We start from the raw sequence: 57671 nt of genomic DNA, 5'->3' as shown, positions 1-57671 counted from the left end.
GATACAACGGCGAGCGGTGTGAAAGGCAAACCGGGTGGTATTCGCTCGGCAATGGTTATCGAGTGTTCAATCCGCGGCTGATGAGGTTTCACAGCCCGGACAGTTTGAGCCCGTTTGGAAAGGGGGGGGTGAACGCATATATGTATTGCGTGGGGGATCCGGTTAACAATGTGGACCCTACAGGGCATACAGTTGCAGGTGATATTTTAAGATTTTTCCGGGTTACCACTAATTCGCCTAGTTATCTTCCTGGTGCTACCAGCTCGCCCAGCAGTTTTCTCAGAACTAAGGCGAATAAAATGACGGACGCATCTATTAAAACTATATCGCTTGATGATATCGAGGCTCTCAAACAAAGAAAGCTGTTTTACGAAACCACCGCTGCTGCGAGGCGAGCAGATCATGTGACTAATTTGTTTAATATGCGTTTGGAGCGATCATTTGCTCGGGCTGGGCATGAGCGCGCTATTCAAGCGTCTTTACTGGCTAGTAAGGAATACGAATTCGCTAAATTGAATCGCGGTGGGGATGGTATTACCAAGCATAGCGCTTTAGATTTCAAAATAATAGCAGAGGCTTACAGGAGGGGAGTGGCAATAAGAAGTGAGGCGGAACAAGAAGCATATTTTATAAAGTTTAAACTTTCAGAGGAAGAGATGAGAAACATTCGTGGTACGAATGTTTATAGAGCTCCATCCGGACAGTGAAGAGCAGGCTGTAAACCTTTCCGCTTGTCGTTCCTCTTCTCCAAATCGGCGATACTCTCCCCATTCGCCGCCTGGACTTCGGGAATCCTCATGCCGCTTCATGTTCTGAACAGCCTATCCTCCATCGCGCCTCAGCAGTGGGACACCCTGGTACCCGCCAACCAACCATTCCTGCGCCACGCCTTCCTCAGCACCCTGGAAGACAGCGCCAGCCTCGGCCCGCAATCCGGTTGGCAGCCTGAACATTTGCTGCACATCGAAGGCGGTCGTCTGCTGGCGGCCTTGCCCAGTTACCGCAAGTGGCATTCCTACGGTGAATACGTGTTCGACCACGGCTGGGCCGACGCTTGCGCCCGTGCCGGCATCGATTACTACCCCAAGCTGTTGACGGCGGTACCGTTCAGTCCGGTCAGTGGTCCGCGACTGTTAGCGGCGCGGGTGGAGGACGGTCTGGAGTTGCTGGGCAGCGTGCCCGGCTACCTGGAAATCGAAGGGCTTTCCAGTGCCCACGTCAACTTCACCGATGCCTTCACCGACGCGGCACTTGCCGGGCAAGAAGGCTGGCTGCAGCGGATTGGCTGCCAGTATCACTGGCAAAATCGCGGTTATCGCGACTTCCAGGATTTTCTCGACGCCCTCAGTTCCCGCAAGCGCAAGCAGATGCGCAAGGAACGCGAACAAGTGGCGGGGCAGGGCATCGCGTTCGAATGGCTCGAAGGTCATCAGTTGGACGAGGCACAGTGGGATTTTGTCTACGCCTGTTACGCCAACACCTACGCGATACGACGGCAGGCGCCGTACCTGACCCGGGCGTTCTTTAGCCTGCTGGCCGAACGCATGCCCGAGGCGATTCGTGTGGTGCTGGCCAAGCAAGGTTCACGGCCGGTGGCGATGGCGTTCAGCCTGGTGGGCGGCGACAGCTTCTATGGACGGTACTGGGGCTGCCTGGCGGAGTTCGACCGGTTGCACTTCGAGACCTGTTTCTATCAAGGCATGGACTACGCGATTGCCCATGGCTTGCAGCGCTTCGATGCCGGCGCCCAGGGCGAGCACAAGTTGATTCGCGGGTTCGAGCCAGTGATTACCCGCTCATGGCATTACTTGCGTCATCCGGGGTTGAAAGTGGCGGTGGCGGATTTTCTCGTGCGCGAGCAGGAGGGGGTGCTGGCGTACGCCGAAGAGGCCAGGGCGGCACTGCCGTATCGGCAGGGCTGATATCCCAGGATTGGCACCGAACCCTGTGGCGAGGGGATTTATCCCCGCTGGACTGCGAAGCAGTCCTAGAACCAGATCACTCGGTTGTGTCAGGCTCGAATGAGTTAACTGTATTGGGGCTGCTTCGCAGCCCAGCGGGGATAAATCCCCTCGCCACAGTAAGGTAAGCCAGTCAGGTCCTTATCCATAGGGCCTGACCCATCCCCTCCGCTCAGTCGATCCCCACGAACCCACCCGTCTGATGCTGCCACAACCGCGCATATAACCCGCCCTGGGCCAGCAATTCGGCATGGCTGCCGGTTTCGGCGATGCGGCCATTTTCCAGCACCACCAATCGGTCCATCCGGGCGATGGTGGAGAGGCGGTGGGCGATGGCGATCACGGTCTTGCCTTGCATCAGGGTCTCGAGGCTTTCCTGGATCGCCGCCTCGACTTCCGAGTCCAGCGCTGACGTCGCTTCGTCCATGATCAGAATCGGCGCGTCCTTGAGCAGCACTCGCGCGATAGCGATGCGCTGGCGCTGGCCGCCGGACAATTTCACTCCGCGCTCACCCACATGGGCATCGAAGCCGGTGCGGCCTTCGGCGTCCGACAGCAATGGGATGAATTCATCGGCCCGGGCCTTGTGCACGGCTTCCCAGAGTTGCGCATCGGTGGCGTCGGGTTTGCCGTAGAGCAGGTTTTCGCGAATCGAGCGATGCAGCAGCGAGGTGTCCTGGGTGATCATGCCGATGCGCTCGCGCAGGCTTTCCTGGCCGACTTCGGCGATGTCCTGGCCGTCGATGAGGATGCGCCCGCCTTGCACGTCATAGAGGCGCAGCAGCAGGTTCACCAAGGTGGATTTACCCGCGCCGGACGGGCCGATCAGGCCGATTTTCTCACCGGGCTCGATGGTCAGGTTGAGGTCGCCGATGACCCCGCTTTTCTTGCCATAGTGGAAATCCACATGCTCGAAACGCACCTCGCCGCGAGCCACAGCCAGGGGCTTGGCCTGGTCGCGGTCGGTGACGCTGACCGGCTGGGCGATGGTTTGCAGGCCGTCCTGGACCATGCCGATGTTTTCGAAGATGCCGTTGACCACCCACATGATCCAACCGGACATGTTGACGATGCGGATCACCAGCCCGGTCGCCAGGGCAATGGCGCCCACGCTGATCAGCGACTGGGTCCAGAGCCACAGTGCCAGCGCGGTGGTGCCGACGATCAGCAGTCCGTTCATGCTGGTGATAACCACGTCCATGCTGGTCACCACGCGGCCAGCCAACTGGGCTTTTTCGGTCTGTTCCTGGATGGCTTCGCGGGCGTATTGCTGTTCGAAATTGGTATGGGCGAACAGCTTCAGGGTGGTGATGTTGGTGTAGCCGTCGACGATCCGCCCCATGAGTTTGGAGCGGGCATCGGACGACACCACCGAGCGCTCCTTGACCCGTGGCACGAAATAGCAAAGTGCGCCGATGTAGGCGGCAATCCACATCAGCAGCGGGATCATCAGGCGCCAGTCGGCTTCGGCGAACAGCACCAGGGAACTGACGGCATAGATCAGTACGTGCCACAGGGCATCCACCGCCTGGACCGCCGAGTCGCGCAGGGAGTTGCCGGTCTGCATGATGCGCTGGGCGATGCGCCCGGCGAAATCGTTCTGGAAGAAATTCAGGCTCTGCTTGAGCACGTAGCTGTGGTTCTGCCAGCGGATCAGGCTGGTCATGCCGGGGCTCAGGGTCTGGTGCACCAGCAGGTCGTGCAGGGCCACGAAGATCGGCCGGAAAACCAGCGCCACCACGGCCATCCAGGCCAGCTCCAGGCCATGGACCTTGAAGAAGTCCACGTTGGGCGTGCCTTGGGTCAGGTCGATGATGCGGCTAAGGTAGCTGAACAGCGCCACTTCGATCAGCGCGCCGATCAGGCCAACCACCAGCAGCACGACGAAGCTGGGCCAGACCTGTTTCAGGTAATAGGTGTAGAAGGGCAGGACGCGGTTCGGCGGGGCCGAACTCGGGGCGTCGCGGAAGATATCGATCAGTGTTTCGAAGCGGCGAAAAACCATCTGTAAATGCCCTGGCAGGGGCTCTCCTTTTGCTGATGGGCGATGCGGGATGACCGCGCCGCCCAGGCTTGCCGTGTGCCGCTTCAGTCGATGCGCTTGGCCGACTTGATGAGCACAGGGTCGATCGGCACGTTTTGCATGCCTTGCTTGGTGGTGGTCTGGGAGTTGACGATGATGTCCACCACGTCCATGCCCTTGACCACCTTGGCGAACACTGCATAGCCGGCGTCACGGCCCGGATCGAGGAAGGCGTTGTCGGCCACGTTGATGAAGAACTGGCTGGTGGCCGAGTCCGGGTTGGACGTGCGCGCCATCGACAAGGTGCCGCGAACGTTGTGCAGGCCATTGCTGGCTTCGTTCTTGATCGGTGCCTTGGTGTCTTTCTGTTGCATCTGTGTGGTGAAGCCGCCGCCCTGGGCCATGAAGCCCGGGATCACGCGGTGGAAAATCGTGTTGTTGTAGAAACCACTGTCCACGTACTCGAGGAAGTTCTTGGTACTGATGGGGGCCTTGACCGGGTCCAGTTCGATTTCGATCTGGCCGTTGGTGGTGTCCAGCAATACATGGGGTGCCTTGGCGGGAGTCGCAGCCATCAGGTTGGCGGCAAACAGTACGGTGCTGGCGGCAAGGGCGATTTTTTTCAGCATGGGGTCAGAGATCCTGAGTGGTGGAATCGGTTGCGGTCAAAAAGTCGAGCAGGGTTTGGTTGAAGCGTTCGGGTTGATCCAGCGGGGTAGCGTGCCGTGAATCGGCGATGACCACCAGATGCGCATTGGGGAGCCGCTTTACATAGGCTTCTTTCAGCGCCACCGGGGTGTAGTCGTGGTCGGCGCAGATGACGAGGGTTGGACAGGCGACCTGTGAAAGTCGTTCCTGAACGCCCCACCCCACGATTGCATCGAAGCTGGCGAGATAAGCACGTTTGTCGTTCTTTGCCCAGCGCCGGGCCATTTCCAGGCGTAACTCGGTTTGCTCGGGCTTGGGAAACAGCTTGGCGCCCAGGGCCTTGCCGATGGTTTCCAGGCTGAGGATGCGCATCAGGCTCCAGCGCTTGAACCATTGCCAGCAATCGTCGGGCGTGCGGACCTTGACCTCTGGCGCGCTGTTGACGATGCACAGGCTCCTGATCCGTTCGGGCTCATCCACCGCCAATTGGAAACAGATCATGCCGCCCATGGACCAGCCCACCAAATGCACCGGGCCCAGGTCCAGGTGATCGATCAGGGCGCTCAGGTCGGCACTGAAACCTTTGATGCTGTAGCGCTCGCGGGGTTTGTCGGAACGGCCGTGCCCGCGCACATCCATCACGATCAGGCGGTAGCGGGCGGACAATGCCGGGATCTGCTTTTCCCAGTCGCGGGTGCTGGAGCCCAGCCCATGGACCAGCACCAAGGGCGTGCCGTGGCCGTATTCCTCGTAGTGCAGGTCGCATCCTTCGTGCGCAAAATAGGCCATCGGCGAAATCCTTGTCAGGCTTGTTCAGGGGCGGCGAACGGCGCATCCAGCGGCGCGGTGTCGAAGGTGCGCAGCAATTCGATCAGGATTTGCGTGGCCGGGCCCAGGGGTTTTTCCTTGTTCGAGAAAAGATAGAAGGTCGAGTTGCGGCTGCCTCCCTGTTCCAAGGGTAGACGCTTGAGCACGCCTTCCTTGAGTTCCCGTTCGATCATGTGCCGGGGCAGCCAGGCGAAGCCCAGGCCGCTGCCGACAAAACTCGCGGCGGTGGCCAGGCTGCCCACGGTCCAGCGCTGCTCGGCGCCGAGCCAGCCGACGTCGCGAGGCTGCTGGCGGCCGGAGTCGCGGATGACCACTTGCAACTGGCTTTCCAGGTCCTGGAAGTTCAGCTCGCGATTGAGGCGGTGCAGGGCATGCTCGGGATGGGCCACCGCGATGAACTCCACGTCGCTCAACTCCGCCCCCAGGTAACCGGGAATGCTGAAGCCGCTGATGGCCAGGTCGGCCACGCCTTCGAGCAGCACTTCCTCGACGCCCGACAACACTTCTTCGCGCAGCCGCACCCGGCAACCACGGCTTTGCGGCATGAACGCGGTCAAGGCGCGGACGAGGCGGGCGTTGGGGTAGGCCGCGTCGACCACCAGGCGCACTTCCGCTTCCCAGCCCTGCTCCATGTGGTGGGCCAGGTCTTCCAATTGGCTGGCCTGTTTCACCAGTTGCCGCGAGCGGCGCAGCAGCACCCCGCCGGCTTCGGTCAGCACGGCCTTGCGTCCGTCGATGCGCAGCAACGGCACGCCGAGCTGATCCTGCATGCGGGCCACCGTGTAGCTCACGGATGACTGGGAGCGATGCAGCACTTCGGCGGCCTGGGCGAAACCGCCGTGGTCGACCACGGCCTGCAAGGTGCGCCATTGATCCAGGGTCACGCGGGGCGCTTTCATATCGGGCTCCTCTTGTCCTAAGCTGGCGGTCCCTTGGTGGAGACTGCCGAATGAAGAAAATCTGTTGTGTGGTGCTGGCCTTGCTGCCACTGACTGCGTTTGCCTACCCGATCGATGTGGAAAAACACCTCAACGGCCTGAGTATCGACTACACCGCCTATGACACCGATGCCGACATCGGCTCTATCCAGGTCAACAATTACGGCAGCACCGACGCGGCCTGCACCGTGGTGTTCAACAACGGTCCCGAGGCACCGCGCACCCGCAAGATCGAAGTCGCCGCCGGCAAGTTCAAGAACGCCACGGCCAAGTTCAACCGCAACATCATCAAGCTGCGCATCAAGCTGACCTGTCAGCCGAAATAGCCCGGCAGTGAGGCAGGCAATATTGCTTGCTCCGCTTATAAACGAATTTATCGATGCTTTACAGCAGTTATTTGCGCTTTTTCATCGATATGATCGCGTTTAACCTTCACTCCATCGACTGACAACATTCTCAGATGGAGCCTACAAGCCATGTCCCGCGTTCTGATCATCGAAAGCAGTGCCCGCCAGCAAGACTCGGTGTCCCGTCAACTGACCCAGACCTTTATCAGCCAGTGGAAAGCGGCGCACCCGGCCGATGAAATCAGCGTTCGCGACCTGGCCGTCAATCCGGTGCCGCACCTGGATGCCAATCTGCTGGGTGGCTGGATGAAGCCGGCCGAGCAGCGCAGCGACGTTGAAAACGCCTCGCTGGAGCGTTCCAACCAACTGACCGATGAACTGCTGGCCGCCGACGTGCTGGTAATGGCTGCACCGATGTACAACTTCGCCATTCCCAGCACTCTGAAGGCCTGGCTCGACCATGTGCTGCGTGCCGGCGTGACGTTCAAATACACCCCCACCGGCCCTCAAGGCCTGCTGGCCGACAAGCGCGCCTTCGTGCTGACCGCCCGTGGCGGCATTCACGCCGGCGGCAGCACTGACCATCAAGAACCCTACTTGCGCCAGGTCATGGGCTTCATCGGGATCCACGACGTGACCTTCATCCATGCCGAAGGCATGAACCTGGGCGGCGACTTCCAGGAGAAGGGCCTGAATCAGGCCAACGCCAAACTGTCCCAGGTCGCCTGATCCGTTAATCCTCGGATAATCGCCAGGTGGTCTAGTGGCCTGGCGCTTCCCTTCAAATCGTTTTGCGCATCGAACCTCCCTTTGCACTTTTTGCTCCTGAGTGCATCAGCCCGATTGAACGCTTTAGCGAGATCGGGCTTTTTTTTGGGGAATAGAAATAACCACCACCTGACATGAACGGCCCCTCAAGCCTTGAGGGCTGGGAGATAGACAGGCCGCAAACTCACTCGGATTGGGCAAGTCCGTCGACGTCTGGCTGTGGTAATTTATGCGCCGAATTACAGTAGGGAGGCTGTGATATGTTAAAAATCAAACGGCAAACATGGGCTTTATTTCTGGCCTATCTCATAGGGGCAGGTGGCTATATCTACTACCTCTATGTCGAGACGCAAAGCGTCCTTACTGACAACATTAATAACAAATTGCTGCATGCCGCGCTGGGTGCTTCGGCCATCCTCGGCGACCGTTACCATGACAATCTGGTCGATAAACAATCCAAATCGCAAGCGCAGGACTGGGATACTATCCAGCGCCTCTCCGGCTTCAACGAGTCCATGGGCACTGCTTTTGTCTATAGCGTGATCAAGCGAGGTGCAAAGGCCTACCTGGTCAGTTCCAGTGCATCGAAAAAAGAAATTCAAGAGAAGAATTTCGTGCGTTTTTTCGACCCTTATCCCGATGCCAGCCAGGCTTTACTCGATAGTTTTAAGCGTACCGAGCCAACCTGGATCGACTACTCGGATCATTGGGGTGATTTTCGCGCGGTTTTTGTCCCCTTAAAATCACAAGACGGTACGGTGTATGTTGTCGGGGCGGAAATTACCTTGGCGGACTACTACCAACAACTTAATCATGACTCGCTGTACCACATCATCCTGGCCATCCTGATATTTCTCGCTTTCCTCCTTTTACGCATGCGCGCTCATCTCCAGCAACTGCGAGTCAATGAGCAGGTATTGAATCAGGCTAAAAATGCCGCCGAAGACGCTGATCGTTCAAAAACCAGCTTTCTGGCAACCATGAGTCATGAAATTCGCACCCCAATGTACGGTGTCATTGGCGCGACCGAATTATTGGCCCGGTCCGCCCTGGATCCCGAGCAACGCCGTCTTCTCACTACGATTCATTCCAGTGGACGGACCCTGCTGTCTCTTATCGATAACATTCTCGATCTCGCCAAAATCGAAGCGGGCAAACTTGAATTGAAACCTCGTGTTTTCGAAGTGAGAGCACTGGTTTCATCCTGTATGGAACTCATCCGGCAAAATATCCAGGACAAACCCATCGTGCTGGAGGCGCAGTTTTCCCCGGACGTACCGCCTTTGGTCAAGACCGATATGGATTGCCTTCGCCAGATATTGATCAACTTGCTGGGCAATGCGGTCAAATTTACCGAAGCCGGAAAAATATCGCTCCTGGTCACCACCAGCGGTTACGGCTCTCAAGCGTGGCTCGACTTCTCCATACGCGATACCGGCATCGGTATCCCCACGGAACGGCAAGACAATCTGTTCAAGCCCTTTGCCCAGTTTAAAGGAGCGGCTAGCCAACGCTTCACTGGGAGCGGGTTGGGTCTTTCTATCTGCAAGAACCTGCTCGAGGCGCAGCAGGGGACGTTAACGTTCACCAGTCAGCCAGGTTTGGGCTCGACATTCTCCTTCTCTCTGCCCCTGGCGCTTTTTTCAGTCTCGGAAATACCCATCAAGGATGATCATGCGGCGGTTGGCTTCGACTCGTCTTTTGCCGAGGATTATCCGCTCGATATCCTTCTGGTGGAGAACCATCCGGTGAGTCAGAAAGTGGCCATGGCGATGCTACAAGAGTTGGGTTATACCCCCGACCTTGCGTCAGATGGCCTGGAAGCGGTCAATCGTTGCATGGCTTCGACGCCAGAGATCATTCTGATGGATATCAACATGCCCGTGATGGATGGGATGGAGGCTGTGCGTAGAATTCGCGAGTTACCCCAGGGCGATACCTGCTACATCGTTGCTTTCACCGCGAGTGTTTTTTCCAGCGAGATAGAGCGTTTCAGGGCCGCGGGTGCCGATGACATCTTGACCAAACCGGCAAACTTCCAGGCGCTGACCCGAGTGCTCCAGCGTGCCGCCAGCCATCGGCACCAGCGTCAGGCCACTCCTTGGGTCGTGGATGAATTTCCAAGTTAGTGGAGTATCTGTGGGAGCGAGCTTGCTCGCGATGGCGGAGGGTCAGAAATACAGATGCTGACTGACACGCCGCCATCGCGAGCAAGCTCGCTCCCACCGTTCAAAAACGCTATCTTCGCCGTCATTCGAAACGAGGGCGGTATGGGCTATCTACTTTTTGTGACATTGATCCAGGCGTTTTCCTTCAGCCTGATCGGCGAGTACCTGGCTGGGCATGTGGACAGTTATTTCGCGGTGCTGGTGCGGGTGTTGCTGGCCGGGCTGGTGTTCATTCCGCTGACGCGCTGGCGCCAGGTGGAGCCGGCGTTCATGCGCGGCATGTTGCTGATCGGTGCCTTGCAGTTTGGCGTGACCTACGTCTGCCTGTATCTGAGCTTCCGAGTGCTGACGGTGCCCGAGGTGTTGCTCTTCACCATCCTGACGCCCCTGCACGTGACCTTGATCGAAGACGCGCTGAACCGTCGCTTCAACCCCTGGGCGCTGATCGCGGCGCTGGTGGCCGTGGCGGGGGCGGCGGTGATTCGCTACGACCGGATCAACCCGGATTTCTTCGTGGGCTTCTTGCTGCTGCAACTGGCCAACTTCACCTACGCGGCCGGGCAGGTGCTCTACAAACACCTGGTGGCCCGTCACCCGAGCGACCTGCCGCACTACCGCCGTTTTGGCTATTTCTATCTCGGTGCGTTGATGGTGGCGTTACCGGCATTCCTGCTGTTCGGCAAGGCCAATTTCTGGCCAGAAGCGCCGTTGCAATGGGGCGTGCTGGTGTTCCTCGGCCTGGTTTCCACCGCGCTGGGGTTGTACTGGTGGAACAAAGGCGCCTGCCTGGTCAACGGCGGGACGCTGGCGGTGATGAACAACCTGCACGTGCCGGTGGGGCTGCTGATGAACCTGCTCATCTGGAACCAGCACGAGGCCTTGGGGCGGTTGCTGCTGGGTGGGGCGGTGATATTGACGGCGGTGTGGATCAGTCGGTTGGGGATCCGCCAGCCTCAGCCTGCACACTGAAACCCTTTGTGGGAGCGAGCTTGCTCGCGATGGCGGAGTGTCAGTCAGCAACTATGTTTCTGATACACCGTCATCGCGAGCAAGCTCGCTCCCACAGGGGATCTGTGGTGGTTTCAGATCACCTGCTTCTGCGGCTCCGACATTGAGCTCGCCCCCAACACCGCCGGCAACAATCCCGAGCGCAAGTCCATGCCGCTAGGCTGCTGGTACAGGTTCAATCCGAACTCCGGCATCACCGCCAGCAGGTAATCGAAAATATCCCCCTGGATGCGTTCATAGTCGGTCCATGCAGTGGTGCGAGTGAAGCAGTAGATTTCCAGCGGGATACCCTGGGCGGTGGTCTGCATCTGCCGGACCATGCAGGTCATGTTCGGCTGGATCTCCGGGTGACTCTTCAAATAGGCCAGGGCGTAGGCGCGGAAGGTGCCCAGGTTGGTCATCCGCCGACGGTTGGCCGACATCGCCGCCACGTTGCCCTGGGCCTCGTTCCAGGCCTTGAGCTCGGCCTGCTTGCGGCCGATGTAGTCGGTTAGCAGGCGCACCTGGGTCAGGCGCTGTTCTTCCTCGTCATGCAGGAAGCGCACGCCGCTGGCGTCAATGAACAGGCTGCGCTTGATCCGTCGCCCGCCGGACTGCTGCATGCCGCGCCAGTTCTTGAACGACTCGGACATCAGTCGCCAGGTCGGGATCGAGACGATGGTCTTGTCGAAGTTCTGCACCTTCACCGTGTGCAGCGTGATATCCACCACATCACCGTCGGCGCCGACCTGGGGCATCTCGATCCAGTCGCCGACCCGCAGCATGTCATTGCTGGTCAGCTGCACGCTGGCGACGAATGACAGCAGGGTGTCCTTGTAGACCAACAGGATCACCGCCGACATCGCACCCAGGCCCGACAGCAGCAACAGCGGCGAACGGTCGATCAGCGTGGCGACGATGATGATCGCGCCAAACACATACAGCACCATCTTCGTCAGTTGCACGTAGCCCTTGATCGAGCGGGTACGCGCATGTTCGGTGCGGGCGTACACGTCCAGCAGGGCGCTGAGCAGGGCACTGAGGCTCAGCACCATGAACAGGATGGTGAACGCCAGGGCGACGTTGCCCAGGAAAATCATGCTGGTCTTGCTCAGTTCCGGCACCAGGTGCAGGCCGAACTGGATGATCAGTGATGGCGTCATCTGCGCCAGGCGATGGAAGACCTTGTTCTGGCGCAGGTCGTTGACCCAGTGCAGGGCCGGTTGACGCCCGAGCAGCTTGGCCGCGTGCAGGATCAGGTAGCGCGCTACCCGTCCCAGCACCAGGGCGATGACCAGCAGCAACATCAGGGCGAGGCTGGAATGCAGGAGCGGGTGCTGGTCAAGGGCACCCCAGAGGTCTTGGATGTTGACCCAGAGTTGTTTGATGTCCATGGACGAAACGGTTCTTCTATAAAGACACGACGGGACGATTAGAGCATTTAAGCCCGGTCAAGTGACCGTCGATGACAAATCGGCTTATAAAAATGCACCGATTTACCGCCGTTTGTATAAAGAAACTCGGCCTTAGCGCTCGAAACCGTTACCCTATGCAGCTGTTTTTTTGTATTTCTTCGAGGTAGCACCCGTGTTTTCCCAATTCGCCCTGCACGAACGCCTGCTCAAAGCCGTGGCCGAGCTTAAATTTGTCGAGCCAACGCCGGTGCAGGCAGCGGCTATTCCGCTCGCGCTCCAGGGGCGTGACCTGCGGGTGACGGCGCAGACCGGCAGCGGCAAGACCGCCGCGTTCGTGCTGCCGATCCTCAACCGCTTGATCGGCCCGGCCAAGGTCCGCGTCAGCATCAAGACCCTGATCCTGCTGCCGACCCGCGAACTGGCCCAGCAGACCTTGAAGGAAGTGGAGCGCTTCTCGCAATTCACCTTCATCAAGTCCGGCCTGATCACCGGCGGCGAAGACTTCAAGGTCCAGGCCGCCATGTTGCGCAAGGTGCCGGACATCCTGATCGGCACGCCGGGGCGGATGATCGAGCAGTTGAACGCCGGCAACCTCGACCTCAAGGAAGTCGAAGTGCTGGTGCTGGACGAGGCCGATCGCATGCTGGACATGGGCTTTGCCGAAGACGTGCAGCGCCTGGTGGACGAATGCGTCAATCGCCAGCAGACCATGCTGTTCTCCGCCACCACCGGCGGTTCGGGCCTGCGCGAGATGATCGCCAAGGTGTTGAACAACCCTGAGCACTTGCAGCTCAACGCGGTCAGCCAGCTGAATTCCACCACCCGCCAGCAGATCATCACCGCCGACCACAACCAGCACAAAGAACAGATCGTCAACTGGTTGCTGGCCAACGAAACCTACGAAAAAGCCATTGTGTTCACCAACACCCGGGCCATGGCCGACCGTATCTACGGTCGCCTGGTGGCCCAGGAATATAAGGCGTTCGTGCTGCACGGCGAGAAAGACCAGAAGGACCGCAAGCTGGCCATCGACCGCCTCAAGCAGGGCGGCGTGAAAATCCTCGTCGCCACCGATGTCGCCGCCCGCGGCCTGGACGTGGATGGCCTGGACATGGTCATCAACTTCGACATGCCCCGTAGCGGCGACGAATACGTGCACCGCATCGGCCGCACCGGCCGCGCCGGCAATGACGGCCTGGCGATTTCGCTGATCTGCCACGGCGACTGGAACCTGATGTCGAGCATCGAGCGCTACCTCAAGCAGAGCTTCGAGCGCCGTACCATCAAGGAAGTCAAAGGCACTTACGGCGGGCCGAAAAAGGTCAAGGCGTCGGGCAAGGCCGTGGGTGTGAAGAAGAAAAAGGTCGACGCCAAGGGCGACAAGAAGAAAACCGGTGCCAAGGCCCCGACCAAGCGCAAGACCGCCAACCGTCCGAAGACCGATGCCCCGTCGCTGGTCAGCAAGGACGGCATGGCCCCGCTCAAGCGCCGCAAGCCAGAGGCGCCTGTGGCTGAGTGAAGCGGCGGTAGTGCTTCATGAAAAACCGGACCTTGGGTCCGGTTTTTTTATGGCTGAAACTCAACCCGAACTTCGGCCAGAACCTGTGGCGAGGGGGATTTGTGGGAGCAAAGCTTGCTCGCGACACAGACGCCTCGATTTCTGAAAGACCGCATCGCCTTCATCGCGGGCAAGCCTTGCTCCCACGAATGTACCCTCGCCACAAAAGCAGGCTGTGGTTAATCACCCAGCCTTCTTCTCCGCCTGCTTCAACTCCTCCAGACGCTTATCGATCAACTGGCACTTATCCGGCAGATCCTTGCTGGCGGTCTCCAGGTTCATGGCCTGCAACTCATCATTGATTTCCTTGGCCTTGGCCGGATTCTGCTCGGTGAGCTTGGACACTTCCTGGGCCAGCTGTTCACGTTTGAGGGTGGCTTCGTCAGGCGTGCAAGCCCAGGCGGGCAGGGCGCAGGTCAGGGTGGCTGCGAGGGTGAGTTTCAAGAGGGTTTTCATGGCAGGGCCTCGTATTCCTTGTTGGGCAGGTAATGGGTTGAGGCCGGTCTCGGGTGGAAAGTTCATTGGCCATCGCCCTGATGGCTTTCTTTTTCGTAATTCCCTCGCCGATATTAAACCGTCGTCTACCATGGAAAATGTGACAGGCAGCGCTGTACCTTCAACGCTGAAGTGCTCCTGTCCAGATGTTGGATCTTCATTAACTCAAAGGAATGAAAGCGATGAGCCTTGGAGCGATGTCCAGTCGGCTGGTGTTGTGCCTGTGTAGTTTATTCGCGGTCTCATCAAGTTATGCAGAAAGTGTGGTCATCGCCACTCCGCAAAGAGGTGTGGGGATCGAGGTGGACGTATTCGACAGTCCTGATGCCCTCAACGGAAAGCCGTCTGCAACCAGCAACGTGCCATCCATTTCGGTTGGGTTGTTTACACCCGCGGTGCAATCGTTCAAAGGCAAGATGTATATGTTCTGGGTCAGCGATAGCGATACCGCTCATATCTATTTTTCTACTTCGGCGCAGGGAAATAACTGGTCTGCCCCACAGTCCATCCCCGTCGCCAATATCTTGGGTAATGTTTCAGTCACGGTGTTCAAGCAAAAGCTGATACTGACCTTTACCGACCAGGCTCAAATAAATAGCATCAGTTCCGAAGATGGGATGACTTGGTCCGACGCTAGCCCTGTCACGGCTTCCAGTGATGCAGCCTATAACAGTCCTGTGGTGTACAACGGACAATTGTTTGTCTTCTACTGCGAGGAGGATGACGACACGGTTTACTACGTGACCTCGGACGATGGTCTTCAGTGGAGCCAGCCAAATCTCGGGTTCAAGGCAAACGCTTACAGGGTCCTGAGCATAGTGCCGGTGGTCTATAACGGTGAACTGTTGCTTTACTACTCTTATGACGTTGGCCATTTGGCCGTGCGTGCTTACAACCGCAGTGCTCAGTGGGGCGATGAGCAAACGCTGTCGGGTATCGCCAATGAGCTTCTCCTGAGCCGTGCCACAATGATCGGCAACCGCATTTTTATCAGCAGTGGCACGAATACGTTTGCTTCAACCGACGGAGTCAACTGGAGCCCCTATTTTTCCAAGACGTTCCCCGGGGATTTGACGGGCGCGCCGGGGCTGGGCGTTTCCTATGCCATTACCACGAGCGATCTGACAGCAGACAACCCACAACTGCCTGCGGACCTGGCAACGGGTCTTAGCCATACCGACTATGCGACGTTCGCCTGGCGGAGTTTTTTCGCACTGAACAATACGGCCAAGACCCCGTTGCCGGCTAACCGTGGCGTCGGCAATCCCACCGGCAGCTTTGCCGATTCGGGCAAGGCCTCACAATCTCCCAATCCCTTGTTGTGGCAAACCTTCGCTCACCGTACCGAGCTGTTTCCGGCGGGAAAACAAAAAAACTCCGCTGGCGGTCCTATACGTCCGTTTGGTTCCGACCCGCAATACAGCTACATCAATTTCCCCACTGGGGTGCCCTTGGCGGCTGGCGCCACCTATGCTCATTACAACAATCTGGACGAGGCGACCCAGATAGGTCAGAACGCGATATTTTTCCCGGTCAACCCGCCGAATGCGGCGAAGACAGGAAACGACTATGCACCTTCAAACGACAGCCAGATCCTGTTCGAGGCCAAGGCGAACCCCGTCGTTTACGAATATGCGAAAGGCCTGACCAGCTTCCCGGATACTAATGTAGTGCTGCCCGACGGTGCGGTGGAGGTCAAGGCGGCATGGCGCAAGCTGGCAGACATCCCGGTACAGAATCGTGGGCGCTACCATACAGCGACGGTGGTGACCTACCAGGGCAAAGACGATGCGCCGGTGGCGCACAATGAAGACTACGCGCTGGTTGCCCTGCACATCATCCACAAGACGCCCAACTACCCGACCTTCATATTCGCCACGTTCGAGCATGAGGATGCCCTGACGTTGTCCGATGGCAAGTCGCCGAGCGGACTCTACTACATCGCCAACTACAACGAGATTGCTTACCCCGGTTCCGATACAAATCCCCCAACGGCCACTTTCTCTGACGGCAGCAAAACCCATACGGTTTCTTTACCGAAGGCGGGGCCCGTCGCCAATTCGAACCTCAATCCTCCCGTCTACTCCAACAGTAATGGAATTCCCGAGGGGCAGGCAGGCCCGATTCGTGTCGTTCAACCGCTGACCATTTATTCCGAAGTCGCGGCGGTGAACAACCAGGTCAAGCAACTCATGGATGGCAGCAGCGAATTCAACAATTCGGTCTGGAAGCACTATCGACTCAAAGGCGTGCAGGCCATCCCGTCGAGCACTCAAACCGATCCGGATTACTACCTGGCCAATATCATGGTCGAAAGCAGCCAGCCGGGGATTCAGCTGTTTCGTGGGAGCAACGTATTCCCGATCCCGAATAACAATACCCTGACCAATGCGCGCAACCAGCCGAACATCAAGGTGCCGGTTTATGACCACAGCACCCAAAGCCTGACCATGGGTGGTTGCATGGGGTGTCACGGCATTGCCCAGAGCTCGCTCAAACAAGGTTTCAGCTTCCTGTTCGACGCGATCAATCCCACGTTCAGCAAAGGTGTCACCGGCTTTGCGGGCCCAGAGACCGTAGGCTTACCTGATCCGCGCACCATGAAGGCACGGGCGCTGAAATATTCTTTCGGTCCTCGGAACACGGCAGCCGTCGAGGAGGCAAGCAAGTAGTCGTCAAACCTCTGCCCAGCAGGGTATCCGTGCTTTCCGAGGCGAATGCCTAGCTCTTTCATAAAGAACCGGACCTTGAGTCCGGTTTTTTTATGAGCCCCAACCTGGATTCCAAGCGTCTGGGAAAGATCGCAGCCTCGTTGCACTCGACAGCTCCTACTCAGCTCCTACGTACCCCAGCGTCGACACAAAAGTCTTGCGGCGAATACTGCCTGTCCGATTTGTCGGAGGTTTCCAGGTCTGCCTCGGGACCTTTCGTACCTCCGTACCGGAGCCATCCGATTTCAGATGAATGGTTCCAGCAATAGCCTTAAAGCCCAATTCATTTAGTTGACGTCAAAATGATGGCTCATTAATATCGCGCCACTATTTTGATGTCATTTTCCATTCGAGGGATCGAACATGTCCTCACCCGTCTTTTGGGCGAGGTTGTGCGTGGCTTTGCTGTGCCTTTCTCCGCTGACCGTGGCTCACGCCGCCCCCACTCCAGGCGAGACGGACCTGATCCGCGAGCGCCAGAACCGTTTGCTCGAAGAGCAGCGTCGTCGCCTGGAGGAACTCAAGGACCTGCCCGGCAAGGACACGAAGCCGGCCCAGCCCACCGCACCTGCCGATACCCGTTGCTTCCCGATCAAGACCATCGAGCTCAAGGGCGCCAACAGTCTTTCCGCCAGCGAGCGCGAGCATCTGCTCAAGCCCTACATCGGCCAATGCCTGGGGGTGCCGCAGCTTAACGAACTGCTCAAAGTCATCACCGACCACTACATCGAAAAGGGGCTGGTCACCAGCCGTGCCTATCTGCCGCAGCAAGACCTGTCCGGTGGGCATCTGAGCGCACTGGTGGTGGAAGGGCGACTCGAAGGCCTGAAGGGGGCCGAGAACAGCCAGTTATCGGACCGTGAATTGGCGATGGCTTTTCCCGGCAAGGCCGGTGACCTGGTCAACCTGCGGGAGATCGAGCAGATGGTGGACCAGCTCAATCGCCTGCCGTCGAACCAGGCCAAAATGGAGCTGACCCCCGGCCAGGAAGTCGGTGGCAGTGAAGTGCGGGTCACCAATGAACCGAAAAAGCCTTGGCGCGCCGGCCTGTCGCGCAGCAACGACGGCCAGCGCAGCACCGGTGAACAGCAGTGGGGCAGCAGCTTCGAGTGGGACAGCCCGCTGGGCCTGGCCGACCAGTTGATGCTGCGCGGCGGTCACGATGGGATGACCGATCACCAGCACACCTCCAACAACGCCATGCTTTATTACAACCTGCCTTGGGGCTGGTGGAACGTCAGCTACACCTACAGCCAGAGCGAATACCGCTCGCAAATCCCGGCCAACGGTTTCAACTTCAAGCAGACGGGCGACAGCCAGAACCATCAGTTGCGGGTCGAGCGGGTGATCCATCGCGATGCGCTGAGCAAGACTTCCCTCAACACCGGTCTTTCGTACCTGCGCACCAACAACTTCATCGAAGACAGCAAGCTTCGCGAGAGCAGCAATCGCATCAGCGAGGCGCAGTTCGGGATCAACCACGGACGGCGAGTCGGCAGTGCTTTCGTCAACCTCGACCTGGGCATGCAGGAGGGCATCGGTGCCCTGGACGCCCAGGGCGATCACGACCCGGGCCCTGGCGTGCCGGATGCGCGCTATCGCAAATACACCGCCACCGCCAGCTACCTGCAGCCTTTCAAGCTGTGGGACGAGTCCTTCAGCTTCAGCAGCCTGATGACCGGTCAGCGCAGCGAGGACGTGCTGTTCAGCCCCCAGCGCATGAGCCTGGGCGGGCAATCATCGATTCGTGGCTACAAGGACCAATCACTGTCCGGCGACAGCGGCGGCTACTGGCGCAACGACCTGCGCTGGAGCCGCCCGGTGGCGGTGGAGTGGCTGCGCCCGGTGTTCGCCGAATACGGCACCAGCCTCGGCTATGACCAGGGCGTGATTCGCGGCGACCGCTACAACGGCGGGCAGCACGGGCGCATGTCGAGCAACTCGGTGGAGTTGTTCGCCCGCGGCGAGCACCTGAGCGCCAGTGTCACCTTCGCCCATTCCCTGGAACGCCCGGATGCCCTGACCGAGCGCGAAGCGCCGATCTACTTCCGCATTGATGCATTTCTCTAAATTTTGCTGCAACGAGACCTGAACATGGACGACCGCCAATACGCCTTCCTGGCCCGCCAACCTTCTGCTGTCCTGAAAAACCGAGAGCGGTTTCTCGGCATGCCCAAGCGCGGCCTGGCGTTCCTGTTGGTCAACGTCATGTTCTGGCAACCGCTGTGGGCCCAGGCCGACGGCATTGTCGTCAGTGCACCGGGCACCGGCCTCAGCCAGGCAGGCAATGGCGTGCCTATCGTCAACATCGCCAAACCCAACGGCAGCGGTCTGTCCCACAACCAGTTCAGCGACTACAACGTCGGCAGCAACGGCGTGATCCTCAACAACGCCACCGCCCGCACCCAGTCCACGCAACTGGGCGGGATCATTATCGGCAACCCGAACCTCAACGGCACGGCCGCCACCACCATCCTCAACGAAGTCAACGGCGGCAACCCCAGCCAGTTGCGCGGCTACACCGAAGTAGCCGGGCAATCGGCCCGCGTGATCGTGGCCAACCCCTACGGCATTACCTGCAACGGCTGCGGCTTCATCAATACCCCGAAAGCGACTCTGACCACCGGCAAGCCAATCATCGAGAACGGCCAGGTGAGCCGCTATCAGGTCGACCAAGGCAGTGTCGCGGTCGAGGGCGCGGGCCTCAACGCCAACAACGTCGACAGTTTCGAAATCATCACTCGCAGCGCCAGGATCAACGCCGAGATCCAGGCCAAGAACCTGACCATCGTCACCGGGCGCAACGACGTCAACGCCGACACCTTGAGCGCCACGACACGCGCCGACGACGGCAGCGCCAAGCCGCAGCTGGCCATCGACTCTTCGGCGTTGGGTGGGATGTATGCAGGCGCCATCAAGCTGGTGGGCACCGAGGCCGGGGTTGGGGTGAAGCTGGACGGCAAGCTGATTGCCAGCGGTGGGGATATTCAGCTCGATGCCAACGGCCACCTGAGCCTGGCGCAGACCTCGGCCACCGGCACGATCAACGTCAAAGCCGCGAGCCTCGATGCCCAAGGCCCGGTCTACGCCGGCACCACGTTGAACGCCCAGGCCCAGGGCAACCTGAGCAACCAGCAGAGTCTTGCGGCGCGGGACAGCATTACGCTGAACGCGGGCGGGAAGTTGACCAATAGCGGCATCATCGAGGCCGGGGTCAATGCGGACAACACCCGTAACGCGACGGGGGATGTGAGCCTGACGGCGCAGAGCCTGAATAACAATGGTCAGAGCGTTGTTGCCAGTCGTAACCTCACCGCCAACGTGACGCAGACGCTGAGTAACCAGGGCGGAACCCTGAGCGGCGGGCAGACCACTACAGTCAACGCCGCGACCCTGGACAATCAAAGTAAAGGACGGGTGCTCAGCAGCAATACGCTGAACATCACCGCCAACACACTGCTCAATACCCAGGGCACAGTCAGCAGCAACGGCAACCTGACGGCCAATGTCGGGCAGTTGAATAACACCAGTGGCGAATTCACCGGCTTGAACGGCGTTACGTTGCGCGTTGCTTCGCTGGACAACGTAGCGGGTCTGGTCGCGGCGGGGCAGGGGTTGGTTATCAACGCCAGCAGCCAGGTGAACAACCGCAGCGGCCGGATCACTTCAAGCAAGAGCGTGCAGCTCAGCGCTGCGTCGATGGATAACACCGCAGGCCGCTTGCTCAGTGACGGTGCGCTCACCGCCAGCATGTCGGCGCAGTTGCTGAATCAGACGGGGTTGCTGTCCTCGGCCGGACTGCTGACCCTCAACGCGGCGAGCCTGGACAACCGTCAGAGCGGCATCGTCACCACAAGCCAGGCTGCCAGCCTCACCGTAGGCACGTTGGATAACCGCGGCGGTGAGCTGTCGAGCCAGGGTATCCTGGCGCTGACCGGCACCGAGCTGAGCAACGGCAACAGCGGCAAACTGATTGCCTACGGCGACTTGCGCCTGACCCTGGAACGCCTGACCAACCAGAGCCAAGGGTTGATCTCCACCCGAGGCGCCCTGGCTGTCAATGCCGGGCAACTGGACAACCGCCAGGGCTCGCTGTACGCCCGGCAAGGGATGAACCTGGACCTGCGCGGGCAACTGCTCAATGCCCAAGGCAGCCTCAAAAGCGACACCAGCGCCAGCGTCAAAGCCGCCGGTATCACTAACGATGCGGGCCAGTTGACCAGCGTCGGTGCGTTGAACATCGACAGCGCCGCGACCCTGAGCAACCTGGGTGGCAGCGTGATCAGCGGCGACACGCTGGCACTGAAGGCCGGTCAGCTGAACAACACCTCCGGCCGCATCGCCAGTGGCAAAGCCCTGAATGCCCGCGTCACCGGGCTGGAGCAACAGAACGGCCAATTGGTCAGCAACACCAGCCTTTCCCTCGACCTCAACCATGGGCAATTGAACAACCAGGGCGGGCTGATCAGCACCCCCGGTGAGCTGCTGTTGAACAACCTCGCCGCCGTGAACAACCGTGACGGCGAGATCTCCAGCGACAAGGCCTTCAGCCTGAATGCAAACAGCCTGGACAACAGCGCCGGCAAGGTCGTCAGCAAGCAGGGCCTCAACCTGACCATTGCCCAGGCGTTGAACAACGCCCAAGGATGGGTCTCGGCCAATGGCCTTGCCGTGCGCGCCGCCAGCCTGGACAACAGCAGCGGCACCTTGAGCAGCGACGCCGACCTGAGCGTGAACGTCGACGCAACGCTGACCAACCTGGAGGGCGAAGTGTCCAGTGCCGGTCTGACCCGGCTCAACGCGATGACCCTGAATAACCGCAACGGTCAGGTGCTGGGCGATAACGCCTTGAACATCAGCTTGGGCGGTGCGCTGGACAACCGCGAGGGCGTGCTCGGTTCGGGCAAGGTCGTGGACATCCAGGCCGCGAGCCTGAACAACGGCAACGCCGGCCAGGTGATCAGCGACGGCAGCCTGAGCGCACGCATCAGCGGCCTGCTGGACAACCAGAGCCAGGGCGAAGTGATCGCCAAGGGCGCACTTGACTTGCAAACCGGTAGCCTCGACAACCGCGGCGGTCGCCTCACCGGGGTCGACCTGCTGACCGTGCGCAGCGATTCGCTCGACAACCGTGGCGGCAACATCCGCGCCGACAAAGCGCTGCAACTGACGGTCGCGCAACTGGACAACCGCAGCAACGGGATCATCACCGGCAAGGCCGGCGTCGGTGTCGAAGTCACGCGGCTGGACAACAGCGGTGGCCTGCTGAGCAGCGTCGGCTCGCTGAACTTGAAGGCCAATGAGGTGCAAAACGCCCTTGGCCGCCTCTCCAGCCAAACCGACCTCACCGCGCGGATCGATACCCTGCAACAGCAGGGCGGCGCGCTGGTCTCGCAAGGCAACCTGAGCCTGACCGGCAGCGTTCTGGATAACCGCAACGGTGGCTTGGTCGGCACCACAAAAGCGCTGGATTTGCAGGTTGGGCAGGTCGATAACCGGGCGGGCGAACTGTCCGCAGGGCTGGACGTCAAGGTCGGCGGTCAACGGCTGCAGAACAGCGACGGCGGCAAACTGATTGCCGGCAGCGCGCTTGAATTGAAAGTCGCGCAACTGATCAACCAGACCAAGGGCCTGATCCACGCCCAAGGCCGCCTCACGCTCACAGGCAGTACGCTGGACAACAGCGATGGCGCACTCAGCAGCCTGAATGCTTTGGTGATCACACTCGACAACGCATTGTTGAACAACAAAGGCCTGATCAGCAGCGAAGATGAACTGACCGTCAACGCCGGCAGCCTCGATAACGCCGCTGGCAGTCTGGGCAGCGCCGGTGCGTTGTCCATCGTCAGCCAGGGTGGGCTGATCAACCAGAGCGGCTCCATCAGCACCGACGCCGGGCTGAGCCTCAAAAGCGCCAGCCTGGACAATAGCCAGAAAGGCCTGATCTCGAGCAGCGCCGCCACTGAGGTCCGCACTGGCGCTTTCAATAACAGTCAAGGTGGCCGCCTGACCTCGGGCAACACCCTCAAGCTCACCGCCGCTCAGGTGAACAACGCCGCCGGCCGTATCGCCAGCAGCCAGGCCTTGAGCGCATCGGTCACTGGGCTGGATCAACAGCATGGGGAGCTGTTCAGCAACACCAGCGTCAGCCTGGACATGAACCAGGGGCAATTGAACAACCAGGGCGGCCTGATCAACGCCCCGGGCCTGTTGCTGCTGAGCAACCTCAAGGACGTCAACAACCAGGGCGGTGAAATTTCCAGTCGGCTAGCGTTCACCCTGGCGGCGCGGAACCTCGATAACAGCGGCGGCAAGCTGCTCAGCAATCAAGGCCTGGTCCTGAGGACAGCCCAGGCCCTGAACAACGCCAACGGGATCATCTCGGCCGCGTCCGTGGACAGCCACAGCGCCAGCCTGGATAACAGCGATGGCCTGGTCAGCAGTCTCGATCAGCTCGATTTGAACGTAGATACCCTGCTCGACAACCAGCGCGGTTCGCTGATCGCCGACGGTGCGCTGACATTGAACGCTGATCGCCTGGACAACCGTGCCGCCAGCATCGCCGGCAAAGCCGGGCTCAACGCTACCGTCACCGCGCTGGATAACCGTCAAGGCACGCTGGTCAGCACCACGGACCTGACAGTGAAGGCCTCCCGCCTCGACAACCGCCAGGCCGGTTTGATCGGCGCGACAAAAGTGCTGGATCTCAACGTTGACGACCTCGACAACCGTGGCGGCGAGCTGAGCGGTAACACGGGCGTCACACTGGTGAGCAAAAACCTCGACAACAGCGACAGCGGCCAAATATTCGCCGGGCAAAGCTTGAAGCTCACCGTGGACAAGCTGCTCAACCGGACCAAAGGCCTGCTCAGTGCCAAGACCCAATTGAGCCTCGAGGGCGGTTCCCTGGACAACAGCGGCGGCTATCTGGTCAGCCAGCAGAACCAGCGCATCGACCTCAGTGGCGACCTCATCAACACCCAGGGTCAACTCAGCAGCGAAGGTACCCTCGACGTCAGCGCCGCCAACCTGAGCAACAGCGGCGGCAGCTTGTCCAGCGCGGCGAGCCTCACCGTTAAAAGCCTGGGCCGCCTCGACAACCAGGGCGGCGAACTGGTGACCGACGGCGCGTTGTCGCTCAGCGGCACGGCCCTGGACAACCGTCAGCAAGGCAGCATCAGCGGCAAGGGCGCGGTCAATGTCACCACCGGCGCGTTCGACAACAGCCAGAATGGACGCCTCAACAGTGGCAGCACGCTGAACCTCAAGGCGGCCCAGGTCACCAACCAGGACGGCGGCCGCATCGGCAGCCAGGGCGCGTTGACTGCCTCGGTTTCCGGCCTGGATCAGCAGGGCGGGCAGTTGTTCAGCAACACCTCGCTGAGCCTGGACTTGAACAACGGCCAGCTCAACAACCAGAACGGCCTGATCAACGCCCCCGGTACGTTGCTGCTGAAAAACCTCCTCGGTGTGAACAACCAGGGCGGTGAAATCTCCAGCGCCCAAGCCTTCACCCTGGCGGCACAAAACCTCACCAACGATGGCGGCCGGCTGCTCAGCAACCAGGGCCTGACCCTGCGCGTCGCCCAGGCGCTGAGCAACGTCAAAGGCATGATCGGCGCGGCAACCGTCGATGCCCACGCCCAGAGCCTGAACAACAACGGGGGTGTCCTCACCAGCCGCGGTAACCTCGTCCTGGCGATCGATCAGCAACTGGATAACCAGGCCCAAGGTCTCATCAGCGCCGCGCAATTGCTCACGCTCAACAGCGGCGATTTGAACAACCAGGGCGGCAGCGTGTTGGCCAGTGGTGCCTTGCTGCTCAACGCCATGGCGCTCAACAACAGCGCCAACGGCCTGATCAATGCCCAGGGTGACCTCACGCTGACTGCCAACGCGCTGGACTCCAGCGACGGCGGCGAAGTGTCGGCCAAGGGCGATATGAACCTGACCCTCGCGACGCTCACTCAAAACGGCGGACGTCTGTTGGGCGAACAAGTCATGGCGCTGAACCTGGGCGGCCATGACCTGAACAACCGCAATGGCCTGATCACCGCTAAAGGTCCGCTGACCTTCAACGGCCTGCGCAACCTGAACAACCAAGGCGGCGAAATTTCCAGTAGCCAGAGCTTCACGCTCAGCGGCCAGACACTCGATAACAGCGGCGGCAAACTGATCAGCAGCCAGAGCCTGAGCCTAAAGGGCGGTAGCTTGGTCAACCAGAACGGCTTGATCTCTGGATGGCAAGACTTGCAGGTCAGTGGCAGCAGCCTGGACAACCGCAACAACGGCACGCTCTCCAGCCGCAATGGAGACGTCGGCGTCACCCTCAGCGGGGCTCTGCTCAACAGCGCTGCCGGTGCCCTGGTTGGCCAGAAAAAACTCACTGTCAGCGCCGCCAGCCTGGATAACCGGGGCGGGATTCTGTCCAGCGGTGGCGACCAGACCCTGACCGTCACTGGCGGTTCGCTGAACAACGCCCAAGGCGGCTTGATCGACAGCGGCGCCATTCTGGTCATGAAGGCCATGACCCTGGGCAATGCCGGCGGCACCGTCAATGCACAACAAGCCCTGAGCTTCACCGGCACCTCCCTGGACAACAGCGGCGGCAACCTGATCGGCAACGCCGCCGTGACCCTGGACTTGCTCGGCGCCCTGACCAACACCACGGGCAAGCTCGCCAGCGCCGGCCCACTGCGGGTCGAACGCGCCACGCAGATCAACAACCAGGGCGGCCAGATCGCCAGCCAGGGCCTGCTGACCCTGCTCACCGGCGGCCTGGACAACCGCAATCGCGGCACCGTCGCGGCCAATGATTCGTTGGTCTTGAATACCTCCGGCGCCGTCCAGAACGATGCCGATGGCTTGATCTACAGCCAGAACGGCGGCGTGGAAATCGACGCGGCCAGCCTTACCAACGGCAAGGGTGTGGTGCAAAGCCAAGGAGGGTTGAAACTCACGGTCGATGCGGACATCGATAACCAGAGCGGCCGCCTCCAAGCCAAGGCCGGCGATGTGACCGTAGCGGGTCGCCATTTTGATAACCGTGGCGGCGTCCTCGCCAGCCTGCAAGGCCTGCTCACCACCCAACTGACCGGCGTGCTGAAAAACGGCTACGACCTGAACAACAACCGCCAGGGCGGCATCACCCAGGCCCAGCGCCTGAACCTGACCGCACGCGGCGGCCTCGACAACTACGGCGGGCGCATCTCCGCACAGACCGGTGACGCCACCGTCACCACCGGCAATTTCGACAACCGCAACGGCGGCCTCTATGCCAAAGGCAAGATCAACGTCAGCGCCAACGATTTTGACAACAGCGGTGACAACGACGGCCAGATCGCCGGCAGCCAGATCGACCTGGACCTCACCGGCGCGTTGAACAACCGCCTGGGCATTATCGAAAGCGACAGCACCCTGGCGATCAAGGCGGCGAGCCTGGATAACCAGACCGGACAGTTGCGTGCCTTGGGTGGGAGCGGCACGACCAGCTTCCAGATTGGCGGCCTGTTCGATAACCGCAATGGCACGCTGGAAACCGCCAACAATGGCCTGATCCTCAACGCCGCCAACTTCCAGAACCAGGGCGGCAGCCTGTTACACGTGGGCAGCGGCAACTTCGATATCTCCACCGCCAACCTCACCAACGCCGGTGGCAGCCTCGTCACCCGCGGCGGCTTGACGCTGACCGCCGACAGCTGGACCAACAGCAGCGTGATCCAGGCCGGACGCCTGACCGTCAACGTGAACAACCTGACTCAGACCGGGACCGGGCAGTTGCTGGCTTCTACCAGCCTGGTGGGGAACGGGGGGAATTGGAGTAACGATGGGCTGATTGCCAGTGATGGTTCGATCAGTCTGGCGTTGGGGGGGAGCTACGGAGGCAGCGGGCGGATGTCGAGCCTCGGTGGTATCGACCTGACCGCAGCGCAACTGAATTTGGGCGCGGCTTCCAGCATCGCTGGCGGTGGCGACACCACGGTAAACATCAGTGGGCAACTGATCAATGCCGGGCGTCTGACCTCCAGTACAAACCTGACCGTCCAGGCCGGGAACCTCATCAATTCTGGAACCCTGGGTTCGGCCCGGAACCTCGTATTGAAAACCCCTTCGCTGCTCAATGACCGCGGGTTGGTATTCAGCGGTGCGGACATGACGCTGGGCGTGAGCAACTTCACCAACCAGAGCGGCGATCTTTACGGGTTGGGGAATGTTTTGATGGGTGGTTATGGCGGCGCCGCACGAGCCGCCAGCGTGAACAATGTCTCCGGCTCGATGGAGAGCGGCGGCACATTCACGATCAACGCCGATGGGTTCCAGAACCGTACCGAGGGCGCGGTGGCGTCTGGTGGGCGCAAGCTGATTTCGGGGTTTATCGCCAATATATGTAATGACTGCAAAGGGGACTATTACACCTTCACGCTGGCGGCCCGTGAGGTCTTTGAAAGTGTTGACAACGACACCAGTGCCTCGGCGCTGCTGACGGCCGGCAAGGATTTCGTGTTCCAAGGCAGCAGCTTTCTCAACAGTAAAAGTACGGTGAGCGCTGGCGGCAATATCAACATCGTGGCCGACAACGTACAGAACATCGGTGCGCAGAACGGAACCATCGAGCGCACGCGCATGTATCAAGTCGCAGGTATGAGCGACGGCGGTACCGGGCGGTTTTTCGCCAACGTCCTGACTCCTTACAACCAGCGCAATAACCCTGATTTCCCGTATGTCTATTACCTTGATCTGGACGGGAATATTCACAAGGCCATCCCCAAATCGACTCGCTACAGGGAAGGGGGGCGAGACGGTGAAACGCTTTCCGTGGTGGCTCTTACAGATGTCGATACAGGGGCCACTGTCAAAACACGTGGAGACTACAACCTCGTACTGCCCGGGCTGAGCTACGGTTTCGAGAACACCACGCAATCCCAGTACGATCCGAACAACCTGCTTCAGATGCCAAACCTGGATCAGTACAACCTTCTAAGTGACATCGAAATCGTCAAAGACAGTTCCGGCGCCGCCAGTACAGTCGGCAGCCGTAACGCCGTCATCCAGGCCGGCGGTAACGTCTCGATCACCGCAACCAAAGACCTGCAGAACAGTGTCATCCATGAGGACTACGCTGCCAGTGGCGGTACCAATAAAGTGGCGAACACCCAGGCAAGCGGAACCGGCACCACCGTCGTAAGGATCAACAATCAGCTGCCACCTGATCGCGCCCAGCAGCAGGTGAACCCGCTGAGCCTTCCTGGTTTCGCCTTGCCCTCCGGGCAAAACGGTCTGTTCCGCTTGAGCGGCCAAGGTGGTTCGGCTCAACAGGCCACCCAAGCCAGCACCGGCTCGCAAAACTGGAGCATGGGCAGCGCCTCGATCAGCACCCGCCAGCGCCAGCAAGACTTGCCTGATGCTCAAGCTCGTGATGTCCAGGTAGGTGCTATCGCGGCGGTGGGCACCAGTGATCGGCAACTGGCCCTGATCGCTCGTCAAGCCAACGACAGCAACGTGAGCGCCAGTACGCTCAACGTCAGTGCGCCCGTTGAAGGCAGCCACTCGCTGCCAATGCCAAGTCGCAACGGCGGCGTCGGCGCCGGGACTCAAGTGGCCGCCGTGAATGTCACGGGTACCAACCTGCTTCCAACGGCACAGGTCGTTCCACAGGTGGGCAATGCGGTGGATACGCCAGCCGCCAGCCAGGCGGTCGTGCGCGTTCAAGGTGTACCGGAGACTTCCTTCAAGTCCAATCCGCAGAAGTACCTGATCGAAACCAACCCCGTGCTCACCGACCTCAAATCGTTCATGAGCTCGGACTACCTGCTGCAAAACCTCGGCTACGACCCGGACCAAAGCGCCAAACGCCTGGGCGATGGCCTCTACGAACAGCGCTTGATCCAACAGGCGGTCGTTGCCCGCACCGGCCAGCGTTTCATCGACGGCCAGACCAGCGACGAAGGCTTGTTCAAATACCTGATGAACAACGCCATCGCCAGCAAGCAGGAACTCGGCCTGTCGGTGGGCGTGACGCTGACTTCGGAACAAGTCGCCGCGCTGACTCACGACATCGTCTGGCTCGAAGAGCACGAAGTGAATGGTGAAAAAGTTCTGGTGCCGGTGCTGTACCTGGCCCAGGCCGAAGGCCGCCTCGGGCCGACCGGTGCGCTGATCGCCGGTAATGACGTGACGCTGATCGCTGGTCAAAACCTCGATAACGTCGGCACCCTGCGCGCCGCCAACAACCTGTCGGCGACCGCGGGCAACGATCTGGTCAACAGTGGCTTGATCCAGGCCGGTAATCGTCTGGACCTGTTGGCGGTCAACAACATCGCCAACCAGGCTGGCGGGATCCTCGCCGGGCGTGACGTCAACATCAAGGCGGTGATGGGGGACGTCGTCAACGAGCGTACCGTGACCACCGCAAACTACAGCCGGCGACAGGACTTCATGGACAGCGCCGCCCGTATCGAGGCTGCCAATGATCTGGACATGGGCGCCGGACGCGATATCAAGAGCGTCGGCAGCGTCATGGTCAGTGGGCGTGACACCACGATCGATGCCGGCCGGGACGCGATCATCGTCTCAGCCCAACAGGAAAGTGCCAGCAACAATGGTGTCCGCAAAAGCGCGGTGACGCAGTTCGGCTCCAGCGCCCAAGCAGGTCGTGACCTGATCGTGAACGCTGGCCGGGATCTCAACGTCATCGCCAGCCAACTCGGGGCCGAGCGCAACGTCGCACTGACTGCCGGGGAGAATATGACCATCTCCTCCGCGGCCGACGAAACCCACTCTTATTCCAAAACGAAAAAAGTCACCACCCAGGAAGATCACGTCAAACAGATCGGCAGCGCCATCACCGCCGGCGGTGACGTGACGATGGGGGCCGGAAAAGACATGGCCATCATCTCCAGCCGCATCAGCGCCGGGGACGAGGCTTATCTGGTGGCGGGCGAAAACCTCGATGTGCTGGCGGCGCAGGACAGTGACTATTCGCTGTACGACAAGAAGAAAAAAGGCAGTTGGGGGAAAAAGAAGACCAAGCATGACGAGGTGACCAAGGTCACGAACGTGGGGAGTGAAATAACTGCGGGCGGTGATCTGACGTTGGTCAGTGGGGATGACCAGCGGTATCAGGCTGCGAAGCTGAACAGTGGGGGTGACCTGACTGTGCAGAGTGGGGGGGCGATTACTTTCGAAGGTGTGAAGGACCTGAGTCAGGAAAGTCATACGAAGAGCAGTTCCAGCATGGCCTGGAATTCCATGAAGGGCAAAGGCCATACGGACGAGACCTTGCGCCAGAGCCAGTTGGTGGCTAAGGGCGAATTAGTCATCAAAGCGGTCGATGGCTTGAATATTGATATCAAGCGTATTGATCAGAAAACCGTCAGCCAAACGATTGATGCAATGGTAAAGGCCGACCCTGAACTGGCTTGGTTGAAGGAGGCTGAAAAGCGGGGCGATGTTGATTGGCGTCGTGTGGAAGAAATTCACCAAAGCTTCAAGTATTCAAACTCGGGGCTTGGCGTCGCCGCTCAAATGGTCTTGGCAATCGCGCTGGCAGTCGTCACAGGCGGAGCTGGCGCAGGCCTGATAGGGGCCGCCGGAGGAACCTTCTCGGCAGGTTTCGCCAATGCTGTTCTGATCGCCGTGGAAACCAACGCAGTGAACAGCGCCATTAGCAATAAAGGTGATTTGGGCGCAGTTCTAAAAGACACCACCAGCAGCGAAAGCCTCAAAGGCTATGTGGTTTCAGGGATGCTGGGGGGCATTGGAAACAGCCTCGGCTACGATCCGACCAAGTTAGGATTCAACTGGGATAGTGCAGGGCAAGTTGTCCTGAAGACAGGGGCGGACACCTTGGTCCAAACCGCCATCCAAGGTGGCAGTCTGGGCGATAACTTCGTTAACAACCTGTTGGGTGCTGTTATTGATATTGGCGGGGCGGTTGCCGCCAATAAAATTGGCAATCTGAATTTGGCTGAAGGCAGCCCGACCAAAGTCGCCGCCCACGCCTTGGTCGGTGGTTTGAAGTCGATGGCCATGGGCGGCGATTTTAAAACGGGAGCCTTGGCGGGAGGCGCCAACGAAGCGCTCGTACAATACTTGGCGGACTTGGTGCTACCTGAGGGCTATGACCCAAATCGACCGGGAGGCGAGCAGGATAAAGCCAACCTGTTGGCGATGTCGCAGTTGCTTGGTGTGCTCTCCGCGGTGGTTTCAGGCAGCGATCCACGCATCGCGGCAGACATTGCCGCCAACGCCACCCAATACAATTACTTGACCCATTCCGATCTTGAGCGAGCAGCCAACAAGCTACTGGGGTGCGGCAATGAGGGGCCATGCATAGATGAGGCATATACCACATACCATGAATTGAGCGAGCGGCAGACGCTGGAGGCGCTGGTCAGCTGTGGTCAGAGTAAAGGCAACTGCGCGGGCATCTCGAAGCTGGATGCCGAGGTACAAGCCAGGAAAGAACAGCTCCGTGATCTGATGAATTCTGCGTCACCTGAAGCCCGTGCAACCTATGAGCTTTTGATCGCGGAAAACAACGAGTTTCAAAATCTGTTGGCCGGGGTGACTACAGAGCATGCTTCCAAGGAAGTGACAGATCTCCTTGTTTCTCAATGGGGGGTTAGCCCGGAGTATGCGAAAGCTATTATTGAGGGCACAGTGACGCTGGCGGTTGGGTTGGCTGCTGGGCGGGCTGGTCGTGGGGGGGCAGGGGGAAATGGCGGGGGGCCAAAAGGCATTCCAAGCATAAGTCGTAGCGCCGAGATAACTGAGCTGTTTAGTTCTGCCAAGACCAGAAGTGGCATCCAAATTGGAAATCGCTCTCTCATTGAGGTTCCGAACACAGGCAATGCTAAAATATTCTCTGGTGCAACAGATGTGGAGGTTAAGCAGTATTTTTCTGAACTAACAGGGTCTACTTCCCTACCTTCTCCCCGCACTATCTCTGGGAAAGGTGATATTTATGTGGTTAGCACCCCGGAGGGGAACTACACTTTACGGAACTTCTCGTCTTCATCCGGTCAGACTGGACCTGCGTGGACTATCGATGTTCCCAAGGCAGCCACAGGGACCACATATAACCCAGAAATAAAATTCCTAATTGGGAAGCCATGATGACTGTCAAGTTTTTTGATGAAATAGTTCGCGATTCATTTGGTCTATGGATATCTGCTCTTTTTAGCACAATTGGTTCATGGAACCCTGAATTTACATTTGAACAGCGAAAAGATGCGTTTTTTTACATGATTGAGTATCTGCTGGTTAATGGTAAGATAAAATTCATTAAGCCCGGGGCTGATTGCTATGTTTCCCCAGATAATCCCTGTCCAAAGCTTTCTATTTACGATGAAGCAGCTCATTGGGATTTAGATGTGAAGAAGATTGTGTCTTCCCTAAGAGATTGTTGGCCAGAAAGTGCAGAATCTGAAAATGATAGCGAGCTAACAGTTTATTTTTATGAAATTCCAGGAGTGATTTGGATTGATGAGAGCGGGTGTTTTTTTGCATCGTAAAGTATTCAAAAAGGGGACACCCATTAGCCGGTCTCAAGTCAAGGTAACAGCCAACTCTCCCGGCAGTTTTGAACTGCAGGGTCTCCCTTATCTCAACCTGCCTGGTTGAACCCGTCGTACCCGTTTTCTCATCAATGGCTACGACCGAATCGTGCTTGACACCCATATGGATCAAGCGGTAGCGATAAAACTTTGTCTAGTGATCGACATGAAATTTCATGAGGATTTATGCGTTATTTTTATCTTGGTATCTTTTTTAGTCTGGCAATGCTCTTGTCGGCCTGCAACACAACCCCCTACGGCAAAGCCACCATCTATTATGACCGTGAACAGTTTCCTGCTCAGCTCGTCAAAGATTTTCCGGAGCTGACCGACCCAATTCTTCAGCATGGGCGCTGCTCACTGATTATTTCAACACCAGGTTCAAATACTGGAGCTTATTATTTTTGCACTTACGCGCTGACTGCAAATACCCTTTATATACAGGAGTGGGACGCCAAAGCACTGAAATATGTAGAGATCGTTCATGTGGGTATTTCGAAGCTTCAGAAGGTTGCATTGCACACTTTTTTTCGGACCAAACAGCTCCAATTGACCGAGGAACGACGTCAATTGGCGTTGAGCGTGACCACTGACGGCGGCGAGTTTATCAATGGAGCAGCCACCGAAAGTCTGTTTGAGGCAATAAAGCGCAAAGGGGTGCCAGTGGCGAAAAGCGAGGGCTTGATCAATTCCCCCAGGTCGGCTTCGCCAGTGGTAATTCCGGTTTTTATAAAAAAATATCGATAAGTACCAACGTACGAACGGGCGACCATAAGTCGCCCGCCGTTCATCTACTCCGCTACCTGCGCCCGCAACCGTCTCCCAATCACATCCATCACGTCACATCCGTCGCGCAGAGATATCGTCAGTAGTTTGCAAAAATCAGAAAGCACCACCGTATCGGAGCTGATATCCGAGCGGAACGCGATGTTTTCCAGCACCTGGGTCACGGTGCGGATGCGGTAGTCGGCGGTTTCGAAGAGGACGTCCAGCGGGGCTTCGGTGTCGATGAGCAGGGTGGCCGGGGTGCAGTCGATTCCGGTGATAGGCATGTATTTGGTCATAATCAGAGCCTCGAAAGTTGATGAGTCTCTCTGTAGATCGGGTCGCCAAACCCGGCTGCCTTTTTGGGCGACGAGGGACTATAGGGCTATCCGCTCTTGAGCTACAAGACACCGCTTTCCGAGCTTCATGTAGGACCTTTGGCCTGGCAGTTGTCGGCTTTGACTCAGGTGCAGCAAGCGACTGCTGCGCAGTCGAGCGGGAGCAAGCTCCCTCGCCACGGGGCGGTGCTCGATTTGAGGATTGTGCTTATCCGCACTGGTCACTGCTGGGCTTGGCCTCTTAGTGTTCGTTGTGATGTGAATAAGTCCTCGTTTCTTGCACTACGAGTTTGTTTGTCATTTGTCCGTTTAGTAGGAAGTTTCAACCTCCGAGCGGGATCCTTCGTACTTCTATACGAGATGCGTCTGATTTCAGAAGGACGGTTTCGACAGTAGTCTTTGATCAGAGGTGAGCGGCGTCGAACCATCGGCCTGATCAGCGCGTGGTTGGCGTGGTTGGTTACACCGAACGGCGAGGCGATGAAATCTGCATGTCTCCGCCCGAATAGCCACTAAGCAGGAGGCACGTTATGCCGGAAACATCGAAAACCGATTGGGAGTGCTTGGTCAAGTTGAACGATTCGGACATCGATACCAGCGATATACCCCCGCTAGGTGAGGATTTCTTCCGCCGTGCCGTGCTGATGAACATGCACAACCCTCCCCACCCCGGGGAGTTTATTACCAAGATTTATCTGGAGCCGAACGGCATCAGCGGTCGTGAGCTGGCAGAAAAGCTCGGTGTAGCCCCGTCGACATTGAGCCGTGTCTTGAAGGGCTCCAGCCGTGTTTCGCCTGAAATGGCGCTGCGGCTGTCTGTAGCGCTTGGCCGCTCGCCGGAGAGTTGGCTGGCCATGCAGGATGCTTACGATCTGTGGGTGGCTCGTCAGCATGTTGATTTGTTGCAGGTTAGAAAGCTCGCTTTCGCCTGAGTCGCCCCCAGACGTCGCCCGAGTTAGGGACTTGAGACAGACCAATCGAGATCGGCCTGTCTTTTTAATCGTAGTCTGGTCCGGTTCTCGTATGGAAAACAGGCGCCCTCAGTTACCCATCCTTTCATTACTCCGCTATTTACGCCGGCAGGCGTAGAAGGCGACTGCTACGCAGTCGAGCGGGAGCAAGCTCCCTCGCCACGGGGACCGCGCTCGACTGGGCCAGTGGACGTATCAGCCATGACAGCAACTATGTGGCTTGGCCTCGTCGTATTTATCGTGATGGCGCACCCAGTCCATGATTTCGTCTTCGTTGCGGCCCTTGGGCGTCAGGTCGAGGTAGTTGTAGGTGCCGACCAGGATGTCGAGGCCGCGGGCGTAGGTGGAGTAGGTGTGGAAGATGTCGCCGGCTTTGTTGCGATAGAAGACGCTCAGGCCGGGGAGTTCGCCTTCGGTGGTGTCGGTTTTTTCGTAGTTGTAGGTGGCTTTTCCGTCGGCGGTGTCTTCGGCTTTGAAGCTGACGCCGAAATCGTAGTTGAAGTCGCAGCCGTTGGATGAGACCCAGTCGAACGCCCAGCCCATGCGCCGTTTGAACGGCTGGAACTCGGCGAACCGGGCGCGGGAGACGGCGACCACGGCCACGTCATGGTGGGCCAGGTGTTGGTTGGCGCCGTCGATGTGGTCGGAGAGGAAGGAGCAGCCCTGGCAGCCTTCTGTCCAGCCGGGGCCGAACATGAAGTGGTAGACGATCAGTTGGCTGCGCCCGCCGAACAGGTCGGCCAGGCTCAGTTCGCCGTGGGGGCCTTGGAAGCGGTAGGGTTTGTCGATCTTGACCCAGGGCAGGGCGCGGCGTTCGGCGCTGAGTTTGTCCCGTTCGCGGGTGAAGGCTTTTTCGTGGGCCAGGTGTTGGCGGCGGGCGGCGAGCCATTCTTCTCGCGAGACGACCGGATGATTCTCTACGTTCATGGTGATTTCTCCTGCATGGCAGAGCTGCTGAGTGGGCGCTTCAGCAACTGGTCGTTTGGCCTTCGATGAATTCGACAGGCTGTTGGTCGGCTCAAGGCAGAGATCACCCGGAAACCCGGCTGAACGGCGGCGCAGCACCTCGGTCACAACCTAGGTAGGCATCTCACTCTTCAGAGGATGGACCAGGATGACGACTTATAACTGGGACTTGATCGAAAAGTTGTTGCACGAAGTGCAGAACGGCGCCGGCCACAGCTTTACGCCTCGGCCTTATGCGGAGCAGTACGTGGCGGAGAAAGCGGCAGCAGGCGAGGAGGTCGGAAACCTCGATCATCTGAAAGCAGTCGCCGGGGAGTATGAAAAATTACTGCTGGAGCGTGGCTATATCGAGCCGCGGCCGGAGGACGAGGGCGGTAATGGCGAGAATTTCGTGCTGACGCCCCGTGGCTCGCGATTGCTGAGCCTGATCGACAGCAGCATTCCGGGTAATGATCATCCGCGTCAGGTGCTGGATGACCAGGAAGATGCGCTGGATGAGTTTACGTTTGATGATTTGGCGTCCAAGGCGCAGATTGCCTGACAGGCCTGCACTGAATCCTGTGGGAGCGAGCTTGCTCGCGATAGCGATTGAACAGGCAACACATCTGTTGAATGTCAGACCGCTATCGCGAGCAAGCTCGCTCCCACATTCCCACATTCCCACATTCCCACATTGGAGCTCCAACATTGGATCTTCAGTGGTTTCAAGACCGTGCCGCTTTCAGGCACTTCAAATCAGTGAAATCCTTCTTCACCCCGTCGATTTTCTTCAGCAGCCGTTCGCGCTGGGGCGGGGTGCTTTCGGCCATCAGGTCCACCAGCAGGCTGCGAGCCTGGGCTTCGGTTTTGCTGAAGGCTTCGCGGTAGGCGGGGGTCCAGAGGCTTTCGCGGTTGACCAGCAACTGCTCGATGCGTTTCGGGAAGTCGGGACTGTGGCGTTGGGCCACGGCTTCGCTGAACTGGTTTTGCCAGTGGGCGCGGTTGGCGATCCATTGCTGGTTCTGATCGCCCAGGGCGGTGGACCAGGCGACTACCCGCTGGCGCTGGGCGTCGTTGAGCGGGCCGAGCCAGTCGTTCAGGCGTTTGACCATGCGCTCGCTGCGTTCCTGGATCTGCTCCTGCAAGGTCGGCTTGAGGTATTGCTGCTGGCGCTTGCGCTGGTCCTTGACGAAGGCCGCGTCCATGTCGGCGACCTGGTCGTCGCTCAAGCCTTGCAGCAATTCGATGGCCGACGGGGTGATCTCCCGGGCGGTTTCGGCTATCGCGGCCTTGGCTTCGCGGGTGCGCTGCTGCAGGGCTTCGTCGGTCACCTGGTTGGTTTGCACCATGGTCTTCAGGCGGTCCAGCCAATCCAGGTAGCCGGGTAATTGCGTGGTGCAGTGCCAGCTCAAGTGCTCCTTGAGGCGTTCGTTGAACCAGTCTTTCTGTTCGCCGTTGATCTCCAGGTAGTCGTTGAGGGTCCAGGGGATGATCAGGTCGAGGTTGCGGTAGGCCAGGCCTACGCGGCTGCAGGCGGTGAGCGTCAGCAGCAGGGCGATGAACAGGGCAGTGCGGGTCAACCAGCGCGACATGAGCGAGTCCTTGCAAAAGCGTAGGTGCTTTGTTGGAGCATGGCAGGCACGCAGCAGTTCAGCCGATCGAATACGTAACGCTTAGTAAAAAGGATGGGCCATCTTGAGGGTCAGCAGGCTGTCGCATTCGCTGTTGTGGCCGGAATACGCCGAGCAACTGCTGCCGCTGAGGCTTGAGTCGCTGTAGATCAGGTCCAGGTCGAGGCCCTTCCAAGGCCGGGAAATTTTCAACGACCAGTCGCTGAAGCTTCCTACGTAGCCGTTCTCGACCGACACCGGTGTATTGAGCTGGTGGGTAGTGTATTTGGCGCTGATGCCAATGCCGAACGGCACGTTGCCGCCCAGGTCGGCGAACAGCGTGCTGTTCTGTTTGTCCGGATCGTTGCTCAGGGCCGCGCCGAAACGGCTGCCGAGCACGGTCAGACCGCCGTAGAACTCCTGGCTGTCGAGGGTATCGGCGGTGGGGTAGCTGTAGTGGATCAGGCCGACCTCGTAGCCCAGGGTCTGGTCGAAGGGTTGTTTAAAGCCCATGTAGGAATCGATTTCGAGGTCGGCCGAGGAGGTCAGGCCGGCGCTGGGTGACCACTGACCAACGTACCAGCCGCTGTCGTGGCTCAGGTCCAACCCACCATGAAACGAGCCGGTGCTCGACGGCGTGACGAGACCCTCGGCCATGCTGCGGCTGGGGGTGGTGCCCAGTTTGAGGTCGAAGTCGCCGAGTTCGCGTTGGAACACCTGCCCCTGGGCGAGGGAGCACGTCAACAGGCTGATCGCCAGCGCAACAATAGGAATACGCATGCTTCACTCCATGAAATAGCGAGGAGCAGGAATTAAGCTGAAACGCTTGAGCTAGAGAGGTGCAAGGATACCGGCGAATGATCGGCAGCGAAGGCCGTTCGTCGATTCATGGGAAATGAATGGAGCGGGGAGGGGTCCAGTCCAAGCGCTTCGAAGCTCAAAGCGCTTTGGGACCAGGTGACGCGCAGGTTACTTCTTGCCCAGGCTGATCTGCTTGGACGGGCCGAATGTCTGGCCGCTGACGCCTTTGGCAATTTGCTGGATCTCGCCGCCGGACTTGAGGAACGCAGCGATCTGGTCGTTGATCGACTCGCTGGTTTCAACGGCTGGAGCTGGCTTTGCTTTGCTGTTGGATGCTTTTACGCGCATGACGGCCATTAACCTGTAGATAATTAATTGGGCCAGGCATCGTACAGGAAATACTTGACAATTGCTTGGCAAATATCCTTCTGAATGATCGCTGGCGTGACGGGAATAATCAGCCGTTATCCGGCAATAATTGCCCTAAGCCTCTGTTTTAAATAACAACCGTTTGAAGAATATTATGCCGAGCGTGGACGGCACGCACCGTTACCGGCCTGACGAATGGCTGTGCCTCGGACGAAAACCCAGGAAAATCAACGCTTGTGCCAGGCCTTCCAGGCAAACCTTGCCGGCGGCCACGAATCGCGCCGCAAAACCGGGTAGAATGCCGCCCACGCAATGAGGGTATTGGAAATGGCTTTAGTCGGGCGCTACAACAGTTTGCAAGTGGTTAAACACACTAACTTCGGTTTATATCTGGACGGCGGTGCGGACGGCGAAATCCTGCTGCCCAATCGATATATTCCCAAGGATATTCCCAGTGAAGATGAAGACTGGCTCAATGTTTTCATTTATCTGGACAGCGACGATAAATTGATCGCCACCACCGAAAAACCCAAGGTTCAGGTCGGTGAGTTCGCCAGCCTGAAAGTGGTTGAGGTCAACAGCATCGGCGTGTTCCTGGACTGGGGCCTGCCCAAGGACCTGTTGCTGCCGTATTCCGAAGAAAAGCGCCAGATGACCGCCGGCGAATACTGCGTGGTGCACGTCTACCTCGACAAGCACACTCGCCGCATCACCGCCACGGCACGCCTGGATCGTTATCTGGACAAGACCCCGGCCAACTACACGCCGGGCCAGGAAGTGGATTTGCTGGTCGCCGAAGCCACCGACATGGGGTTCAAGGCGATCATCAATAACAAGCACTGGGGCCTGATCCACAAGAATGAAATCTTCAAGTTCATGCGCGCCGGCATGCAGGAAAAAGGCTTCATCAAGGAGATTCGCCCGGACGGCAAGATCAGCCTGAGCCTGCAGCCGGTGGGCCAGGAAGCCGCCACCAGCCTGAACGCCAAGATCCTCGCCAAGTTGCGAGAGAACAACGGCACCCTGGCGGTCAGCGACAAGAGCGACCCGGCGCTGATCAGCAGCCTGTTTGGCGTGAGCAAGGGCAACTTCAAGAAGGCCATTGGTGCGCTGTACAAGAATGGGCAGATTGTCATTCATGCCGATCGTATTGAATTGAGCTGATCTCAGCCGAGCCCAGCTTTGTGGCAAAAAGGACTCTGTGTGGCGAGGGGATTTATCCCCGCTGGGGCGCGGAGCGGCCCCACGATAGCTAACTTGCCCTGCCTGGCACACCGAGGCGCCAGGCTCAGGGGCTGCTTCGCAGCCCAGCGGGGATAAATCCCCTCGCCACAGGAACTGTGCCCGCCTTTAGTCTGTATACAAATCCCTGCACCTTTAGCATGCACCCGCGCCCTGTTCGTGGGCGCATGCCTATTCCTGCGTGGCCTTCCTCTGCGCCACACCCCCCGGTTTGTCTCACATCCTGCGCGTATGGCACGCATTCTGCGTAGCAACGCGTATACAAACCATGCCGGCTCCCGTGCGCAGTATGGTGAGCAGGTCGATACGGGGGCACGGCGGTACTCAAAGGAGCCCCGCAATGTCCGAGCAATTGCCCAACGGCTACAGCCCCCGCCTCTACAACGAGGACCTGGGCCCGCTGCCGCAGAAATGGAATTGGTACAACATCTTCGCGTTCTGGATGAGTGATGTGCACAGCGTCGGCGGTTATGTCTTCGCCGCCAGTCTGTTCGCCTTAGGCCTGGCGAGTTGGCAAGTGCTTATCGCCTTGCTCGGCGGGATCTGCATCGTGCAACTGATCGCCAACCTGGTCGCCAAGCCGAGCCAACAGGCTGCGGTGCCGTACCCGGTGATCTGTCGGCTGGCGTTCGGGGTGTTCGGGGCGAATATTCCTGCGGTCATTCGCGGTTTGATCGCCGTGGCCTGGTACGGCATTCAGACGTACCTGGCCTCCAGCGCGCTGATCATCGTGGTGCTGCGGTTTTTTCCTTCGATGGAGGTTTACGCGACGCCGCATTTTGCCGGTTTGTCCTACCTGGGTTGGTTCGGTTTCCTCAGCCTGTGGTTTGTCCAGGCGCTGGTGTTCTGGACTGGCATGGAATCGATCCGTCGTTTCATCGACTGGGCCGGGCCGGTGGTGTACGCCGTGATGTTCCTGTTGGCCGGCTGGATCGTGTGGAAGGCCGGTTGGAGCAACATCAGCTTCACCCTGGCGGAAAAGTCCTTGTCCGGCTGGCAGGCGTTCGGCCAAGTGATCGTGGCGACGGCCCTGGTGGTGTCGTACTTTTCCGGCCCGACCCTGAATTTCGGCGATTTCAGCCGTTACTGCCGGAGCATGTCTGACGTGCGCCGGGGTAATTTCTGGGGGCTGCCGGTGAATTTCCTGGCGTTCTCCCTGGTCACCGTGGTGATTGTTTCCGGGACCTTGCCGGTGTTCGGTGAAATGCTTCACGACCCGATTGCCACTGTGGCGCGCATCGACAACGACGTGGCGGTCTTGCTGGGGGCCTTTGCCTTCGTGACCGCCACCATCGGCATCAACATTGTCGCCAACTTCGTCTCGCCGGCCTTCGACTTCGCCAACGTCGCCCCCAGCAAAATCAGTTGGCGCGCCGGCGGCATGATCGCGGCGGTGGCTTCGATTTTCATCACGCCGTGGAACCTGTTCAACAACCCCGAAGTGATCCACTACACCCTGGACGTGCTGGCGGCGTTCATCGGCCCGCTGTTCGGGATCCTGCTGGTGGATTACTACCTGATCAAAAAACAGCAGATCGACGTGGATGCGCTGTTCAATGACGGGCCCAGCGGGCGCTACTACTACAGCGGCGGCATCAACTGGACGGCGGTCAAGGCGTTGATTCCGGCGACGCTGATGGGTGTGGCGATCACCTTCACACCCGTGCTGCAACCGATGGCCAACTTTGCCTGGTTCACCGGCTGCTTCCTCGGCGGGGTGTTGTATTTCGCCTTGGCGCGACGCGAGCCGGCCACGCAGTCGAGCAAGGCGTTCAGCCCGGCCGGCCAGGCCTGATCAACGCAGGGCGGTCTGGGCGCAAGGGCTCGCCGCGCCTCGGCTGGCGGGCCGCAGCAACAGGCCACCGGCCAGCACCAGGCCGCTGCCGGCAATGATCAGCGCCGGTTGCAGGCCGCCGCTGAAATGGCTGCTCAGCGCCGCCAGCAGGGGGCCGCTGAGTTGGCCCACGGCAAAGCAGGCGGTCAACAGGCCAGCGTTGCGCTGGGTGGCGTGGGGCGCCAGTTCCCGGGAGCGCAGCATCACCAACTGCATGCAGGCCAGGAACGGTGTGCCACACAGGATCACCCCCAGCGCCAGCCCCGGCCCGCTGCCCAGCAGGCAGGCAAATACCCCGGCGGCTTGCAGCCAGAGCGTGCCGATCAGCCAGCGGCCGGTGGTGTTCGGGTTCGGCCGTCGCCGGCTGACCAGCAACACACCGCTGGCGGCGGCCAAGCCGAAGCAGGGCCAGAACAGATCGGCCAGCCATTGGCCGTGGAACTGCGCCGAGGCCATTTGCGACAGGAACGTGGCCGGAATGATGTAGCCCACGCCGTACAGGGCGTACACCACGCCCAGTCGAGCGATGCCCGCGTTCGGCGAAGGGGCGGTCGGCCCAGGGACAGGTGTTGCGGCTGCCGGCTGCGGCAGGATCGGCAAGATCGCCAGCAACATCGCCAAGGCCACGCCGGCGTACACCAGCCACAGGGTGGCGGAGGTCTGGCCCAGCAGGTTCGAGCCGAGGGCGAGCAGGCCGGTCAGGAAAATCCCCAGGCCCGGCCCGGCAAACACCAGGGCACCGAGCCGTGGCCGTCCCACCGCCGCGGCCAAGGGTTGGCTCAGGGCGGTGATCATCACCATCACCCAGGCGCTCGCCACGCCGGTGCCGAAACGCAGCGCCAGGTGCGGCCAGAAGCCCCAGGCCCAGAACGACGCCAGGGTCAGCAGCACGCACAGCCACAGGCCGCCGAGCAACCGTCGCCGCACCTGTTCCGGACGACGGGCGAACATGGCGTCCAGCGCGCCAAGGAAGTACCCCAGGTAGTTGGCGGCGGCAATCAGACCGGCGGCGGTCAAGTCGACCTGACCTTCGCCGATCAAGTGAGGTAACTGGGGCGTCAAGGCGAAGCGGCCAATGCCCATGGCCATCATCAGCGCGATGAAACTGCCGAGCAGGCGAGTAAGAGGTGACATGGTCGTTCTCCGATGTCGGGGCGAATGACCGTCAGGCTAGGACTGATTGACTTTCATTAAAAATGAATAATAGTGAGTAACTTGTTCTTTTTTGGAGAAGGTCATGGAGTTCAGTCAACTGCGGATTTTCCAGGCCGTGGCCGAGGAAGGTTCCATCACCCGGGCCGCTGAGCGCCTGCACCGGGTGCCGTCGAACCTGTCGACCCGGCTCAAGCAGCTTGAAGAGCAACTGGGTGTGGACCTTTTCCTGCGGGAGCGTCAGCGTTTGCAGTTGTCACCCGCAGGTAAAGTGCTGCTGGACTATGCGGCCAAGCTGTTCGCCTTGCACGACGAGGCCCATGCCGCCGTGCAGGGCGGGCAGCCGGCCGGGGATTTCCTGCTGGGTACGATGTACAGCACGGCGGCGACGCATTTGCCGGACCTGCTCGCGGCTTATCACCGGGCGTACCCGGCGGTGAACCTGCAAGTGCAATCGGGGCCCAGTGGCGAGCTGCTTGAAGGCCTGCTCACCAACCGGCTCGACGCGGCACTGGTGGACGGCCCACTGGAGTTGGCGGGGCTGGATGGCGTGCCGTTGTGCGACGAGCGGTTGGTGCTGATTACCGAGGCCGATCATCCGCCGGTACGCAGTGCCCTGGATGTGCAGGGCCGCGCGGTGTTCACGTTCCGGCGTGGTTGCTCGTACCGGATGCGATTAGAGGCCTGGTTTGCCCATGATCACGCGACCATGGGCCGGGCGATGGAAATCGAGTCTTACCAGGGGATGCTGGCGTGTGTGATCGCCGGGTCCGGGGTGGCGTTGATGTCCGAGTCGATGCTGGCCAGCCTGCCGGGCCGCGAGCGGGTCACGGTGCATTCGCTGGCCGAGCCGTTCGCCAGCGCCACCACTTGGCTGATGTGGCGCAAAGGCATGGTCGGAGCCAACCTGAACGCCTGGATCGAGTTGCAACAACAGGCCTGGCCGCGGGGGCCAATGCTCACGGCGCAATCGGCTTGAACTCCGGGAGGCGGATTTGGATCAATTCAGTAACAGATCATTGCAAACTGAGACGAGCATTGCGTAGAACATCGGACTATTATCAGTGCGAAGGGGCCACAGAAATCTGCCGCTCGCACCACCCTGAGGGGGCACCACGATGAAAGAGAAAATCCAGAACTGGCTTCACGACTTGGGTGTCGCGCTTGGCCTGATCGAACCGCCGATGCAACCGGTACCGATCCGCACCGATGACGAGCAACGCCGCCGCCAACCGCGCCGCCGGTAAACCCATCGCCGAATTTTGGAGAGATCGCAGTTCCAGACCATTTCAATGGAGATGGCCCGGAACTGCGATCTTTTTATTTCTGAAGACAGAATCTGTGGGAGCGAGCTTGCTCGCGATAGCGGTGGACCGGCATGCATCCATGTTGAATGTACCGCCGTCATCGCGAGCAAGCTCGCTCCCACAGGGATCTCATTGTCGAGCATTGGCGGTCAAACCGCCTCGGCCACCACCTTCGGCCGTGGCGACAGCACGCTCACCAGGACAAAACTCACCAGCGCCACGCTCAGGCTGTAGTAGATCGGCGTGTTGGCGTCCAGGCCGTCCTTGAGCATGAAGAACAGCGCGGTCAAGAAGCCCAGCGACATGCTGGTGATGGCGCCGGCGGTGGTGGCGCGTTTCCAGTAGATGGCGCCGATCAACGGGATCAACATGCCGCCCACCAGCAGGTTGTAAGCCAGGGTCAGGGCGCTGACCACCAGGGCGATCACCAGGACCACCGCGCCCATCAGCAGGGTCGCGATGCGGTTCTCGTGGGCGTCGGCACTGCCGCTCTCACGGCCCTGGCGCAGACGGGGCAGCAAGTCCTGGACCACCGTGGTGGACGCGGCGAGCAGGCCCGCCGCGGCGGTGGACATCAAGGCCGCCAGGGCCGCGGCGATCACCAGGCCACGAATGCCGTTGGGGAGGCTGGTCTGCACCACGCTGGCGAAGGCATTGTTGACGTTCTCCAGGTCCGGCAGCAACACCTTGGCCGCCATGCCGATCAACGCCCCGGCCAGGCCATACAGCACGCAGTACAGGCCGGCGGCGGTGCCGGCCACTTTGGCCACGCCTTCGCTGCGGGCGGTGAACACGCGCTGCCAGATGTCCTGGCCGATGAAGATGCCGAAGAAGTAGATCAGGAAGTAGGTGAGGATGGTGTCCCAGCCAATCGCGGTGAAGTCGAAGTAGCTGGCCGGCAGTTTAGCCACCATGGCCTCCCAGCCGCCCGCGTCACTGATGGACATCGGCATCAGCAGGAACACCAGGCCGACGGTCATGATCAGGAATTGCACGATGTCGGTGAGGGTCAGCGACCACATGCCGCCGATGGTGGAATACAGCACCACCACGCCGCCGCCCACCAGGATCGACACCCAGAACGGCAGGCCGAACAACACCTGCATCACGGTGCCGATGGCAATGGTCGAGGTGGCGCCGATCATCAGTGCGTAAACCAGCATGATCAGCGCACTGGCCTGGCGCGCCGCCGGGTTGTAGCGGCGTTCTAGCACTTGGGTCACGGTGTAGATCTTGAGCTTGAGCAACGGCTTGGCGAGGAACAGGCTCAGGCCGACGATGCCCAGGCCGATGGCGCCGCACAGCCAGAACCCGGAAATGCCGTAGACGTAGCCCAGGCGCACGGTACCGATGGTGGACGCACCGCCCAGGACGGTAGCGGCCATGGTCCCCAGGTAGAAGCCCGGGCCGAGGTTGCGCCCGGCCACCAGGTAGTCGTCACGGGTCTTGGCGCGGCGCATGCCGTACCAGCCGAGGGCGATCATGCCGGCGGCATAGATGAGAACGACGATTAAGTCCAAAGCCATGGTGGCGTGTCTCCGATTGTCTTTTTTATAGTGGGGACGGCTGGTACTCCAGCCAGAAAAGCTTGGGTACTGTCCTTGTGGCGAGGGGATTCATCCCCGTTGGGCTGCGAAGCAGCCCCAAAATAGCCAACTCAATCTGTCAGGCAACCCGAGGTGTCAGGGTTTGGGAGCGCTGCGCGCTCCAGCGGGGATAAATCCCCTCGCCACAGGTTCTGTGCTCGGCTGATTTTTGCTCCGCGGATCATCCGGCCCATACACCGCCGCCGGCTCAGGGAACACCCCAAGCAGCACCAGGTACACCACCGAAGCCAGGCCCAGGGTCACCGGCAGGCTGATGTCGATCCCGCCGGCCAATTCCCCCAGCGGCCCGACGAACTGCCCCGGCAGGTTGACGAAGCACAGCCCCACCAGCGCACTGGGGATCCAAGCCCCCAGGCCACGCCAGTTCCAGCCGTGGCTGAACCAGTAGCGCCCGCCGGTTTCACCGCGGGTGAACACTTGCAGGTCATCCGGGCAGTAGAAGCCGCGGCGCACCAGCAGGCCGATGATCATGATCACCATCCACGGTGTGGTGCAGGTGATGATCAGCACGGCGAAGGTGGATACGCTCTGCACCAGGTTCGCCGCGAAGCGCCCGATGAAGATGAAGGCAATCGACAGCACGCCGATCAGCAGCGTGGCCTTGACCCGCGACAGCACCCTTGGGAACACGCTGGACATGTCCAGCCCGGTGCCATACAGCGAGGTGGTGCCGGTGGACATGCCGCCGATCACCGCGATCAGGCACACCGGCAGGAAGAACCACCCCGGCGAAACCGCCAGCAGCCCGCCCACGTAGTTGTTGGCCGCGATGTAGTCCGGCGCCTTGATCGCCACGATGGTGGCGGTGGCGAGGCCGAACAGGAACGGGATCAATGTCGCCAGTTGTGCCGCGATCACGGCCAGCATGATGCGGCGCTTGGGCGTGTTGCGGGGGATGTAGCGCGACCAGTCGCCCAGGAACGCTCCGAAGGAAATCGGGTTGCTCATGGCCACCAGCGCCGCGCCGATGAAGGCCGCGTAGAAGCCCGGCTGGCCGAGGCTGACCGTGCCGGCGAACTGGCTGTCGAAGGTCGGTGCGAAGGCGAAAATGCCCAGCAGGAACAGCAGGCTGGCGGCCCACACGGCAATGCGGTTGACCCACAGCATGAAGCGGAAGCCGTAGATGCAGACCGTCAACACCAGCAGGGCGAACAGGCCGTAGGCCAGGCCCAGGCTCAGGTCGGTTTCCGGCACGCCGACCAGCCGCTTGGCGCCGCCGATCAACGCATCGCCCGAGCTCCACACCGACAGCGAGAAAAACGCGATGGCGGTCAGCAACGAGAGGAACGAGCCGACGATGCGCCCGTGCACGCCGAAGTGCGCACCGGAAGACACCGCGTTGTTGGTACCGTTGAGCGGGCCGAACAGGCCCATCGGCGCGAGAATGATCGAACCCACCAACACGCCCAGCACAATCGCCCAGACCCCGGCCTGGAACGACAAGCCGAACAGCACCGGGAAACTGCCGAGCACGGCGGTGGCGAAGGTATTGGCGCCGCCGAAGATCAGGCGAAACAGGTCGCCCGGGCCGGCAGTGCGTTCGTGGTCCGGGATCTGTTCGACCCCGTTGGTTTCAATGTGCGTAAGGCTTTTATCGTTATTGTTATGCATGATCTGCTCCGATCATCGAGGCGCGTTCATCGAATGTGAATGTCGCCTGTTGCTAAGGGGATGGCAGCCCTTCCGGCATTGCGGACAAGTGTTCGTGACAGGCCAGCCACAGGCCTTGTTGTTCTTGGCGAAACACAATGGTTTCGCGCTCCTGGCTAGAGTGAAGCTCCCCTTGCATGCGCAGCTCGGTGGCCACGTCATGGATGAAAATCGCCACGTCCCCTTGCAGGCTGACGAAGGCGTTGCTCGAGGTGCAGTTCAGCACCTCGAAGCCATCCTCGGACCGCCAGCGATCCCACAATGCCTGGTAGGCATCGCGTGACAGCAGGGGCTGTTCAAGGGTGTGGAACACGAAACTCGCATCGGCCGTGAACGCACCGAAGTAGGCGTCGCGGTCATTGCGGGCGAAGGCCGACACCAGCTCGGCGGCGGCCTTGAGGATTTGATCTCGATCGTTCATGGCCGCACCTCAACGATGAACCACGCCGGGCAGTACGCAGAGCATCTCGTACAGCAGGTTGGCGCCCAGCAGCGAGGTGTTGCCGGTGGTGTCGTACGGCGGCGAGACTTCTACCAGATCGCAACCGACCAGGTCGAGGCCCTGGCAGCCCCGGACGATTTCGATCGCCTGGATGGTGGTCAGGCCGCCGATTTCCGGAGTGCCGGTGCCGGGCGCCCAGGCCGGGTCGATGCCGTCGATGTCGAAGCTCAGGTATACCGGGCCGCCGCCGACTTTCTCGCGCACTTCGGCCATCAGTGGAGCAAGGGATTTGTGCCAGCACTCTTCGGCCTGGACCACGCGAAAGCCCTGGTTGCGGCTCCAGTTGAAATCATCGGCGGTGTAGCCCTGGGCACGCAGGCCGATCTGCACCACGCGGTCGCAATCGAGCAGGCCCTCCTCCACGGCGCGGCGGAAGGTGGTGCCATGGGCGATCTTCTCGCCGAACATGTGGTCGTTCACATCGGCGTGGGCGTCGATGTGCACCAGGCCGACCTTGCCGTGTTTCTTGTGGATCGCCCGCAGGATCGGCAGGGTGATGGTGTGATCGCCCCCCAGGGTCAGGGGGATGACGTTGTGTTCGAGGATCTTGTGGTACGACTCTTCGATGATCCGCACCGCGTCCAGCAGGTTGAAGGTGTTGATCGGCACATCGCCGATGTCCGCCACCGACAGTGAGTCGAACGGCGCGGCGCCGGTGGCCATGTTGTAGGGGCGGATCATGACGGATTCGGCGCGAATCTCGCGAGGGCCGAAACGGGTGCCGGCGCGCAGGGAGGTGCCGATGTCCAGCGGTACGCCGACGAAGGCCGCGTCCAGGCCGGCAGCGGTTTGCAAATGGGGGAGTCGCATCATGGTGGCGATGCCGCCGAAGCGCGGCATTTCGTTGCCGCCCAGTGGTTGGTGAAGAGTCTTGTCCACGGGTAGGGCCTCATCGCTGTTTTATTTATCAGGGGCCGATTCTGCGAAAAGCCGCTGGCGTGAAGAATCGCTGGGGGCAAATACTTAGTTCAGATTTTTCTAAACTAATGGCGGGCGGGGCGATAGACTTCGCGGCAGCACGGTCCCCCTGTTTGGATTGGGAAATAGTGGCCCCTGTGGCGAGGGGATTTATCCCCGCTGGGGCGCGAAGCGGCCCTAAAACCTGAAAGCTCGGTGTGTCAGGAAAATGGTATTGGGGCTGCTTCGCAGCCCAGCGGGGATAAATCCCCTCGCCACAAATGTGCATTGACTCGATTGTATGGAGACCCCCAATGGCCAACGCTCTACCCGACCTGAAACTGCTGCGCATTTTCGTCAGCGTGGTCCGGCACCAGGGGTTCGCCAATGCCCAGCACGAGCTCAACCTGTCCACGTCGGCCATCAGCACCTACATGAGCCAGTTGGAATCGGCCCTGGGCCTGGTGCTGTGTCATCGCGGCCGGGGCGGGTTCAGCCTGACCAGCAAGGGCGAGCTGTTCCATCAGGAAACCCTGCGCCTGTTGGGCGAGCTCGAAGGGTTCGAGCAGTACGCCGCCGCACTCAAGGGGGAGCTGCGCGGTACGTTGAACCTGGGGGTGATCGACTCCACCGTCAGCGACAAGGCCTTGCCGTTCGCCGAAGCCATCGGCGCCTACAGCCAGGAACATCCAGCGGTGCATTTGCATCTGTCGGTCATGAGCCCTTACGAGCTGCAACTCGGCGTGCAGGACAACCGCCTGGACCTGGCCATCGGTGCGTTTTCCACGCGCATGAGCGGGCTGGTCTACATGCCGCTGTACCGTGAGCAGCACTGGTTGTATTGCAGCAACCGTCACCCGTTGTTCAACGAGCGGCGCATTCCCGAGCAGGTCATCACCCAGCAGCGCATGGTCGGGCGCGGATACTGGAGCCAGGCCGAACTGGCCCGTCACGGCTTCAAGCACAGCGCGGCGACGGTGGAGAGCATGGAGGCGCAGTTGATCCTGGTGCTGTCCGGCGCCTACATCGGCTACCTGCCTGAGCACTACGCCCAGGCCTGGGTCGACAGGGGCGACTTGCGCGTGCTGCTGCCAGCGACCTTCGGCTATCAGGCGCCGTTTTCGATGATCGTGCGCCGCGGTCGCAGCCGCGAGCCGCTGATCCAGACGTTCCGTGATTTGCTCAAAGCTCAACTGAATCAGGCCTGACCATGTCCAGAATCCAGTGCCCGCGTTGCCACAGGCCACAAAGCCATTGCCTGTGCCCGCTGATCCCCAGCCTCGACAGCCGCACCCGCGTCTTGCTATTGCAGCATCCCAGCGAAGTGAACCATGCCTTGAACACCGCCCGCCTGGCGGCGTTGGGGCTCAATAACGCCGAGTTGATCGTGGGTGAGGTGTTCGAGGATCTGCCCCGGTTGCTCGATCAACCGGGTTATCAGGCTCGGTTGTTGTTTCCGGCTGATGATGCGCAGCCGCTGCAAGCCTGCGGGCCGTCCGATGAGCCGCTGCTGTTGGTCGTTCCCGATGGCACCTGGCGCAAGGCCCGCAAGCTGCTGCACCTCAACCCGCTGCTGGCGGCACTGCCGAGGGTGACCCTGGCCGAAGGCGGAGTGTCCCGTTACCGCTTGCGCAAGGCGCCGGGGCCGGGGGCGTTGTCGACGGTGGAGGCGATTGTCCAGGCGTTGCAGGTCCTGGAGGCGCCGGCGAGTTTCGAGGCGTTGCTGAGGCCGTTCGAGGCCTTGATCGAGGGGCAGATTGTGGCGATGGGGGAGCAGACCTATCAGCGTAATCATGCTGAAAAATAGAGGTGTGGCTGCCGGCCTCATCGCGAGCAAGCTCGCTCCCACAATGGATTTTTGTGCGCTGGAGCCCCCTGTGGGAGCGAGCTTGCTCGCGATAGCGATCGACCAGGCACCGAAGATCCCTGCCAAAGTCTACCGCTCACGCATCGCCTCGGTCCGCGCCTTCAACACCGGCTTGAGCAAGTAATCCAGGACACTTTTCTCCCCGGTGATGATATCCACCGTCGCCACCATTCCCGGAATGATCAGCAACGGCTTGGCATCCCCGCCCAAGTGGTTTTTGTCAGTGCGCACCTGGATCAGGTAGAAGCTGTTGCCCTTGTCATCGGTGATGGTGTCGGCGCCGATCAGTTCGAGCCTGGCGCTCAGCCCGCCATAGATCGTGTAGTCGTAGGCGCTGAACTTGACCATGGCCTTCTGGCCCGGGTGCAGGAACGCCACGTCCTGGGGGCGGACCTTGGCTTCGATCAGCAGGTTGTCTTCCAGGGGCACGATTTCCACCATGTCGTTGCCCGGCTGCACCACGCCGCCGATGGTGTTGACCTTCAGTTGCTTGATCACCCCATGCACCGGCGAGACCACCGTCGTGCGGGTCACGCGGTCGTCGATGGCGATGCTCGAGGCGGTGATTTTCGACAGTTCGGTGCGTTTCTCGTTGAGGTCCTTGGCCGCCTCGGAGCGGAAGGTCTGTTCCGATTCGTCGATCTTGCTCTTGATCTCGTTGATCGCCGATTCGGCCCGGGGAATCGCCAGGGTGGTGGCGTTGAGCGAACCGCGGATTTCCACCGCGCTGCGCTTGAGCCGCAGGATCTCCACCGGCGACACCGCCCCGGTGCGCACCAGCGGCGTGGACATGTTCATTTCTTCCTGCAACAAGGCCAGGGCGGAGCTGAACTGGCCTTGCTTGGAGCGAAACTCCGCCAGCTCCTGGGTCTTCTGCCGCAGCTGTTCGGTCAGGGTCCGTTGTTCACTGGCCAGGCGCCGCTGGCGTTGTTCATACAGCGAGCGCTCGTCCTCGGCCACTTGCGGGGCCTTGGCGATCACCTCATCTGAAAGTTTGAAGGGCCGGCCCTCGGCCTCGGCCGACAAGCGTTCGACCTGGGCGGTCAAGGCATAGCGGTCGGCTTCGCTCTCGCCCTTGTTCGATTGATATCGCGTGTCGTCCAGGCGCAGCAGGGTGTCGCCCTTGTTCACCATCTGGCCTTCGCGCACGAATATCTCGGTGACGATGCCGCCCTCCAGGTTCTGGATCACCTGGACCTTGCTCGACGGAATCGCCTTGCCTTCGCCGGTGGTGACTTCCTGCAAGACCGCCAACTTCGCCCAGACCAGCCCGGTGATGATCAACCCGGCGGCCAGCCACACGGTAACCCGCGAGCGCCGGGGCGAATCCTGCAGCGTGGCGCCGGCGGTTTCCGGCATGAACTCGCTTTCGGCGCTTTTGCTGAAACTGCCGAAGTAGCTTCGGGCGGTTGAATCCGGTGTTTGGGCAGACATGGGCGGTACCCGTCAGTGAGAGAAAATAAAACCGAACAAAGAACCTGTGAGAGCGAGCTTGTGTGGGAGCGAGCTTGCTCGCGATAGCGATGTAACAGTCCCACCTGCGCCAGCTGATCCAATGCTATCGCGAGCGAGCTCGCTCCCACAGGGGAGGTGTTGCGCTTAAACCGCCGCAGAGCCTACCCGTCCCTTGCGCAAGGCATCGATGACTGCGTCCTTCGGCCCGTCCGCCACGATCCGACCGTTATCCAGCACCACCAACCGGTCCACCAGGCTCAGCATCGAGGTGCGGTGAGTGACCAACAGCATCGTCTTGCCCTGTACATGGGGGTGAAGCTTCTGCCGCAGGACGTCTTCGCTGGTGTTGTCCATGGCGCTGGTGGGTTCGTCCAGCAATAGGATCGGCGGGTCGAGCAACAAGGCCCGGGCCAGCAGCACGGCTTGGCGTTGGCCGCCGGACAGCAGTTGCCCGCGCTCGCCCACCGGGCGGTCGAAACCTTGGGGATGCTGGCGCGCCAGTTCGGTGACACCGGTCAGTTCCGCCACTTCCAGCATGCGTGCATCACTGATGTAGCGCGCGCCCAGGGTGAGATTGTCCCGCAGGCTGCCGGCCAGCAGCGGCAGGTCATGGGCGACGTAGCCGATCTGTTGGCGCAGGTCGGCGACGTCCAGTTGCCTCAGGTCCAGGCCGTCCAGCAGCAACTGGCCTTCCTCCGGTGCATAGAAACCCATCACCAGGCGCGCGAGGGTGCTCTTGCCCGAGCCACTGCGGCCGATGATTCCGACCCGTTCGCCGGGCTTGAGGCTGAAACTGACATTGGTCAGCGCCGGGGCGCTCTGGCCGTTGTAGTGGAACGTCACGCCGTTGACGTCCAGGGCGCCCTGCAATTGGGTACGGTCCAGGGGCCGCTGCTTGGCGTCTCGCTCCTGGGGCAACGCCATCAGGGCATCGGTGCTGCGCATGGTGAGCTGGGCTTGCTGGTAGCGGGTGATCAGCCCGGCGATCTGCCCGAGCGGGGCGAGCACCCGGCTGCCAAGCATGTAGGTCGCCACCAGCGCGCCGACGCTGAGATTGCCGGCAATGATGCTGTAGACCCCGGCGACGATGGTCGCCATGCCCGCCAGTTGTTGCAGGAACAAGGTGCCATTGGTCGCCAGTGCCGAGAGGTTGCGCGCATGGCTGTCCAGGCGGGTGAGGGCACCGTGGGTGCTTTCCCATTGATGCTGGCGCTCGCTTTCGGCGCTGCAGGCCTTGAGGGTTTCCAGGCCACCGAGGGTTTCGATCAGCAGGGCCTGGCGCTGGGCGCCGAGGGCCAGGCTTTTTTGCACGGTGTCGCGCAGGCGCATCTGGATGATCATGGCGAAGACGATGGTGATCGGAAACGCGATCACGGGAATCACCACCAGCCAGCCGCCCAACAGGCCGATCACGACGAGCATCAGCAGGGCGAAGGGCAGGTCGATCAGGCTGGTGAGCGTCACCGCCGTGAGGAATTCGCGCAGGCCCTGGAAGTCGTGGATGCTCTGGGCGAAGCCGCCGATGGTCACCGGCTTGGCCTTCATCGCCATGCCGGTGATGCGTTCGAACAGGGTGGCGGACAGAATTACGTCGGTTTTCTTGCCGGCGGTGTCCAGCAGATGGGCGCGCACCACCCGCAGCACCAGTTCGAAGCCGGTACCGATCAACAGCCCCACGGCCAGCACCCACAAGGTGGACGTGGCCTGGTTCGGCACCACGCGGTCGTAGGTCTGCATGACGAACAGCGGCACCATCAGCCCCAGCAGGTTGATCAGGAAGCTCGCCAGGATCGCGTCGCTGTACAGCCAGCGCGACAGTTTCAAGGTGTCGCGAAACCACGCCTCGACCCGGGGTACCAGGGGCGAGCGCAGGTCTTCGAGTTCATGGCGCGGCCGGGCGAACAGCGCCTGGCCGCTGTAATCGGTGGTCAGCTCCTCGCGGCTGACCCACTGCTCGCCACCATCGGCTTCGCTGGGCAGGATCAGCGCCTTGCCATCCTCGCCCCAGCGCCGCAAGACCGCGCAACGGCCCCCCGCCAGGATCAGCATCACCGGCAGGTTCAGGGGGGAGATGTCCGCCAGCTCACGACGCAACAACCGCGCCTGCAAGCTCGCCCGGGCCGCTGCGCGGGGCAGCAGGTCCAGGCTCAAGCGTTGGTGCGCCATAGGGAGCCCGGCGCTGAGGCTGGCGCGGCTGACCGTCGCGCCATGGAGTTTGCAGAGGATCAACAGGCCGTCCAGCAGGGGATCATCGAAATTCAGGCGCGGATCAGCGCCAAGGGTTGCGGGTTCCATGCTGGTCACAGTGTTCGCTCCCATTTTTTTTGGAGGGGGCTACTTCAGTTCCGGCAGCCGAGCCTGGTTCTTGACTTCGGTCTGCGCGACCGTATCGGCCGGCAGCACGATCCGTTGTTTGTGCAACAGCAGGCCCATGTTCGCCAGCACCCGGTACATCGAGTACTCCTCGGTGTAACGCACCTCGGTGTAGCGCCGGTTGGCGTTGTACAGCTCGTTTTCGCTGTCGAGCAGGTCGAGCAGGGTGCGCTGGCCGAGACCGAACTGATCCTGGTATGCGGCGCGCACACGGGCGGTGGTGTCGGCATATTCGCGGGCGGTGGGGGTCTGTTTGCGGGCGTTGAGCATCGCGTTCCAGGCCAGGCGCGTGTCTTCGTTGAGCTGGCGCAGGGCGTTGTTGCGAATGTCCATGGCCTGGTTGATCTGGTGGGCGTTGGACGCCAACCGCGCCTTGTCGCTGCCACCGCGGAACAGGTTGTAGTTCATCACCACGCCGACCCGCCAGTTGTTGTCGTGGCCTTCTTCGCCACCGATGTTGTTGTTGGCGCCCACCGCCGCCTCGGCGTCGAAGCGTGGGTAGAACGGCGACTTCGCCACTTCGTACTGGCTCTCGGCGGACTGTATGTCGGCCTGGGCCGATTTCAGGTAGGGGTTGTTGTCCACCATGCTTTGCTGGGCTTCGCGCAGGTCGGCGGGGATTTCGCCTTTGGTCGAGGGCGGTGTCTCCAGCTCATCGGGCATGCGTCCGACCACGCTGTAGAAGTTGGCCTCGGCGTCGGCCAGGTCGACCTGGGCGGTGTCGTAGTTGTTTTCCGCCAGGGCCCGACGGGCGTTGGACTGGTCGGAGTCGGCGTTGCTGCCGACCCCACGTTCGGTGCGCAGGCCGATCTGGTCGTTGACCCGCATGTGCGCTTGCAGGTTGTTCTTGGCCAGGGTCACCAGTTCGCGGCGCTTGAGCACTTCCAGGTAGACCTCAATGGTGCGCAGCGCCAGATCCTGGGCCGTGCCTTGGGCGTAATAGGCCCGGGAATTGACCACGCCCTGGGTGCGTTGCACTTCATTGGCGGTGTTGAACCCGTCGAAGATCATCTGCCGCAGGCGCAGCTCCGATTGGGTGTAGGTCAGGATATTGGTGTGGTGGTTGCCCAGGGCGCGGGTGTTGGTGTTGTCACTGTAGCCACGGCCGTAACCGGCATTGAGATCCACCGATGGGAAAAAGCCCCCTCTGGCGACCTTGACGTCTTCGTTGGCCGACAGACGGCTGTCCACCCGTTGTGCCAGTTCCGGGTGAGTCGCGATGGTGCTCTGGATCGCCTCGGTCAATGACATGGCCTGCGCCTGAGAAGAGCAGGCCATGGCCAGCAAAACCGCGCTGCAGAGGGGGGTTAGAACGCGCATGGGGTGCATCTCCTGAGGTCTGTAGTGCTTCGCTTGTCGCCAAAATATTGACGTGTTTAAGATCAAAACCGTTTCAACCTTGTAACAACACAGCTAAGAACATCCTGAGCAAAACCTAAGAAGAATTTCTCATAAGAGTTATTCCAAAAAAAACTTATGAGCTTGAAAAAAACCGGCACATTGTTCAAAGCGAAAGCCTTTGAATCTGCGGGTTCTGACGGCTTTTAGGCGTCAATAAAAGTTTCATGCAGATTTTTAAGCGACGTGAAGAAGTACCGAAAGGGCGATGTGAGAAGCGGTTTTTGTGACGGTTTTTTGTCGTTTAGGCGAATTGCCAGCACCTTCTGCTTCCGCGAAAGCTGGCAGATTTTCCAGCTTTTTGGGTCGCCAGACCTGAGGACGAATTCTTCACCCAGACAGGTGCCGATTGCGGTCGGCAACGGAGGAAATGCACATGGCAGCGCTCATCGGTATCGTCAGCAAAGTGGTCGGGCAAGTTTTCGCAGAAGCGGCTGGTGGCCTGCGGCGGCCTTTGGTCGAAGGCGATCGGCTCTATGCCGGCGAACACCTGGTCACCGGTGCCGAAGGGGCTGTGGCTGTTCATCTGCAGAACGGCCAGTCGTTGACTCTGGGCCGTGAAAGCAACCTGACCCTGACCCCGCAGCTGCTGGCCAACCATGCGCCTCATGTCGACACGCCCGACACGACGACGCCGAGCGACGCGCAACTGACCGATGTGCAAAAGCTGCAGCAAGCCATCGCCGCCGGTGCCGACCCGACCCAGACCGGCGAAGCCACGGCCGCCGGGCCTGAAGGTGGCAACCCGGGTGGTGTAGGCGGTGGGCACAGTTTTGTGCTGTTGGAAGAAGTGGGTGGGGAGGTCGATCCGCTGATCGGTTTCCCGACGGCCGGGTTCAACGGGATTCCCGAATTTCCCCAGCTACGCTTGGCCGGTGACCCGGATAACACCGGCGACAATGCCGCCGTGCCGCCGGTAACCCCTGAGACGCCGGACAACCCCGTGACCCTCGACGGGGTCAATGTCCAGGGCGGCGAACTGACCACCAACGAGGCCAATCTGGCCGATGGTTCGGCCAGCAATCCGGGGGCGCTGGTGCAAAATGGCACCTTCACGGTTTCCGCGCCTGACGGGCTGAGCAGCCTGAGCATCGGCGGTATCAACGTCATCAGCGGCGGCGTGCCCGCAGGCTTTCCTCAGACCATCACGTCGGCGCTGGGCAACACGTTGACCATCACGGGCTATGACCCGACCACGGGAGTGGTCAGTTACACCTACACCCTGACGGACAATGAAACCCATCCTGCCGGCGGCGGGGCCAACACCATTACCGAGCAGTTCCCCGTGGTGGCCGTCGACACCGACGGCGACACGGCCACCGGCACCCTGGACGTCAACATCACCGATGACGTGCCCCAGGCGATCGACGACAGCCACGCGAACACGGCGTCGGAAACCCTGGTCACCCTTACCGGCAACGTATTGACCAACGACCACCAGGGCGCCGACCGGATCCCCACCGGCCCCGACAGCGGGCCGATCATTGGCGGGACGTTCACTGGTACCTACGGCACCCTGGTACTCAACCCCAACGGCACATACACCTACACCCTGAACACCAGCGACCCGCAATTCGTCGCGTTGCATGGCGGGGGCAGCGGTACCGAGACGTTCACCTACACCCTGACCGACGCCGATGGCGACACCAGCACTGCGAACCTGGTGCTGCAAGTGCATAACAATGATGATCCGGTGGTGTTGGTGGGCCTGGATGCTGAAGGTGGCGAACTATCGTTGCAGGAAAAAAACCTCAGCGACGGCAGCAGCCCGGATGCACCGGCCCTGACTCAAAACGGCACGTTCACCGTGACCGCGCTGGACGGTGTGCAGACCCTGAGCGTTGGCGGCATCAACGTTGTCACCGGCGGCGTGGCAGCCGGTTTCCCGCAATCGATTACCACTGCACTGGGCAACACGCTGACCATCACTGGCTACAACGCCAACACCGGTGTGGTGAGCTACAGCTACACGCTGCTGGATAACGAAACCCATCCAAATGCCAACGGCGCCAATGGCGTTAGCGAGCAATTCGCCGTAGTCGCCACCGACGACAACGGCACCACGGCCAACGGCAACCTGGATGTGAACATCGTCGACGACTTGCCTAAAGCCGTGGACGACAGCAACGCCAGTACGGCCTCGGAAACCCACCTGACCCTGACCGGCAGCGTGCTGACCAACGA

40 protein-coding genes (1 of these 40 running past the window's edge) are annotated in these 57671 nt (G+C 60.3%); 21 read left to right on the top strand and 19 right to left on the bottom strand.

Translation table 11 applies throughout. The features are described 5' to 3' along the window. Window positions 1-707: the 3' portion of an RHS repeat-associated core domain-containing protein gene (locus BLQ55_RS15325; RefSeq protein ID WP_256326587.1), read on the top strand. Its footprint begins 397 nt before the window's first position; the window shows 707 of its 1104 coding nt (coding positions 398-1104); its start codon lies off the left edge, out of view; it ends in the stop codon at window positions 705-707. Between the two features lie 90 nt (window positions 708-797). After that, on the top strand, window positions 798-1922 hold the full coding sequence (locus BLQ55_RS15320; protein ID WP_092254937.1) for a GNAT family N-acetyltransferase: 1125 nt from the start codon (window positions 798-800) through the stop codon (window positions 1920-1922). A gap of 211 nt (window positions 1923-2133) precedes the next feature. On the opposite strand, the gene BLQ55_RS15315 is transcribed toward BLQ55_RS15320, so the two are convergent. The 4 genes from BLQ55_RS15315 to BLQ55_RS15300 all read right to left on the bottom strand — a co-directional run bounded on the left by BLQ55_RS15315 (window position 2134) and on the right by BLQ55_RS15300 (window position 6359). After that, the gene (locus tag BLQ55_RS15315) at window positions 2134-3966 is read right to left on the bottom strand and encodes an ABC transporter ATP-binding protein (protein WP_092254934.1); all 1833 of its coding nucleotides are present in this window, start codon (window positions 3964-3966) and stop codon (window positions 2134-2136) included. Window positions 3967-4049: 83 nt separating this feature from the next. Continuing rightward, window positions 4050-4613 (bottom strand): peptidylprolyl isomerase, encoded by a 564-nt coding sequence (locus tag BLQ55_RS15310; protein WP_092204642.1) that lies wholly within the window; start codon window positions 4611-4613, stop codon window positions 4050-4052. A gap of 4 nt (window positions 4614-4617) precedes the next feature. Next, window positions 4618-5421: an alpha/beta fold hydrolase gene (locus BLQ55_RS15305; protein ID WP_092204641.1), complete on the bottom strand. Its 804-nt coding sequence runs from the start codon at window positions 5419-5421 to the stop codon at window positions 4618-4620. 14 nt (window positions 5422-5435) lie between these two features. Beyond that, window positions 5436-6359: a PA3225 family LysR-type transcriptional regulator gene (locus BLQ55_RS15300; RefSeq protein WP_060738713.1), complete on the bottom strand. Its 924-nt coding sequence runs from the start codon at window positions 6357-6359 to the stop codon at window positions 5436-5438. A gap of 50 nt (window positions 6360-6409) precedes the next feature. Between BLQ55_RS15300 and BLQ55_RS15295 the strand changes: the two genes are divergently transcribed. The 4 genes from BLQ55_RS15295 to BLQ55_RS15280 all read left to right on the top strand — a co-directional run bounded on the left by BLQ55_RS15295 (window position 6410) and on the right by BLQ55_RS15280 (window position 10650). Continuing rightward, complete coding sequence (locus BLQ55_RS15295; protein WP_060738712.1) at window positions 6410-6724, top strand: hypothetical protein; 315 nt, start codon at window positions 6410-6412, stop codon at window positions 6722-6724. Window positions 6725-6874: 150 nt separating this feature from the next. Then, complete coding sequence (locus BLQ55_RS15290) at window positions 6875-7474, top strand: FMN-dependent NADH-azoreductase (RefSeq protein ID WP_072341417.1); 600 nt, start codon at window positions 6875-6877, stop codon at window positions 7472-7474. A gap of 299 nt (window positions 7475-7773) precedes the next feature. After that, window positions 7774-9642 (top strand): ATP-binding protein, encoded by a 1869-nt coding sequence (locus BLQ55_RS15285; RefSeq protein WP_092254930.1) that lies wholly within the window; start codon window positions 7774-7776, stop codon window positions 9640-9642. Window positions 9643-9783: 141 nt separating this feature from the next. Then, on the top strand, window positions 9784-10650 hold the full coding sequence (locus BLQ55_RS15280; RefSeq protein ID WP_092254927.1) for a carboxylate/amino acid/amine transporter: 867 nt from the start codon (window positions 9784-9786) through the stop codon (window positions 10648-10650). Window positions 10651-10763: 113 nt separating this feature from the next. On the opposite strand, the gene BLQ55_RS15275 is transcribed toward BLQ55_RS15280, so the two are convergent. Then, entirely contained in the window at window positions 10764-12062 is a 1299-nt protein-coding gene (locus tag BLQ55_RS15275) for a mechanosensitive ion channel family protein (RefSeq protein WP_092254926.1), read from the bottom strand. Between the two features lie 193 nt (window positions 12063-12255). On the opposite strand from BLQ55_RS15275, the gene BLQ55_RS15270 reads away from it, so the two are divergent. Then, window positions 12256-13602: a DEAD/DEAH box helicase gene (locus BLQ55_RS15270; RefSeq protein ID WP_092254923.1), complete on the top strand. Its 1347-nt coding sequence runs from the start codon at window positions 12256-12258 to the stop codon at window positions 13600-13602. Window positions 13603-13824: 222 nt separating this feature from the next. Here BLQ55_RS15270 and BLQ55_RS15265 read toward each other — a convergent pair whose 3' ends face one another. Then, window positions 13825-14097: a hypothetical protein gene (locus tag BLQ55_RS15265; RefSeq protein ID WP_092254920.1), complete on the bottom strand. Its 273-nt coding sequence runs from the start codon at window positions 14095-14097 to the stop codon at window positions 13825-13827. A 221-nt stretch (window positions 14098-14318) separates the two neighbouring features. Between BLQ55_RS15265 and BLQ55_RS15260 the strand changes: the two genes are divergently transcribed. From BLQ55_RS15260 to BLQ55_RS15245, 5 genes are all read left to right on the top strand, one after another. Further along, window positions 14319-16808 (top strand): PQQ-binding-like beta-propeller repeat protein, encoded by a 2490-nt coding sequence (locus BLQ55_RS15260; protein WP_092254917.1) that lies wholly within the window; start codon window positions 14319-14321, stop codon window positions 16806-16808. A gap of 402 nt (window positions 16809-17210) precedes the next feature. Further along, the gene (locus tag BLQ55_RS15255; protein WP_092254914.1) at window positions 17211-18917 is read left to right on the top strand and encodes a ShlB/FhaC/HecB family hemolysin secretion/activation protein; all 1707 of its coding nucleotides are present in this window, start codon (window positions 17211-17213) and stop codon (window positions 18915-18917) included. A gap of 24 nt (window positions 18918-18941) precedes the next feature. Further along, window positions 18942-31964, top strand: a complete 13023-nt coding sequence (locus BLQ55_RS15250; protein WP_092254911.1) for a two-partner secretion domain-containing protein — start codon at window positions 18942-18944, stop codon at window positions 31962-31964. After that, window positions 31964-32362, top strand: coding sequence for a hypothetical protein (locus BLQ55_RS31590; RefSeq protein WP_143011740.1), 399 nt, complete (start codon window positions 31964-31966; stop codon window positions 32360-32362). Before BLQ55_RS15250 ends, BLQ55_RS31590 begins: the two co-directional genes overlap by 1 nt. 228 nt (window positions 32363-32590) lie before the next feature. Further along, window positions 32591-33151, top strand: coding sequence for a hypothetical protein (locus tag BLQ55_RS15245; RefSeq protein ID WP_092254907.1), 561 nt, complete (start codon window positions 32591-32593; stop codon window positions 33149-33151). Between the two features lie 44 nt (window positions 33152-33195). Here the strand turns inward: BLQ55_RS15245 and BLQ55_RS15240 are convergent, their stop codons facing one another. Further along, window positions 33196-33468, bottom strand: coding sequence for a hypothetical protein (locus tag BLQ55_RS15240; protein ID WP_092254904.1), 273 nt, complete (start codon window positions 33466-33468; stop codon window positions 33196-33198). Window positions 33469-34151: 683 nt separating this feature from the next. Between BLQ55_RS15240 and BLQ55_RS15235 the strand changes: the two genes are divergently transcribed. Then, window positions 34152-34439 (top strand): HigA family addiction module antitoxin, encoded by a 288-nt coding sequence (locus BLQ55_RS15235; RefSeq protein WP_092255078.1) that lies wholly within the window; start codon window positions 34152-34154, stop codon window positions 34437-34439. Window positions 34440-34673: 234 nt separating this feature from the next. On the opposite strand, the gene BLQ55_RS15230 is transcribed toward BLQ55_RS15235, so the two are convergent. Further along, window positions 34674-35405 (bottom strand): DUF899 domain-containing protein, encoded by a 732-nt coding sequence (locus BLQ55_RS15230; protein ID WP_092254901.1) that lies wholly within the window; start codon window positions 35403-35405, stop codon window positions 34674-34676. Window positions 35406-35592: 187 nt separating this feature from the next. On the opposite strand from BLQ55_RS15230, the gene BLQ55_RS15225 reads away from it, so the two are divergent. Further along, the gene (locus tag BLQ55_RS15225; protein ID WP_092254898.1) at window positions 35593-35985 is read left to right on the top strand and encodes a transcriptional regulator; all 393 of its coding nucleotides are present in this window, start codon (window positions 35593-35595) and stop codon (window positions 35983-35985) included. Window positions 35986-36148: 163 nt separating this feature from the next. Here the strand turns inward: BLQ55_RS15225 and BLQ55_RS15220 are convergent, their stop codons facing one another. The 3 genes from BLQ55_RS15220 to BLQ55_RS15210 form a co-directional block, all read right to left on the bottom strand. Next, on the bottom strand, window positions 36149-37015 hold the full coding sequence (locus BLQ55_RS15220; RefSeq protein ID WP_092254895.1) for a DUF6279 family lipoprotein: 867 nt from the start codon (window positions 37013-37015) through the stop codon (window positions 36149-36151). Window positions 37016-37096: 81 nt separating this feature from the next. After that, on the bottom strand, window positions 37097-37813 hold the full coding sequence (locus BLQ55_RS15215; protein WP_092205072.1) for a TorF family putative porin: 717 nt from the start codon (window positions 37811-37813) through the stop codon (window positions 37097-37099). Window positions 37814-38002: 189 nt separating this feature from the next. After that, window positions 38003-38191, bottom strand: coding sequence for a hypothetical protein (locus BLQ55_RS15210; protein WP_018607615.1), 189 nt, complete (start codon window positions 38189-38191; stop codon window positions 38003-38005). A gap of 339 nt (window positions 38192-38530) precedes the next feature. Between BLQ55_RS15210 and BLQ55_RS15205 the strand changes: the two genes are divergently transcribed. Further along, window positions 38531-39367, top strand: coding sequence for a CvfB family protein (locus BLQ55_RS15205; protein WP_060738695.1), 837 nt, complete (start codon window positions 38531-38533; stop codon window positions 39365-39367). Between the two features lie 418 nt (window positions 39368-39785). Next, window positions 39786-41240: an NCS1 family nucleobase:cation symporter-1 gene (locus BLQ55_RS15200; RefSeq protein WP_060738694.1), complete on the top strand. Its 1455-nt coding sequence runs from the start codon at window positions 39786-39788 to the stop codon at window positions 41238-41240. Here BLQ55_RS15200 and BLQ55_RS15195 read toward each other — a convergent pair whose 3' ends face one another. Beyond that, the gene (locus tag BLQ55_RS15195; RefSeq protein WP_092205071.1) at window positions 41241-42413 is read right to left on the bottom strand and encodes an MFS transporter; all 1173 of its coding nucleotides are present in this window, start codon (window positions 42411-42413) and stop codon (window positions 41241-41243) included. 103 nt (window positions 42414-42516) lie between these two features. Here BLQ55_RS15195 and BLQ55_RS15190 point away from each other — a divergent pair, with 103 nt between their 5' ends. Beyond that, window positions 42517-43410, top strand: a complete 894-nt coding sequence (locus BLQ55_RS15190) for a putrescine utilization regulator PtrR (protein WP_092254892.1) — start codon at window positions 42517-42519, stop codon at window positions 43408-43410. Window positions 43411-43549: 139 nt separating this feature from the next. Next, window positions 43550-43678 carry a PA1414 family protein gene (locus BLQ55_RS32530; RefSeq protein WP_003198971.1) on the top strand — a complete coding sequence of 43 codons (129 nt, stop codon included), beginning with the start codon at window positions 43550-43552 and terminating at the stop codon, window positions 43676-43678. Window positions 43679-43887: 209 nt separating this feature from the next. On the opposite strand, the gene BLQ55_RS15185 is transcribed toward BLQ55_RS32530, so the two are convergent. The 4 genes from BLQ55_RS15185 to speB form a co-directional block, all read right to left on the bottom strand. Further along, on the bottom strand, window positions 43888-45264 hold the full coding sequence (locus BLQ55_RS15185; protein WP_092254889.1) for a sodium:solute symporter family protein: 1377 nt from the start codon (window positions 45262-45264) through the stop codon (window positions 43888-43890). A gap of 156 nt (window positions 45265-45420) precedes the next feature. Continuing rightward, window positions 45421-46959 carry a purine-cytosine permease family protein gene (locus tag BLQ55_RS15180; RefSeq protein ID WP_256326591.1) on the bottom strand — a complete coding sequence of 513 codons (1539 nt, stop codon included), beginning with the start codon at window positions 46957-46959 and terminating at the stop codon, window positions 45421-45423. Between the two features lie 49 nt (window positions 46960-47008). After that, entirely contained in the window at window positions 47009-47416 is a 408-nt protein-coding gene (locus BLQ55_RS15175; protein ID WP_092205066.1) for a YybH family protein, read from the bottom strand. Between the two features lie 9 nt (window positions 47417-47425). Continuing rightward, on the bottom strand, window positions 47426-48376 hold the full coding sequence (gene speB / locus BLQ55_RS15170; RefSeq protein WP_092205065.1) for an agmatinase: 951 nt from the start codon (window positions 48374-48376) through the stop codon (window positions 47426-47428). Window positions 48377-48708: 332 nt separating this feature from the next. Between speB and BLQ55_RS15165 the strand changes: the two genes are divergently transcribed. Together BLQ55_RS15165 and BLQ55_RS15160 are read left to right on the top strand one after the other, a co-directional pair. Continuing rightward, window positions 48709-49602 (top strand): LysR family transcriptional regulator, encoded by an 894-nt coding sequence (locus tag BLQ55_RS15165; protein ID WP_092205064.1) that lies wholly within the window; start codon window positions 48709-48711, stop codon window positions 49600-49602. Window positions 49603-49604: 2 nt separating this feature from the next. Continuing rightward, the gene (locus tag BLQ55_RS15160) at window positions 49605-50201 is read left to right on the top strand and encodes a tRNA-uridine aminocarboxypropyltransferase (RefSeq protein WP_092254886.1); all 597 of its coding nucleotides are present in this window, start codon (window positions 49605-49607) and stop codon (window positions 50199-50201) included. Window positions 50202-50330: 129 nt separating this feature from the next. On the opposite strand, the gene BLQ55_RS15155 is transcribed toward BLQ55_RS15160, so the two are convergent. From BLQ55_RS15155 to BLQ55_RS15145, 3 genes are all read right to left on the bottom strand, one after another. After that, complete coding sequence (locus BLQ55_RS15155) at window positions 50331-51695, bottom strand: HlyD family type I secretion periplasmic adaptor subunit (protein ID WP_092205062.1); 1365 nt, start codon at window positions 51693-51695, stop codon at window positions 50331-50333. A 165-nt stretch (window positions 51696-51860) separates the two neighbouring features. Then, on the bottom strand, window positions 51861-54020 hold the full coding sequence (locus BLQ55_RS15150; protein WP_092255075.1) for a type I secretion system permease/ATPase: 2160 nt from the start codon (window positions 54018-54020) through the stop codon (window positions 51861-51863). Between the two features lie 30 nt (window positions 54021-54050). Then, entirely contained in the window at window positions 54051-55409 is a 1359-nt protein-coding gene (locus BLQ55_RS15145) for a TolC family outer membrane protein (protein ID WP_092254883.1), read from the bottom strand. Between the two features lie 454 nt (window positions 55410-55863). Between BLQ55_RS15145 and BLQ55_RS15140 the strand changes: the two genes are divergently transcribed. Continuing rightward, window positions 55864-57671 (top strand): retention module-containing protein (locus BLQ55_RS15140; protein WP_143011738.1); only part of this gene is annotated, 1808 nt, incomplete at its 3' end.

It is taken from the genome of Pseudomonas sp. NFACC13-1, from assembly GCF_900104425.1.
Lineage (GTDB): Bacteria > Pseudomonadota > Gammaproteobacteria > Pseudomonadales > Pseudomonadaceae > Aquipseudomonas > Aquipseudomonas fluorescens_AA.
The sequence above is the reverse complement of the archived record's forward strand: the minus strand, read 5'-3'. Positions and strand labels throughout refer to the sequence as shown.

Excerpts from the sequence above, each read along its gene's own strand:
- BLQ55_RS15245 (WP_092254907.1), top strand. The coding sequence starts at position 32,591 with ATGCGTTATTTTTATCTTGGTATCTTTTTTAGTCTGGCAATGCTCTTG.
- BLQ55_RS15160 (WP_092254886.1), top strand. The coding sequence starts at position 49,605 with ATGTCCAGAATCCAGTGCCCGCGTTGCCACAGGCCACAAAGCCATTGC.
- BLQ55_RS31590 (WP_143011740.1), top strand. The coding sequence starts at position 31,964 with ATGACTGTCAAGTTTTTTGATGAAATAGTTCGCGATTCATTTGGTCTA.
- BLQ55_RS15205 (WP_060738695.1), top strand. The coding sequence starts at position 38,531 with ATGGCTTTAGTCGGGCGCTACAACAGTTTGCAAGTGGTTAAACACACT.
- BLQ55_RS15235 (WP_092255078.1), top strand. The coding sequence starts at position 34,152 with ATGAACATGCACAACCCTCCCCACCCCGGGGAGTTTATTACCAAGATT.
- BLQ55_RS15255 (WP_092254914.1), top strand. The coding sequence starts at position 17,211 with ATGTCCTCACCCGTCTTTTGGGCGAGGTTGTGCGTGGCTTTGCTGTGC.
- BLQ55_RS15220 (WP_092254895.1), bottom strand. The coding sequence starts at position 37,015 with ATGTCGCGCTGGTTGACCCGCACTGCCCTGTTCATCGCCCTGCTGCTG.
- BLQ55_RS15200 (WP_060738694.1), top strand. The coding sequence starts at position 39,786 with ATGTCCGAGCAATTGCCCAACGGCTACAGCCCCCGCCTCTACAACGAG.
- BLQ55_RS15145 (WP_092254883.1), bottom strand. The coding sequence starts at position 55,409 with ATGCGCGTTCTAACCCCCCTCTGCAGCGCGGTTTTGCTGGCCATGGCC.
- BLQ55_RS15250 (WP_092254911.1), top strand. The coding sequence starts at position 18,942 with ATGGACGACCGCCAATACGCCTTCCTGGCCCGCCAACCTTCTGCTGTC.
- BLQ55_RS15185 (WP_092254889.1), bottom strand. The coding sequence starts at position 45,264 with ATGGCTTTGGACTTAATCGTCGTTCTCATCTATGCCGCCGGCATGATC.
- BLQ55_RS15165 (WP_092205064.1), top strand. The coding sequence starts at position 48,709 with ATGGCCAACGCTCTACCCGACCTGAAACTGCTGCGCATTTTCGTCAGC.
- BLQ55_RS15230 (WP_092254901.1), bottom strand. The coding sequence starts at position 35,405 with ATGAACGTAGAGAATCATCCGGTCGTCTCGCGAGAAGAATGGCTCGCC.
- BLQ55_RS15155 (WP_092205062.1), bottom strand. The coding sequence starts at position 51,695 with ATGTCTGCCCAAACACCGGATTCAACCGCCCGAAGCTACTTCGGCAGT.
- BLQ55_RS15310 (WP_092204642.1), bottom strand. The coding sequence starts at position 4,613 with ATGCTGAAAAAAATCGCCCTTGCCGCCAGCACCGTACTGTTTGCCGCC.
- BLQ55_RS15315 (WP_092254934.1), bottom strand. The coding sequence starts at position 3,966 with ATGGTTTTTCGCCGCTTCGAAACACTGATCGATATCTTCCGCGACGCC.
- BLQ55_RS15240 (WP_092254904.1), bottom strand. The coding sequence starts at position 33,468 with ATGACCAAATACATGCCTATCACCGGAATCGACTGCACCCCGGCCACC.
- BLQ55_RS15290 (WP_072341417.1), top strand. The coding sequence starts at position 6,875 with ATGTCCCGCGTTCTGATCATCGAAAGCAGTGCCCGCCAGCAAGACTCG.
- BLQ55_RS15175 (WP_092205066.1), bottom strand. The coding sequence starts at position 47,416 with ATGAACGATCGAGATCAAATCCTCAAGGCCGCCGCCGAGCTGGTGTCG.
- BLQ55_RS15300 (WP_060738713.1), bottom strand. The coding sequence starts at position 6,359 with ATGAAAGCGCCCCGCGTGACCCTGGATCAATGGCGCACCTTGCAGGCC.
- BLQ55_RS15275 (WP_092254926.1), bottom strand. The coding sequence starts at position 12,062 with ATGGACATCAAACAACTCTGGGTCAACATCCAAGACCTCTGGGGTGCC.
- BLQ55_RS15295 (WP_060738712.1), top strand. The coding sequence starts at position 6,410 with ATGAAGAAAATCTGTTGTGTGGTGCTGGCCTTGCTGCCACTGACTGCG.
- BLQ55_RS15210 (WP_018607615.1), bottom strand. The coding sequence starts at position 38,191 with ATGGCCGTCATGCGCGTAAAAGCATCCAACAGCAAAGCAAAGCCAGCT.
- BLQ55_RS15225 (WP_092254898.1), top strand. The coding sequence starts at position 35,593 with ATGACGACTTATAACTGGGACTTGATCGAAAAGTTGTTGCACGAAGTG.
- BLQ55_RS15190 (WP_092254892.1), top strand. The coding sequence starts at position 42,517 with ATGGAGTTCAGTCAACTGCGGATTTTCCAGGCCGTGGCCGAGGAAGGT.
- BLQ55_RS15260 (WP_092254917.1), top strand. The coding sequence starts at position 14,319 with ATGAGCCTTGGAGCGATGTCCAGTCGGCTGGTGTTGTGCCTGTGTAGT.
- BLQ55_RS15305 (WP_092204641.1), bottom strand. The coding sequence starts at position 5,421 with ATGGCCTATTTTGCGCACGAAGGATGCGACCTGCACTACGAGGAATAC.
- BLQ55_RS32530 (WP_003198971.1), top strand. The coding sequence starts at position 43,550 with ATGAAAGAGAAAATCCAGAACTGGCTTCACGACTTGGGTGTCGCGCTT.
- BLQ55_RS15320 (WP_092254937.1), top strand. The coding sequence starts at position 798 with ATGCCGCTTCATGTTCTGAACAGCCTATCCTCCATCGCGCCTCAGCAG.
- BLQ55_RS15195 (WP_092205071.1), bottom strand. The coding sequence starts at position 42,413 with ATGTCACCTCTTACTCGCCTGCTCGGCAGTTTCATCGCGCTGATGATG.
- BLQ55_RS15265 (WP_092254920.1), bottom strand. The coding sequence starts at position 14,097 with ATGAAAACCCTCTTGAAACTCACCCTCGCAGCCACCCTGACCTGCGCC.
- BLQ55_RS15285 (WP_092254930.1), top strand. The coding sequence starts at position 7,774 with ATGTTAAAAATCAAACGGCAAACATGGGCTTTATTTCTGGCCTATCTC.
- BLQ55_RS15215 (WP_092205072.1), bottom strand. The coding sequence starts at position 37,813 with ATGCGTATTCCTATTGTTGCGCTGGCGATCAGCCTGTTGACGTGCTCC.
- BLQ55_RS15280 (WP_092254927.1), top strand. The coding sequence starts at position 9,784 with ATGGGCTATCTACTTTTTGTGACATTGATCCAGGCGTTTTCCTTCAGC.